Origin of the sequence: Bacillus sp. P14.5, assembly GCF_003316765.1 — a bacterium.
Taxonomy (GTDB): domain Bacteria; phylum Bacillota; class Bacilli; order Bacillales; family Bacillaceae_B; genus Rossellomorea.
Map to the genome: position 1 here is coordinate 57,672 of NZ_NIJF01000073.1, position 57,671 is coordinate 115,342.

General features: G+C 37.9%; 59 protein-coding genes, 1 tRNA gene and 6 pseudogenes (2 of these 66 cut by a window edge). 45 read left to right on the plus strand and 21 right to left on the minus strand.

All coding sequences use genetic code 11. The annotated features are described in order from the left end of the window. The 3 genes from B9Z54_RS12910 to B9Z54_RS12920 all read left to right on the plus strand — a co-directional run. Positions 1-39: the end of an efflux RND transporter permease subunit gene (locus B9Z54_RS12910; RefSeq protein WP_113928791.1), read on the plus strand. The gene continues 3,021 nt to the left of window position 1, outside the view; only the last 39 of its 3,060 coding nucleotides appear in the window; the start codon falls outside the window, past its left edge; the stop codon is at positions 37-39. A gap of 59 nt (positions 40-98) precedes the next feature. Beyond that, a complete protein-coding gene (locus B9Z54_RS12915) occupies positions 99-395 on the plus strand; it encodes a hypothetical protein (protein WP_113928792.1) in 297 nt (98 codons plus the stop codon). A 295-nt stretch (positions 396-690) separates the two neighbouring features. After that, complete coding sequence (locus B9Z54_RS12920) at positions 691-900, plus strand: hypothetical protein (RefSeq protein ID WP_113928793.1); 210 nt, start codon at positions 691-693, stop codon at positions 898-900. A gap of 422 nt (positions 901-1,322) precedes the next feature. Here the strand turns inward: B9Z54_RS12920 and B9Z54_RS12925 are convergent, their stop codons facing one another. Both B9Z54_RS12925 and B9Z54_RS12930 read right to left on the minus strand, forming a co-directional pair. After that, positions 1,323-2,213: a nuclease-related domain-containing protein gene (locus tag B9Z54_RS12925; RefSeq protein WP_240189910.1), complete on the minus strand. Its 891-nt coding sequence runs from the start codon at positions 2,211-2,213 to the stop codon at positions 1,323-1,325. A 57-nt stretch (positions 2,214-2,270) separates the two neighbouring features. Further along, positions 2,271-3,077 carry a VOC family protein gene (locus B9Z54_RS12930; protein ID WP_113928794.1) on the minus strand — a complete coding sequence of 269 codons (807 nt, stop codon included), beginning with the start codon at positions 3,075-3,077 and terminating at the stop codon, positions 2,271-2,273. A gap of 498 nt (positions 3,078-3,575) precedes the next feature. Between B9Z54_RS12930 and B9Z54_RS12935 the strand changes: the two genes are divergently transcribed. Genes B9Z54_RS12935 through B9Z54_RS12945 form a run of 3 tightly spaced genes read left to right on the plus strand, consistent with a single transcriptional unit; the run spans position 3,576 to position 6,309 of the window. Next, positions 3,576-3,920 carry a hypothetical protein gene (locus tag B9Z54_RS12935; RefSeq protein WP_113928795.1) on the plus strand — a complete coding sequence of 115 codons (345 nt, stop codon included), beginning with the start codon at positions 3,576-3,578 and terminating at the stop codon, positions 3,918-3,920. 29 nt (positions 3,921-3,949) lie between these two features. Continuing rightward, a complete protein-coding gene (locus B9Z54_RS12940) occupies positions 3,950-4,552 on the plus strand; it encodes a hypothetical protein (RefSeq protein WP_162785201.1) in 603 nt (200 codons plus the stop codon). 41 nt (positions 4,553-4,593) lie between these two features. Continuing rightward, positions 4,594-6,309 carry a HEAT repeat domain-containing protein gene (locus tag B9Z54_RS12945; protein WP_162785202.1) on the plus strand — a complete coding sequence of 572 codons (1,716 nt, stop codon included), beginning with the start codon at positions 4,594-4,596 and terminating at the stop codon, positions 6,307-6,309. A gap of 343 nt (positions 6,310-6,652) precedes the next feature. Here B9Z54_RS12945 and B9Z54_RS12950 read toward each other — a convergent pair whose 3' ends face one another. From B9Z54_RS12950 to B9Z54_RS24855, 6 genes and pseudogenes are all read right to left on the minus strand, one after another. Beyond that, on the minus strand, positions 6,653-7,459 hold the full coding sequence (locus B9Z54_RS12950; protein ID WP_113928798.1) for a VOC family protein: 807 nt from the start codon (positions 7,457-7,459) through the stop codon (positions 6,653-6,655). A 222-nt stretch (positions 7,460-7,681) separates the two neighbouring features. Beyond that, a complete protein-coding gene (locus B9Z54_RS12955) occupies positions 7,682-7,921 on the minus strand; it encodes a DUF5348 domain-containing protein (RefSeq protein WP_113928799.1) in 240 nt (79 codons plus the stop codon). Continuing rightward, positions 7,918-8,718 (minus strand): ExeA family protein, encoded by an 801-nt coding sequence (locus B9Z54_RS12960; protein WP_113928800.1) that lies wholly within the window; start codon positions 8,716-8,718, stop codon positions 7,918-7,920. Before B9Z54_RS12960 ends, B9Z54_RS12955 begins: the two co-directional genes overlap by 4 nt. Further along, positions 8,711-10,069 (minus strand): annotated as a pseudogene (locus tag B9Z54_RS26695) (DDE-type integrase/transposase/recombinase). Before B9Z54_RS26695 ends, B9Z54_RS12960 begins: the two are co-directional and overlap by 8 nt. 38 nt (positions 10,070-10,107) lie before the next feature. After that, complete coding sequence (locus tag B9Z54_RS12970) at positions 10,108-10,635, minus strand: DUF6431 domain-containing protein (RefSeq protein WP_345840730.1); 528 nt, start codon at positions 10,633-10,635, stop codon at positions 10,108-10,110. Next, positions 10,616-10,825, minus strand: coding sequence for a hypothetical protein (locus tag B9Z54_RS24855; RefSeq protein ID WP_119549755.1), 210 nt, complete (start codon positions 10,823-10,825; stop codon positions 10,616-10,618). Before B9Z54_RS24855 ends, B9Z54_RS12970 begins: the two co-directional genes overlap by 20 nt. A 32-nt stretch (positions 10,826-10,857) precedes the next feature. Here B9Z54_RS24855 and B9Z54_RS12975 point away from each other — a divergent pair, with 32 nt between their 5' ends. Beyond that, positions 10,858-11,130 carry a hypothetical protein gene (locus tag B9Z54_RS12975; RefSeq protein ID WP_113928802.1) on the plus strand — a complete coding sequence of 91 codons (273 nt, stop codon included), beginning with the start codon at positions 10,858-10,860 and terminating at the stop codon, positions 11,128-11,130. An 88-nt stretch (positions 11,131-11,218) separates the two neighbouring features. Then, a pseudogene (locus B9Z54_RS25725) lies at positions 11,219-11,507 on the plus strand (ABC transporter permease); the annotation flags it as partial. A 118-nt stretch (positions 11,508-11,625) separates the two neighbouring features. On the opposite strand, the gene B9Z54_RS12985 reads toward B9Z54_RS25725, so the two are convergent. The 7 genes from B9Z54_RS12985 to B9Z54_RS13015 all read right to left on the minus strand — a co-directional run bounded on the left by B9Z54_RS12985 (position 11,626) and on the right by B9Z54_RS13015 (position 18,090). Further along, complete coding sequence (locus B9Z54_RS12985) at positions 11,626-12,345, minus strand: hypothetical protein (protein ID WP_113928803.1); 720 nt, start codon at positions 12,343-12,345, stop codon at positions 11,626-11,628. Continuing rightward, positions 12,342-12,731, minus strand: a complete 390-nt coding sequence (locus B9Z54_RS12990; protein ID WP_113928804.1) for a hypothetical protein — start codon at positions 12,729-12,731, stop codon at positions 12,342-12,344. The genes B9Z54_RS12985 and B9Z54_RS12990 overlap by 4 nt, the downstream gene beginning before the upstream one ends. Beyond that, positions 12,728-13,624, minus strand: a complete 897-nt coding sequence (locus tag B9Z54_RS12995; RefSeq protein ID WP_113928805.1) for a ParA family protein — start codon at positions 13,622-13,624, stop codon at positions 12,728-12,730. Before B9Z54_RS12995 ends, B9Z54_RS12990 begins: the two co-directional genes overlap by 4 nt. Positions 13,625-13,986: 362 nt before the next feature. Further along, positions 13,987-14,090 (minus strand) — tRNA-OTHER (locus B9Z54_RS24860). A 61-nt stretch (positions 14,091-14,151) separates the two neighbouring features. Further along, complete coding sequence (locus B9Z54_RS13000; RefSeq protein ID WP_162785203.1) at positions 14,152-14,670, minus strand: hypothetical protein; 519 nt, start codon at positions 14,668-14,670, stop codon at positions 14,152-14,154. 1,125 nt (positions 14,671-15,795) lie between these two features. Beyond that, on the minus strand, positions 15,796-17,511 hold the full coding sequence (locus B9Z54_RS13010) for a DNA cytosine methyltransferase (RefSeq protein ID WP_113928808.1): 1,716 nt from the start codon (positions 17,509-17,511) through the stop codon (positions 15,796-15,798). Between the two features lie 165 nt (positions 17,512-17,676). Further along, complete coding sequence (locus B9Z54_RS13015) at positions 17,677-18,090, minus strand: very short patch repair endonuclease (RefSeq protein ID WP_113928809.1); 414 nt, start codon at positions 18,088-18,090, stop codon at positions 17,677-17,679. A gap of 196 nt (positions 18,091-18,286) precedes the next feature. Between B9Z54_RS13015 and B9Z54_RS13020 the strand changes: the two genes are divergently transcribed. The 5 genes from B9Z54_RS13020 to B9Z54_RS13035 all read left to right on the plus strand — a co-directional run bounded on the left by B9Z54_RS13020 (position 18,287) and on the right by B9Z54_RS13035 (position 25,292). Continuing rightward, positions 18,287-19,765: an ATP-binding protein gene (locus tag B9Z54_RS13020; protein ID WP_113928810.1), complete on the plus strand. Its 1,479-nt coding sequence runs from the start codon at positions 18,287-18,289 to the stop codon at positions 19,763-19,765. Continuing rightward, positions 19,752-22,427 (plus strand): Z1 domain-containing protein, encoded by a 2,676-nt coding sequence (locus tag B9Z54_RS13025; RefSeq protein ID WP_345840727.1) that lies wholly within the window; start codon positions 19,752-19,754, stop codon positions 22,425-22,427. The genes B9Z54_RS13020 and B9Z54_RS13025 overlap by 14 nt, the downstream gene beginning before the upstream one ends. Positions 22,428-22,697: 270 nt before the next feature. Then, positions 22,698-23,297, plus strand: coding sequence for a PD-(D/E)XK motif protein (locus B9Z54_RS13030; protein ID WP_275887808.1), 600 nt, complete (start codon positions 22,698-22,700; stop codon positions 23,295-23,297). Further along, entirely contained in the window at positions 23,282-23,446 is a 165-nt protein-coding gene (locus B9Z54_RS26215; RefSeq protein ID WP_275887809.1) for a PD-(D/E)XK motif protein, read from the plus strand. The genes B9Z54_RS13030 and B9Z54_RS26215 overlap by 16 nt, the downstream gene beginning before the upstream one ends. A gap of 4 nt (positions 23,447-23,450) precedes the next feature. After that, the gene (locus B9Z54_RS13035; RefSeq protein ID WP_113928812.1) at positions 23,451-25,292 is read left to right on the plus strand and encodes an AIPR family protein; all 1,842 of its coding nucleotides are present in this window, start codon (positions 23,451-23,453) and stop codon (positions 25,290-25,292) included. Positions 25,293-25,438: 146 nt separating this feature from the next. On the opposite strand, the gene B9Z54_RS13040 is transcribed toward B9Z54_RS13035, so the two are convergent. Continuing rightward, complete coding sequence (locus tag B9Z54_RS13040) at positions 25,439-26,824, minus strand: ion channel (protein WP_113928813.1); 1,386 nt, start codon at positions 26,822-26,824, stop codon at positions 25,439-25,441. A 157-nt stretch (positions 26,825-26,981) separates the two neighbouring features. Here B9Z54_RS13040 and B9Z54_RS13045 point away from each other — a divergent pair, with 157 nt between their 5' ends. After that, entirely contained in the window at positions 26,982-27,287 is a 306-nt protein-coding gene (locus B9Z54_RS13045; RefSeq protein ID WP_113928929.1) for a nucleotide pyrophosphohydrolase, read from the plus strand. A 69-nt stretch (positions 27,288-27,356) separates the two neighbouring features. Here the strand turns inward: B9Z54_RS13045 and B9Z54_RS13050 are convergent. Continuing rightward, a pseudogene (locus tag B9Z54_RS13050) lies at positions 27,357-27,521 on the minus strand (MerR family transcriptional regulator); the annotation flags it as partial. A gap of 114 nt (positions 27,522-27,635) precedes the next feature. Between B9Z54_RS13050 and B9Z54_RS13055 the strand changes: the two are divergent. The 3 genes and pseudogenes from B9Z54_RS13055 to B9Z54_RS13065 all read left to right on the plus strand — a co-directional run. Continuing rightward, positions 27,636-27,824: pseudogene (locus B9Z54_RS13055) on the plus strand (TIGR02679 family protein); the annotation flags it as partial. Positions 27,825-27,936: 112 nt separating this feature from the next. Further along, entirely contained in the window at positions 27,937-28,470 is a 534-nt protein-coding gene (locus B9Z54_RS13060) for a hypothetical protein (RefSeq protein WP_113928815.1), read from the plus strand. A gap of 59 nt (positions 28,471-28,529) precedes the next feature. Further along, positions 28,530-28,709: a hypothetical protein gene (locus B9Z54_RS13065; protein WP_240189913.1), complete on the plus strand. Its 180-nt coding sequence runs from the start codon at positions 28,530-28,532 to the stop codon at positions 28,707-28,709. A gap of 460 nt (positions 28,710-29,169) precedes the next feature. Here B9Z54_RS13065 and B9Z54_RS13070 read toward each other — a convergent pair whose 3' ends face one another. Beyond that, positions 29,170-29,367, minus strand: a complete 198-nt coding sequence (locus B9Z54_RS13070; RefSeq protein ID WP_113928817.1) for a hypothetical protein — start codon at positions 29,365-29,367, stop codon at positions 29,170-29,172. A gap of 563 nt (positions 29,368-29,930) precedes the next feature. Between B9Z54_RS13070 and B9Z54_RS13075 the strand changes: the two genes are divergently transcribed. The 5 genes and pseudogenes from B9Z54_RS13075 to mtnA all read left to right on the plus strand — a co-directional run bounded on the left by B9Z54_RS13075 (position 29,931) and on the right by mtnA (position 35,986). Beyond that, complete coding sequence (locus tag B9Z54_RS13075; RefSeq protein WP_113928818.1) at positions 29,931-31,049, plus strand: sugar ABC transporter substrate-binding protein; 1,119 nt, start codon at positions 29,931-29,933, stop codon at positions 31,047-31,049. 126 nt (positions 31,050-31,175) lie between these two features. Beyond that, positions 31,176-32,659, plus strand: a pseudogene (locus B9Z54_RS13080) (sugar ABC transporter ATP-binding protein). Between the two features lies 1 nt (position 32,660). Continuing rightward, positions 32,661-33,674 (plus strand): ABC transporter permease, encoded by a 1,014-nt coding sequence (locus B9Z54_RS13085; RefSeq protein ID WP_113928819.1) that lies wholly within the window; start codon positions 32,661-32,663, stop codon positions 33,672-33,674. A 12-nt stretch (positions 33,675-33,686) separates the two neighbouring features. Further along, the gene (mtnK, locus tag B9Z54_RS13090) at positions 33,687-34,910 is read left to right on the plus strand and encodes an S-methyl-5-thioribose kinase (protein ID WP_113928820.1); all 1,224 of its coding nucleotides are present in this window, start codon (positions 33,687-33,689) and stop codon (positions 34,908-34,910) included. Between the two features lie 11 nt (positions 34,911-34,921). Next, on the plus strand, positions 34,922-35,986 hold the full coding sequence (gene mtnA, locus B9Z54_RS13095) for an S-methyl-5-thioribose-1-phosphate isomerase (protein ID WP_113928821.1): 1,065 nt from the start codon (positions 34,922-34,924) through the stop codon (positions 35,984-35,986). Between the two features lie 46 nt (positions 35,987-36,032). Here the strand turns inward: mtnA and B9Z54_RS13100 are convergent, their stop codons facing one another. Continuing rightward, positions 36,033-36,794 (minus strand): DeoR/GlpR family DNA-binding transcription regulator, encoded by a 762-nt coding sequence (locus tag B9Z54_RS13100; RefSeq protein ID WP_113928822.1) that lies wholly within the window; start codon positions 36,792-36,794, stop codon positions 36,033-36,035. A 307-nt stretch (positions 36,795-37,101) separates the two neighbouring features. Here B9Z54_RS13100 and B9Z54_RS13105 point away from each other — a divergent pair, with 307 nt between their 5' ends. The 12 genes and pseudogenes from B9Z54_RS13105 (at position 37,102) to B9Z54_RS13160 (ending at position 45,183) form a co-directional block, all read left to right on the plus strand. Continuing rightward, positions 37,102-37,896 carry a class II aldolase/adducin family protein gene (locus B9Z54_RS13105; RefSeq protein ID WP_113928823.1) on the plus strand — a complete coding sequence of 265 codons (795 nt, stop codon included), beginning with the start codon at positions 37,102-37,104 and terminating at the stop codon, positions 37,894-37,896. A 12-nt stretch (positions 37,897-37,908) separates the two neighbouring features. After that, positions 37,909-39,450 (plus strand): aldehyde dehydrogenase family protein, encoded by a 1,542-nt coding sequence (locus tag B9Z54_RS13110; RefSeq protein WP_113928824.1) that lies wholly within the window; start codon positions 37,909-37,911, stop codon positions 39,448-39,450. 9 nt (positions 39,451-39,459) lie between these two features. Continuing rightward, on the plus strand, positions 39,460-39,783 hold the full coding sequence (locus B9Z54_RS13115) for a BMC domain-containing protein (protein WP_113928825.1): 324 nt from the start codon (positions 39,460-39,462) through the stop codon (positions 39,781-39,783). A gap of 22 nt (positions 39,784-39,805) precedes the next feature. Beyond that, entirely contained in the window at positions 39,806-40,093 is a 288-nt protein-coding gene (locus B9Z54_RS13120) for a BMC domain-containing protein (RefSeq protein WP_113928826.1), read from the plus strand. A gap of 23 nt (positions 40,094-40,116) precedes the next feature. Further along, positions 40,117-40,575: a BMC domain-containing protein gene (locus B9Z54_RS13125; RefSeq protein WP_275887811.1), complete on the plus strand. Its 459-nt coding sequence runs from the start codon at positions 40,117-40,119 to the stop codon at positions 40,573-40,575. A 2-nt stretch (positions 40,576-40,577) separates the two neighbouring features. Next, positions 40,578-40,850, plus strand: coding sequence for a BMC domain-containing protein (locus B9Z54_RS13130; RefSeq protein ID WP_113928828.1), 273 nt, complete (start codon positions 40,578-40,580; stop codon positions 40,848-40,850). A gap of 38 nt (positions 40,851-40,888) precedes the next feature. Further along, positions 40,889-41,164: a BMC domain-containing protein gene (locus B9Z54_RS13135; RefSeq protein ID WP_113928829.1), complete on the plus strand. Its 276-nt coding sequence runs from the start codon at positions 40,889-40,891 to the stop codon at positions 41,162-41,164. 2 nt (positions 41,165-41,166) lie between these two features. Continuing rightward, on the plus strand, positions 41,167-41,859 hold the full coding sequence (locus tag B9Z54_RS13140; protein ID WP_113928830.1) for a phosphate propanoyltransferase: 693 nt from the start codon (positions 41,167-41,169) through the stop codon (positions 41,857-41,859). Beyond that, a complete protein-coding gene (locus B9Z54_RS13145) occupies positions 41,846-42,097 on the plus strand; it encodes a EutN/CcmL family microcompartment protein (RefSeq protein WP_113928831.1) in 252 nt (83 codons plus the stop codon). The genes B9Z54_RS13140 and B9Z54_RS13145 overlap by 14 nt, the downstream gene beginning before the upstream one ends. A gap of 217 nt (positions 42,098-42,314) precedes the next feature. Further along, a pseudogene (locus B9Z54_RS13150) lies at positions 42,315-43,609 on the plus strand (CoA-disulfide reductase). Positions 43,610-43,624: 15 nt separating this feature from the next. Then, positions 43,625-44,458 (plus strand): CoA transferase subunit A, encoded by an 834-nt coding sequence (locus B9Z54_RS13155; protein ID WP_113928832.1) that lies wholly within the window; start codon positions 43,625-43,627, stop codon positions 44,456-44,458. Continuing rightward, positions 44,455-45,183 carry a CoA-transferase subunit beta gene (locus B9Z54_RS13160; protein WP_113928833.1) on the plus strand — a complete coding sequence of 243 codons (729 nt, stop codon included), beginning with the start codon at positions 44,455-44,457 and terminating at the stop codon, positions 45,181-45,183. Before B9Z54_RS13155 ends, B9Z54_RS13160 begins: the two co-directional genes overlap by 4 nt. A gap of 180 nt (positions 45,184-45,363) precedes the next feature. Here B9Z54_RS13160 and B9Z54_RS13165 read toward each other — a convergent pair whose 3' ends face one another. Then, positions 45,364-46,110 (minus strand): MerR family transcriptional regulator, encoded by a 747-nt coding sequence (locus B9Z54_RS13165; protein WP_113928834.1) that lies wholly within the window; start codon positions 46,108-46,110, stop codon positions 45,364-45,366. Between the two features lie 88 nt (positions 46,111-46,198). On the opposite strand from B9Z54_RS13165, the gene B9Z54_RS13170 reads away from it, so the two are divergent. From B9Z54_RS13170 to B9Z54_RS13200, 7 genes are all read left to right on the plus strand, one after another. After that, a complete protein-coding gene (locus B9Z54_RS13170; protein WP_113928835.1) occupies positions 46,199-46,903 on the plus strand; it encodes a CPBP family intramembrane glutamic endopeptidase in 705 nt (234 codons plus the stop codon). 458 nt (positions 46,904-47,361) lie between these two features. After that, the gene (locus tag B9Z54_RS13175; RefSeq protein WP_113928836.1) at positions 47,362-48,300 is read left to right on the plus strand and encodes a DUF1672 family protein; all 939 of its coding nucleotides are present in this window, start codon (positions 47,362-47,364) and stop codon (positions 48,298-48,300) included. Then, the gene (locus tag B9Z54_RS13180; protein ID WP_113928837.1) at positions 48,281-48,493 is read left to right on the plus strand and encodes a hypothetical protein; all 213 of its coding nucleotides are present in this window, start codon (positions 48,281-48,283) and stop codon (positions 48,491-48,493) included. Before B9Z54_RS13175 ends, B9Z54_RS13180 begins: the two co-directional genes overlap by 20 nt. A 46-nt stretch (positions 48,494-48,539) precedes the next feature. Beyond that, a complete protein-coding gene (locus tag B9Z54_RS13185) occupies positions 48,540-49,448 on the plus strand; it encodes a DUF1672 family protein (RefSeq protein ID WP_162785204.1) in 909 nt (302 codons plus the stop codon). A 319-nt stretch (positions 49,449-49,767) separates the two neighbouring features. After that, positions 49,768-50,706, plus strand: coding sequence for a DUF1672 family protein (locus B9Z54_RS13190; RefSeq protein ID WP_113928839.1), 939 nt, complete (start codon positions 49,768-49,770; stop codon positions 50,704-50,706). Positions 50,707-50,719: 13 nt separating this feature from the next. Then, positions 50,720-52,831, plus strand: coding sequence for an SA1320 family protein (locus B9Z54_RS13195; RefSeq protein WP_113928840.1), 2,112 nt, complete (start codon positions 50,720-50,722; stop codon positions 52,829-52,831). A gap of 532 nt (positions 52,832-53,363) precedes the next feature. Further along, positions 53,364-54,167, plus strand: coding sequence for a cupin domain-containing protein (locus B9Z54_RS13200; RefSeq protein ID WP_113928841.1), 804 nt, complete (start codon positions 53,364-53,366; stop codon positions 54,165-54,167). A 259-nt stretch (positions 54,168-54,426) separates the two neighbouring features. On the opposite strand, the gene B9Z54_RS13205 is transcribed toward B9Z54_RS13200, so the two are convergent. Then, positions 54,427-55,026 (minus strand): hypothetical protein, encoded by a 600-nt coding sequence (locus tag B9Z54_RS13205; RefSeq protein WP_113928842.1) that lies wholly within the window; start codon positions 55,024-55,026, stop codon positions 54,427-54,429. A gap of 343 nt (positions 55,027-55,369) precedes the next feature. Between B9Z54_RS13205 and B9Z54_RS13210 the strand changes: the two genes are divergently transcribed. The 4 genes in view from B9Z54_RS13210 to B9Z54_RS13225 are tightly spaced (at most 22 nt apart) and all read left to right on the plus strand, a layout consistent with a single transcriptional unit that may run on beyond the window. Further along, positions 55,370-55,753 (plus strand): YwqH-like family protein, encoded by a 384-nt coding sequence (locus B9Z54_RS13210; protein WP_113928843.1) that lies wholly within the window; start codon positions 55,370-55,372, stop codon positions 55,751-55,753. 12 nt (positions 55,754-55,765) lie between these two features. Further along, on the plus strand, positions 55,766-56,035 hold the full coding sequence (locus tag B9Z54_RS13215) for a DUF5344 family protein (RefSeq protein WP_113928844.1): 270 nt from the start codon (positions 55,766-55,768) through the stop codon (positions 56,033-56,035). Between the two features lie 10 nt (positions 56,036-56,045). Further along, the gene (locus B9Z54_RS13220) at positions 56,046-57,608 is read left to right on the plus strand and encodes a T7SS effector LXG polymorphic toxin (RefSeq protein WP_113928845.1); all 1,563 of its coding nucleotides are present in this window, start codon (positions 56,046-56,048) and stop codon (positions 57,606-57,608) included. 22 nt (positions 57,609-57,630) lie between these two features. Then, a protein-coding gene (locus B9Z54_RS13225; RefSeq protein WP_113928846.1) for a hypothetical protein crosses the window boundary here: on the plus strand, positions 57,631-57,671 show its beginning. The gene runs 754 nt beyond the window's last position; only the first 41 of its 795 coding nucleotides appear in the window; the start codon lies at positions 57,631-57,633; its stop codon lies beyond the right edge, outside the window.

Genomic DNA, 57,671 nt, shown 5'->3' on the forward strand with positions numbered 1-57,671 from the left:
GTACTTTACAGTTTAGTAGGAAAATGGAGAAAGCTATAAAAATAAATAGAAAGCAGATTAGATTCTAGTCTGCTTTCCTTTTCGATGGAGAGGATATCATGAAGAAATGGATAATAATAGCTGTAATAGTATTAGTCATTTTGCTGGGAATCATGTATGCGACGAAACCTTCTCAAGAAAGATACAATGCCTGGTTAATTGAGACCATAAGTAATCGTATGGAAGGGGAGTCTTCTATGATGTCACTTGGCATTTCCCTGTTTGGTGAACAGCTGATTGAAAACAATACAGAAACAAATGATTATATAATTTTTAATACCTATGAAACCAAATTTCAAGGAAAAGAACTGAAATTTATTGGGATGTTCAATATATTTATTCCTTTGCCTGCTTGAATAAAACTGCTTAGGTAATCTCTGTGTCTGTCTCCCAGTAATCTAAAAGGGGTACAAGCAAGAAAAAGTTATAAATCAAACGTTTGTTTAAAATACACGAACTTTAAGTACTATTAGGAGTTGCTTTGCAATTTATAAAAAAAGGAATCCGGGTCGTCAGCCATTTTTGAAACTCAGTTAGCGAACCAGTTTCTGCAATGTAGATTTTTTACAAATTTTGGACAATATTAGAACTTTAGTATATTATATTACCAGGAACACTTGTTCTGTTTTGTGGGGAGATGGGAGGAATTTAATGAAGGAATATGTATTAAATTTAAATGTTCAACCAAATGGTGACTATGAGGTGCATTCAAAAGGATGCAGGAAGGAACCTACTCTTAATGTTGAAAAATTAGGTTACCATATGAGCTGCAATAGCGCTGTAAATGAAGCAAAAAGAAAGCATCCTCGTAAAAAGATTAATGGTTGCATTCATTGTTCCCGCCTATGTCATACTTCTTAAATGATTGGTGAGGTGATAGGTCATGGTTAAGCATACAGGGGGAAAGCTGAGTAAAGCAGCTAAGGACTTACAGAATCCAAGTACTTCTAAGAAGAATAAGAGTGAAGCTGCGAAGATCTTAAAAAAGCATCAAGATAAAAAGCACTAAACAACTAACTACCTGATGAAGCTGAATAAGTGTTTCTTAAGGAACAGGTTCGTTGTCCCGTTTTCTATGACGGAGCAACGAATCTGTCCTTTTTTCGGTAGGAGATAATGTACTGGATTAATAGAAACCTTTACTTAATAAAGTGCCAGTTCTCTCTATAATAAAATTTGTTTGTGAATTGCTCGTCAAATAAGCAAATGTTAGTATTTCATATCAGTGTTTTTGTAGCAGCACCAAGATCACTATTCTCCTCTCAAATAATGAGTTGGTTCTATTATTGAACTGACTTCTGATGTGTATAGCAAAAGACTTTACCTTTGAAAGTGCTGTTTGATAAACAATACGCTTTAACTTTATCCGAAACAGGTTTATTACAGACAGTACACGTAGATCCTGAGATAGTTTTTCCTTCTTGTGTATTCGTCTTTAATGCACGTTTATGCTCCTCTCTAACTTTCGGATCAGTAATATTAGCTTTTAAAAAGGTATTGAAAATCGCTAAGATATCACTTTTAGTTAGGAGAGGCTCTTTATGATGGATTTTCAATACCGAGACTTTCCGATGGATAAACTCTGATAACTCGATGTCATAAACGATCATTTCGTTGGATGCTATTTTACGGTAATCTAAGTCTACTTTGAACGTGCAGCGTTTTGTAAAAGATACCATGGAGATAAATAAATTATGGTACTTCTCATCAATAAGTGAAGTTAGTGCTTTGATATGCCCATAATTTTGCACAAAAGGGTTCATTATTTTGAACTTTCCATTAACCAACCACGTTTTACGATCTTTCCCGCCATAAATGGTCCCTTGGTAGTTTTTAGTTTCAATGGCAAAGATACCGTACGGAGTTACAACCACATGGTCAATTTGTGAATAACCTGACTTTGCTTTGGGATTTTTAACGAGGAGATCGCTTAAGCAGCGATATTCCTTTGGCAGCTGATCAAGTTGAATATCAATCTTGTATTCCCCTATTTCACCTTTTCTAACAGCAACCTGTTCATTCACTTTTTTTGGTGTTGACTTGGTCACATTAGCTTGTTTTGGCTTATCCTCGTTCTTTTTCTTCTTTAAAAAGTTTAGAAATAATAGCATGATTAGCTCCTTGCTAGTTTGGTATACCATTATTGTAACTTTTTGTGGTAAAACTAACCACATCTTGAATGAGGCAGAGGGAAAAGGACCCCCCGTCCCTCTAAGGTTCAAACTCTCTAATCATTGTTTGGTAATTTCATATCTTGCTCCCTGTAAAAGAATGGATTGGTTTTGACTGCCGTTTTCAAACTGAATGCCAAAGGGTCTTTCGCCAAATGAATGGAGGAAATTTTTAACCACGCCATCCTCAACAGGAGTACAAAACAACAGGTTTCCATGCGGCAAGTAAAGGCGCTGGCATTTTGCACCCCATTCCTCATTTATATATGCCTCTCCCATTTGCAGATCGAAAAGAGAAGACCAGCTGGAAATTGTATCATCCAAGTTTTCAACGGCGAACAACACATCCTTAATTTGAAGAGAGCCGGCTGGATGGCTGGAGTGTACCTTCAGCTTCTCTCTTCTAACCGCATCATCTTCTCCCCACTGGATGAAGAAGGGAAGGGGAAGTGATGGGTGCTCCTCCGCGATAAACAGCATGGACCATTGCAAAAGTTCTCCATTGTCCGTTAACCGCGAACCTTTAACAGGGCCATGAAGTTTAAGACCTTTTTCTTTAAGGTCGGCAGCAAGTTGCTCCATGTTATTCGTCCTGAGAGCGATCCTCCCCGGGTGGTCTCCCAAAGGCAGTTCAGTGACAAGCTGTTGAATCAGCGGGTTATCGTCAACCTGGATGGATACAGATGCATCTTGAATTCCGAGCCACTCGATATAACTCAAACCAAAATAAGCAAGCGTGTTATAAGTCCCCCAGTTTTCATGCTTCCCGCCCTCAATAACCTGAATGCCATGCTGCAGCATCGTTTTTCTCGCAGATGTAGGATTAGATGAAAAGTGAACGAGATGATCAAAGGCTAGTGAAGTCATTTTGTTTACCTCGTTTCTGTTTAGTGATGTGATTTTATTTTAACAGGTTTCTCAAAAGGACCTGAGTGTCTGCCTAGGACTCTATGACAATACCAAGGAGAGTAGAGGGATAATTAATGTGTCCAAGGGCAAGGCGGAGGTATAAGCACTTTATATACATAAGTTCCTAAACTCCCCCTTCCAAAACCTTATACTTGAGATCTTTGAAAGGTTAAACTAAGCAAACAACAGTCGACAAATATTTGAGTGTACTGTGACTATACTTAACAGATATGGATCATTTTATAGAGGATACCTGTTATATTTGATTAATCTCCTATAATTTAACAGGGTAATATTAGAGTATGAGTTATTTTGTGCTATATTGATAATAGGGAAAACTCTTGGTACTTGGGAGATCGAGATAAATGAATGACTATAACTTAGTTTATTTAATGAGCAAGGCTAAAAAGAGTTTGTAGATTAGAGAGTAATATATATACATTAAGGGGGCCAATTGTGACTTTCATTAAAGATAAAATAAATGTGTTTATCAGTTCTAAATGTGGAGTAGAATCTTATGACATTATTAGGGCAGCTCTTAAAAATTCATTAGAAAACACTGGATTTATAACAACTTACGTTTTTGAAGCTGGAGCTGCGGCTTCAGTAACTGCAAGGGATGAATATTTGAATAAGTTAGAGGACTGTCATGTGGTGCTATTTCTAATTGACAATAAAGAATCAAAAATTCCTGAAGGAGTTATGAAGGAATGGATGCATGCAAGGAAGATTGGCCGAAAAGCCATTTATCTTTTTTTAAATGATCCTTTAAAAAAGAAAGTGAGATACAAAAGGAATTAAATGGTCCAAATGGTGCACGATACAAAGTTGTGAATAATATACATGAGCTTATAGATACAGGTTTTAAAAGCGTTATGAATGACATAGTAAATATTTATAATGAATATTGTAAAAACAGACTAATAAAGTTGGAGGAACAAGGGACTCTAGATGACTACGGTCATGAGTATATTAATGATATTGAACCAGTGGAAAAAAGTTTGATCAAGAAAAAAGAGCTCACTGGTTTTTCTAAAACTACTCACCTATTTAAAAATATTATATTTAAAAATGATGAACAAGTTGAACCCGATAATGAAATGGATGAATTCTCTTATTATTTAATGAAATACTTAATAGGAGAAGGAGAAATTTCAAAGGTTAACTTTTCGTCGATTATGTCTGTAATTAATGATAAGTTCGAAGGGAGCTTAAAAGAGGTCATCCAAAAAAGGTGGCAAGCTATTGAGTTTTATTATAAAGGAGATATGGAAAAAGCAATTTCTCAATTAAATGAAGCTGTATCCCAAATTGAGGAACTGAAAATAGAAAAGTGGATTAGAGACGATATTCTTATAGATATCAGAAACTTTGAAAATAAAAAAATGAACAATTCTAATCAGGTGTTTATCTCTGATGCCCAAAAAAAATAGAAGATAATAGTCACTTGTTATATTTTCCGGCTATAGATAGAGTGCAAAAAAATATTAATAATGAAATCCTTAAAGACATAAATAAGTTCACTATTCAAAGTCCTTACAGTACTTCGATTGGTTCTAAAATAGATTACCTACTTGAGGAAGTAGCAAAAAGTTTGTATATTGCTATTATTTATGGTTCGTTAACCCATATATCACTCACAAATAGCTTACTGAAAGATATCTTTCAGCAATATTCACGAATCTATGATGAATATCAATTAAAATTTGAGTATTTGAAATTTAGCATTCTTGATCAAGATTATAAAAACATTAAACATATTTGCAATAATAACAGTGAAATTTTATCTTCGTGTAGCTTTGAAAAAATATATGAATTGTATAGGTTATCTAATTCGTTACCATACGAGGGAGATAGGACTAAAACCAAATTAGTTTTGTTTAATCACCTTGGTTACTACTTTGGGGATAAAGACTATAATAACATCCAAGACGAGATATTTAATATCTTAAATAAGTGGCTTTATTCTGAACCAATAGTAGGAAACTGGTCATTTATTGTTAAAGCAATAAAAGGAAATATCAGAAGAATAGATATTAACAGGGTTTTTCCTTTTTTAATTCAAATCATAAAAAATAAGTTTGTTAGATTTTACGATAATGTCTTTGATTTGCTTGAGAGTATTAATTGGAAGGTATATTCTCATCATTTAGGAGAATTAAAGAATCTAATAGTTGATTTATTAGATGAAAATCAACTAAAGGATTCCAGATTCTTTCAGAGTTTAATAATAAGTCTAAGAAGACAATTTGAAGAGTTTAGTGAATTAGATAGGATAATAAAAGAGGAATCGGGGAAATTTTACAACCTGTACAAGTTAGAAGTGTTTAATTTATCCTCAGAAGAAAATGGTCACTATATAAAAGAGTATGTAGACCAAATGGTTAATAGAAATAATAACTTAGGTAAAAATGGAGTATATGGAACCTATGCAACCTCCCCATATAGAATAATAAAAAATATTATATCGAATTCAAATATTGTTCTCACACAAATACTTTTTTTAGACGTAATAGATAGTATTAAAGAAACTTTACTTAATCCAAAGCAATATGCAAATGAAAAGCTAGATGGGTTAGAGCTTTTATTTGTATTAAAATTGATGAATAACCGTGAGGAAGAAATAATATATGATTGGGAAGGTCTAAATACTGAACTCCTAGGTAACGTTGAAAATGTGTTGAACATATATCAAGGTATTTTCGAAAAAGATTCGGAACTAACTGTTAGACTATATTTGTATATATGGTTTATTGCAAACTCAGTATCTGAAGATAAAGAGTTATTGCTTTTACTTTCAGTTTTTAATAAAGAAGACGTATACCAAAACATAAAGTTATTAGAATCAATAAAATTGTTTGTGAGTTATCATGATGAGAGTAATAAAGCGATTCCAAATGATCAAATTATTTTACATGTTATCTTATCAAAATCTAGAGATAGAAATTTTTATTTAAGGTATCATGCAATTGAATCTTTATTCCTAATGATAGGAAAAGGTTACGATGAAGTTATTATTAGTGAATTATCTGAACTAATTGAAGATCCAGATTACAGAATTAAAGCTATGATTATCAATAATGCTAACAAACTGAATTCTAATTATAGAGATTCTATGGAAATAATCTTTGAAAAGGCCAAAATAGATAACAATTTTATTATTCGAAGAAATGAGCTCACCTTAAATTGATAGACAAGAACCAGGATCTCCTGGTTCTTGTCTATTTTGTTAACGCAGCTAAACCTGGTTGGTACAATCCAGACTCAAAAAACTTATTTATCTCCTCTACGACCGCTTAAAGCTATAGCCACCAACATTGAAAAGAAAAATTATTATTAGTTAAAGGGTAAGATAAAAATAGGAGGATCACATCTAAACCGAAAGGAGTAAGTGATAACTTCAAAATGCCTGCTGAATATATGAAATTAACTAATGAGTCTTCAAGAAGGCAGCTCCTAAAAGCCGATCTGAGTAGAGAGAAACGTCTTCAGTGGGACAAGGAACCTCCTCCTCTAAAGTTCAATCTCTCCAGTCACTCATTGGTAATCTCATATATTCCACCTTGTAAAAGAATGGATTGGTTCTGCCGGCCGTTTTCAAGCTGAAGGCCAAAGGGTCTCTCGCCAAATTCATCGAGGAAATCTTTAAGGCCGCCCTCCTCAAGAGGATTACAAAACAACAGGTTTCCGTCCGGCATGTAAAGGCGCTGGCATTTTGCACCCCATTCCTCATTTATATACGCCTCTCCGATTTGCAGCTCGAAAAGTGAAGACCAACGGGAAATTGTATCATCCAAATCTTTAACTGCTAACAACGCATCCTTTATTTGAAGAGAGCCGGCTGGATGGCTGGAGTATGCCTTCAGTTTCTCTCTTCTAACCGCATCATCTTCTCCCCATTGGATGAAGAAGGGAAGGAGAAGTGTTGGATGCTCCTCCGCGATAAACAGCATGGACCATTGCAGAAGTTCTCCACTGTCCGTTAACCGCGAACCTTTGACAGGGCCATGAAGTTTCAGCCCTTTTTCTTTAAGGTCGACAGCAAGTTGATCCATGTTATTTGTCCTGAGAGCGATCCTCCCCGGGTGGTCTCCCAAAGGCAGCTCAGTGACAAGCTGTTGAATCAGCGGGTTATCGTCAACCTGGATGGATACAGATGCATCTTGAATTCCGAGCCACTCGATATAACTAAAACCAAAATAAGCAAGCGTGTTATAAGTCCCCCAGTTTTCATGCTTCCCACCCTCAATAACCTGAATGCCATGCTGCAGCATGGTTTTTTTCGCGGATGTAGGATCAGATGAAAAGTGAACAAGATGATCAAAGGCAAGTGAAGTCATTTTGTATCCCTCGTTTCTGATTAGTGATGTGATTCTATTTTAGCAGGTTTTAAAAAGGGTCTGGGTGTCTGTGCTTCTATCGTATTACCGCACCGTCTGTTTTTGTCTGTTAATGACGCTCTATAATGTCCTGAAACTGACGGCTCATTTTGTCCTTAATTTGACGGATTTATTGCCACTTAAAAATACAGAAGGGAGGCTTGTAAAGCCTCCCCAGAACATCTATAAATCTACCTCGTAGGTTTCATTTTGCTTCAAATAAAAACGGACTTCATGACTGCCGGTGATGATGTACCAATCTCTGCCGAGCTCAAGCCGGCATGACAACACCTTGCCATAACCGAGGTTCAGCTCGAACCATTCACCACACCTCAGTTTGTAACCTTTTTGATCTCCCCAATTAACAATCCAACAATCAAGTGTCTCATCAAAGTACATACTCTTCCAACGACTTTTCTTCATGCAAGTTCTCCTTCAATCACCTTCTTGACCATACGGTCATCAATGATTCTTGAGCCATTTTGAGCTGCGAACAGAAGACAATGTGTCGCCAGTTTATTGATCAGTCGTGATGCACCACTTGAAAAGCTGAAAATCTCATCAAGGGCTAGATCACTAAAGATATCTCGTTCAACACCGGCATAGCTCAAATGCTTATTCATATATTGCTCTGTTTCTGCTCTGTCAAGATGATCAAGCTTAAACTGGATATCGATGCGCTGACGGATTGCTGCGAATGACTGAAGCCGAAGGCGATCCCACAGCTCAGTCTGTCCTACCATAATCAATGCCATGGGACTTTGCGCATCCATACGGAAGTTTAAAAGGAAACGTACTTCCTCTAACATTTCACGATCAAGCAGATGGGCTTCATCGACCACAACCACAGGCGTTATCTTGTGAATGCCTTTCATCAATTCGATTTCACGATGTAATTGGCGCTTGGCATCACCTCTGTAGAACTTTGCTTCGAGACCCAACTGTTCTAACATTCCTTTATAGAAGTGACGTGGTGTCAACTTAGAATCTGATAAATAGATCAGCTTGAAATGCGATGGATCTAGTTGATCTGTAAATCTGCGAATAGCTGTCGTTTTTCCAAGCCCGCACTCACCAGTCATGATAGCGAAAAGCTGACGTTCTGCGGCATAGTTCAGTCGTCCAATAATCTCTTCGAGCTGAGTAGATTCATATAGTTCAGTCGTTGGAATGCTGCGAGAAAATGGCGTATGGCGCATCTCAAAGAAGGACTCAAACATGACTCGTTCCCCCTTTGCTGATATGACGGAAACTCACGGCTGGGACAGAAGGTATAATGGCGGCAGCCTTTCTTGCCTGGTTAGGTTTTTTAGCTCCCTGAAGAAGTCTTGAAGAACCGGCAGGTTCCTTTATCATCTTCTCCGGAAGAGATGGTCTTTTTCCTGTTCTCTCTGAAATCACCATTCTTTTTGCTTTCCAACTATCAAAACCCGGATAAACTACGGTTAATTCAGTAGTGTCTTGAGGGTCATAGGTAATTTCAACTTTACATCCAACGAAATTGATACCTACTTCATATTTTTCATCCTGAAAACTAATGCAGCCAGCTTTATCGACTTTCCTTGTTTCTGAATGCAGGAATGCGTGAGCGAGCTCTTCTGCAGAAACGTGACGAATGGGCGTACCTTCACTGCGATAAGCTTCTAATGGTGTGATGTTTTTCTCTAAAGCTGAGTGCGGCTTATGAAGATAACGCTCATCAAGCCATACACCTAACCATTGATTTAACGCTTCAATTGTTTGAGGGTTTTCTAGTTTCACCTCGTTTAAAAACTCTTCGAATGTGCGATTAAAACGTTCTACTTTACCAGTCGATTCAGGCGAGTAAGGACAGGCATATAGAAGCCGGGTACCTAACTTGGAACAGGTTCTGGCCATCCATTTCGTCCGGTACTGCTTACCGTTATCAAAGTAAACACTTTCAGGAACCCCATGCTTTCTGACAGCTTCACGAAAAGCATCTTCAACACAACGAGCATCAAGCATAGGATAGAATGCCACATGAAGTGGAAATCGAGTCGCGTCGTCTAAAAAAGCTACCATATATACCTATTTTTTCGTACCGTTCGGTCCAATCGGTAAATAAGGTCCGTATTTAATATCAGAATGCCATAAGGCATTCCGACAACGCTTCTGAAAACGTCGGACAGCTCCAGATGTTTCATGATACATCTTCATTTGCCGTGAACTATAACCACGTTTTGCGAGACGCTCCTGCAGTGTTGATCGTTTCAGTACACCTTTTTCTACAAGGCCATCCCACTCGAGGATTTGAATAATGGAGGCAATACTCCTACTTGGCACTTCACGTCTCAGTAAAATAGCCTGTTCAAGCACTTGATCCTGTAATTCTTCTGGAACTGAACGATAAGGTTTTTGTTTTAAACCCTCAAAGCCTTTTTCCTTAAACTGCGAGATATAGCGTCGAATGGTGCGTTCTGAAAGTCCGTGCCTCAGACAGATTTGCTTGATGAGTCTTCCTCGCTCCTGCTTATCCAATTCTTCATCTAATAACGGCGCAATCATTTGAAAGCGATTCGTTGCCTTTTCATCTGCTTTAGTTCTATCCATTGTTAACACTCCTTTTTTCTTGATAATTGAAGTGTAAATCATGGATAAGCGGACAAAAACGCAGAACGGGTATGTATCCAAAAATGATGATTTGCAACTGGATGGACAATTTTCCCCAGCCATCCACTTGCTGTGCCAAACCATTGTCCAATTCGTTTATGTACAGGCAACAGACGACTGGACAGGTCGACCGTTGGGGTCTCATTCTGCTCAAATTGAATCAGTAAGGATTGAAGAATAAACAACCAGTAATCAATCAAAATAGAAAACCATTTCCTCCACCCGTAAATCGTAGATTCATCCGCTGCCACCGTCAGGTGGGCTGTTTGAAAAATGGTTTCCTCAATGACATCTGCAGCGTATCGTTTATATGGGATCATTAAGTCAGGAAGCTCGTGATGAATCTTGTTGCACTGCTGGCAACGCAGCCTCCTGATAATAAACGTTCTGGCCATGCCTCTTTCATCTTTTAACTTTCTCTCCCTTGAACCAATGACCTTGAAGTCCTGATGATTACAACAGGGACAAGGAACCTTTTCTGCACATTTAATAAAAAACGCCTTTATCGGCGGATTCCACTATGATATAATCATTTACAACAATCATATTGTTTGAGGGACGTCTTCCGTCGCGCCACTGGTAATGGCCGGCATCATGGAAGGCGTCTTTTCCTTTCTTTAGGGTTATTAAGGACATTATATCCGTCAACCCCTGGACAAACAATACCGTCAATAAATGGACGTTTTTAAACAGCATTAACATTTGTCGACAAATGTTGGGGCGTCACTGTGACATTAAATAAAGAATTTATTGATTATATTCACTCCTTACAAAATGGAGAAGAATTTAAAGAAGCAAAGTTGGTTTTCAAAAGTAAAGAAGACATCGCAGAAGCTGTTTCACATAAGCGTGTAATTCTGCAGTGTTTGGATATCGTTCTAGGGACGATGGAGTATAGGTTGAATGAAAAGAACAAGATCATTTCTTACTTAATAATTATTTTCACCTTTATTATAACTAAAAAATACAACAATTTTATTGTAAAAAAGTTGGAAATGTAATATAGTTTGAAATTTTAGGCTAAGCAAATACGGGTTCAGGGCCTGCCCCAGCACACTAACGTATTAACCGGGGATCAGGCCCCCTTTATCTGGACAAATAGATTCGGGGGCTTCCTTGCTGATGGAGGCTGTAGCCGCTGTCTTCGTCGGATTTTCCGTTCTTGGAATGGGAAAACCCAATGCATTGGGAAACTTTCTTCGGAGCAACTTTAATAGGAGTGCTCCTCAATGGGCTGACCATGCTGAATTTACCGTACTACTACGCATTTTAAATTGTAAAAGGCACCGTCCTTGTCCTTGCATTGACGGTTACGTATTTCCGACTCAGTGCAAAAAAATCAGGGCATACGAAAGTACAAATGAAGAGTGGCAGTTGATGATTGGTAGGAGGAAAAAAGCCTGATCCCTAACACACTAACGTATTAAGTGTTGGGGACCAGGATTTTTTATTCCTATTAGCATTCGACAAACGTTGGGGGTCGCTGTGACAGTAAATTACCTAAAACTGGGTGAGGATTCATTATGTATATTATCAAAATAATGATGGTAAGAGTCTGAACCTAAAATACTTTTCATTTGTATTTTATTTGCTAAACTCATAGTCAGATCATTTAATTGATTGTGTTTTGAAAACGAAACTAAAAAATATTCATTAATAACATTTAAAAATTTTGAGAACTTTTGAACCTCTGAATCAAAAGGCGGTTCATTCAATTCAACAATATAACTAAGATGAGATTGCTGAGTTGTGGGGTTGCTATGAATTATTTGTGAGTTTGCACCAAAATAGGAAAATAATGAGTCGCAGGAAGTCTTGAAACTATTTTGATTATTTCTATAGGCAGCAACTTCTTTTAGTTTCTCCTGAATACGAAAAAATGGCATATTATTAGCATTTTCTATATCCTGACCAATACTAACTAGGGTCATTCTTAGTATGTTTTCTGAAATACTTCTTTTTATAGCTGATATGAAAAATGAATTGTAGTTTGGTAAATGGAATAGCATTAATAAAAGTTGATGCTTTAAGTATGAAAGGTGATCGGTAAAATTTGAATCTTTGAAAAAATCCAGAAAAACATCTGTGATTTCAATTAATTTAAATAATTTTTCAATTAACCTTCGGTTTTGGGAAAAATTGAAATTACTCTTAGGATAAAATTCTTCAACAAAATTTTTATATTCTTGACAAGATTTATCTATAGTATCGTTCATGAATTTTTCCTCTCGAATTGATCTAAAAGTGAGTCAAAATAATTTCCATCTTTTTTGGCTTTTTTAGTTCCTTGGTTACTCGAGTAGTTATCATCGAAAGCTATTTTATTAATAGAAATATTAACTTGTTTTAACTGATCTAAAGTGAATGATTCAACTAGCCGGCATACTCTCCCGACAATTTGGGTTCGACTAAGAAAAACATAAGGTTTAAAAGAAATATTATTATTCTCTAAAAAAGATTGGATCTCATTATTGTTTTTATATATTTCTTTTGAAAGAAGAAGAGTCATTAGTATTCCATACATGTGAGCCCTATATGTTTGTTCTTCACGAATATTTTTAGTATTTACTAAGAGTATTCTCAATATCTCCAAATCACTCATTCATTTACTCTCCTTTCAAATTCATCTACTAAAATTGTTAATTCTTGAATTTTAGAACTTTGAGAGTCTGTGATAAAGTATTCTGCCTGTTTGGGAAGATGGCTATTGTAAACAAAAGAACTATCAAAGAAGTTTATACCTAAATTTTGAACTTTCTTAGATTCAATAATTTTAGTTTTTAAATTTTGAATACCAGTGCTAAGTTGTTGTAAATCTGAAAATACAACTCCTAGGGATTTTAATTCTCTTCCTGAGAAATAAACATGATGATGGTCTTTAATTTGTTTAACTACTTGGTCTAGCATATCAATTCCTAATACAGAGTAAGAATCTGGTCTAGTAGGTGTTATATAAAAATCACTTGTAATAAGTGCAGCTATTGTGTAGTTGGAATATGTAGGTGGACAATCTATAAAGATAAAATCGAATTCATTCTTTAGATTATGTCTACTAACATAATTAAAGAGATGGTTTTCTATACTTGAGTTCCTCTCTGAAAAAACTGATTTTAATGTTCCAGGAATAATTGAAATATTCTCATCAAGTTTTAGAATACAATCTTCTTTAGTTAATTCAGAAACTTTTCCGGGTGTAAATAGCTTATGTATTGATGCGTTGGTATAATATTTCTTTCTAACTTCTATATTAGTACCTATAGTATTTTCAGCAAATTCATCTAATTCAAGTAAATCTTCCTGACTATAATTATACTTACGGAAAAATGATTGGGTTAAATTTGACTGTGGATCTAAATCGATAAACAACATTTTTTTATTTCTTTTAGTTGCAAGGTAATAGCCTATTTCCTTTGTGAGAGTAGTTTTTCCGACTCCACCTTTCATGTTAATAAATGAAATTACTTTTGCTTGGTCCCTAATCTCAGTTTCTGTCATTGCAGTTCCTCCTGTTTTATGAAATTGAAAATTACAATATTAAAAGCTTAAAGTTAAAGGTTATTATTTATTCGTATATTCGCTAACTTAATAGTAAGGGGAAGAAATTATAATTTGTTTTAATCATAACATTTCTAGTATTGAAAATGTTACCATTATATTTTGATCCAAATCAGATAGGAGTAGTGTCAATTGTGTAAAGATATTGCTTAACATTAAACACTAATCATTTACTAGCAAAATATTAAAAGATTTTAAAGTTCTAAAAGTTTTTTGACTCTAATTTGAACTAATCTTCAATAAACAACCTGAAAATCAAACAAGACCCCTGCCTATTAATAGGCAGGGGTCTTGTTTGATTATGGAAGTGACGGGACTCGAACCCGCATACATCCCTATTTAAACTGCATCCTTCGATTGATGGATGCAGTTTAAATAGGGTGTTCAGCCATTGAACTACACTTCCGTATATATCTATCTCTATTATAGCGATATTTTCATTATTTTCAAGTAACATCCAAATGTAATTAAATATAGACTAATCTGTGGCTAAGTAAAAAATTCTCTATTTCTTGTGTAGTAGAAGGGACTGGCAGGTCAAGTTTTTTAACATATCTCTCAATCTGTTTAGCTCTCTGAACAGAGTCAGTCTTTAATGTGCGTCCCTTTTCTTTCCACTTTTCAATGAAAATTCTTTCTGCCTTTTGTGATGTAGAAAACTCAACATCACAAGTAGAAATTATCTTAATAATAATATCACAAAAACCTACTATCCCTCTTAAATCAATCTTTACACTTTGGCCTATGTCATTACTAGTTAAGGGATGGTGAACGGGAACTTCATTGACCCCTAGGTTTGTTACATCAGCCACTATTGAAAACTCATTATAAGCATCAATTAGTCTTTGATTAATCTTTCCACCATTATGCATAATAGAATTTCTACATTCCTTAAAATATCTATAACACTTCATTAAGCTTTCAATATTATTAATTCGGTATTTCCGTGAATTTTGCAACTGAGAATAAAATGCATTTTTTAACATGGTAGAATGAGGGGTGCATATCCTATTGATAGCTGGCATAATGCCTGTAGGATTGCCCGTACGAGGATTTGTATTAGTTGGAAACTGAAGGTCTTTTTCTAGGTTGTTTGTTTCATTGAGTTCGGCAGTTATTTCTGTACACCAGGATTCATGAATTGCAAAAATATTTGTGAGAATTACTTTTGAAAATTGTTCACATTGATGAGACCATTCATAATCTATATATATTTTTTTAGGTTTGTTTGAACACCACTACCTTCTACAAACCTGCTATAAATTTCACGATCGGTAGCATCCGGTTTAAGTGTAAGATATTCCCCTACCTGCCCTCTTAAGTTCCACATCGCGGCAGTGGTAGGCCAAACGAAATTAAATAAATCGGTAATCTCTTTATATGCGTTTTTAGAAGAATTAAAGAATAAAAATGACATATTAGTTAGGTTCCTTTCTGTTGTAGTGTTATTTTATTTTCTATGCCATCTTATCTTATCATTAACTATGAAGTTGATACTATAAAAAATATTGCTCATGGCATATATTTGGGAGGCTCATAGTTAAATAGTAGAATCTCTCCTTGCTATAGTTAAAATCAAAGCAAATCTTCAGTATATTAGATATCGGATGTTGCACTATTATTGGACTCAACCATTACATTGGTGCATAGGCCTCAAGATTTCTCCGTGGTTGAGAAAATACCATGCAAATGAGAGGCTACTAGGAACAGGCTACACATTTATCCAATAACTTCTATCTGGAAGGTTTTGCTTTTTCTCTTTGTAATTGAGCAAAACCATCCAACACCTGAGCCTTTTAGTTACTGCATTGCTCTTGGACAGGGAAAAGAAAATAAAAATCACTTTTTCTGTCTACACCGATAAGCTACTGAGATAAGGGCAACCTCGTCTCTGATTATATCTCTTGGAGGAGTTAACCTGTCCTAGTGGCGCTTTCAATGTATGAGGGAATGGTATTAACATCCACTTCGTAGTAGGAGTCTTTCCCCTAGAAATCAATGTTAAGGGTTCTGTAGCTATTAATGAAACCTTAGCGCCACATGGCGAAGTTCATAAATAATGCACATCCCTAATTATTCTATCTGATATAATGATGAAAAAAGACAGCTTCCTATTCGGAGCTGTCTTTTCGTTGTAGCTTATCTAAATTTTTTAACAAAGTAGATGCTATACCTTTAGCTAATAGTGGAGGAACTGCATTTCCTACTTGCTGATATTGTTCATCTTTCCGTCCATAAAACCTAAAAGAATCTTGGAAAGATTGTAGCCTTGCAGCTTCTCTAACGCTCAACGCTCTTGCCTTTCTTGGATGCTGCCACATTGACTTCCGAACGTTTACAACAGTGGGAGAGGGTTCGTCGTAATTTAACCTCAGGTATACAGTGTTTTGAGTTCTAGAAGCATCGCTATAGCTAGATTTCAGCTCATCGGAAAGACTGTGGAAATTCTTTCCGTTGGTCATTCTTATCTCTTCAAACCTTCTTTGGATAAGAGGTGAACTATTAGTGTTTATGTGGTTGTGTAATGTATCAGTATGATTCAACTTTTCTCTATAGTATCCTACCAAAGGCGATTTAAATTGTTTTGCTGAATAGATTTCCGCATTATACTCAAACAAGTCCTTTTGAGGTTCTATATCTTCTAAATCTAAAATCGCATCTTTAACAGTGTATTTGTCTGAGGGTAATTCATCGGGTAAATCTAATTCTAAATTTCTATTCTTAACTCCCATCATAATAAATCTTTTTCTTTTTTGTGGAACGCCATATTTAGAAGAATCTAAAACTTTATATTTTACCGAATAGCCATAATGAATAAAGACTTTTTCAAGATAATCTACCAAGTTGTAGGAATACACTTTTGCTTTAGCTACAATAAATTCGCTTTCTTGCAAAATATCTAATTTTAAACAATCAATTTCTTCATCTTTTAATTCCTGACAACGAGTAAGAAATCGATTATACTCATTAAATTTAACAAAAGATGTTATTAAGTCATCAGATGTAATTGACTCTTTCAATAGTTGAGACAAAAATTGCTTAATATCTATTAACAAATCGACTAAAATTGGATTTTGAGTAGGATAATTTGAAATTAGACTCAGTGTTTCTTCGATTTCACCTATTTCTTTTTTGTTCTTAAGCTCTATTCGGTTACTCTTTGAAAATCTGCGTTGAAGGGTTCTTAACCTTATTAATAAATCAGTTTGGCTAATAATAGGTAGTGGCACATCAGAAAGTGCATGAATTTCTGTAAAAAATTCCTGTGTAAGATTATTTGTTTTGAGCAATTCGATGTTATCAAGTTGATAAATAGGATTCTCTTCGCTGGTTAATGATTTTAAATGCGAAATGGAACTATAGTCACCTTTTGCTGCATGTTTATTTTTAGTCACAAAAAACTTGTGAGTTGAAGATTGCATAGTTTTAACGTTTTCCATTACAAAAGCTATTGGCTTTATCTCATCAATTGCTCTGACGAACTCCTTTACCAACTGGTTGTTACCTGATATTAAATAATTTTTTTGACGGTTAGCGTTAGAAAATCCCTGGCATGGAGGTCCACCAACTACAACTGTAGAACCAGAGTCTAATTGAAGATATTCTTTCACCTGCTTAAAGATAATCTTAGTTATATCACTTTTACCGTCTTTATCACGGAGAATTATTTCTTGGTTATTTCCATGATTTTTAATATATGTCTTTTGGGCTGCGTCATTTATTTCAATGGCTCCAGCCACCTTGAATTTTCCGGTTTGTTCAAAACCATTACTTAGTCCGCCAGCTCCTGCAAATAAATCCAATAAGTTATATATCTTCTTTTTCATTCATAATCACTTCCCACAAATCTTTCTTATATAAGCAGCATAGTCTAAAAGTGGTGATAGAGCAACTATTTATTATAAAACCAGGAGGGGCGTGGTGTCTAGTTGACATTCCAGATTAATTTCTTTTTTGCTTTGTGGGTTGATTTACCTGAAGAATTAAGAGTTTTATTCTTTAGCATGTTTTATAAAGGAGACCACTTTATCTATGGTAAGGTCATAATCCTTTTTAAATTCATGTTCCCAAATTCGTATAAGCTCCCAATTATTTTCAAGGTAATATTTGTTTATTTCCTTGTCCCTTTCCTGGTTCCTCTTTAATTTTTTCAACCAATAATCCTGATTTGATTTCGGCATATTTCCATGCGAAGGACAGACATGCCAAAAGCACGAGTCGATAAATATGACTACTTTATATTTCTTAATTGCAATGTCTGGCTTTCCAGGCAGAGATTTAACATTCTTCCTGAACCGAATTCCTTTTTGCCATAACTCTCGCGAAACTCTATTTTCTAATTTAGATTGTGACCTTATTGCTTTCATATTTTTCGTCCTTTGTTCTCTAGTAAGGTTGTCAGTCATATATATCAAATCCCTCTTTCATATACATAAATTTTTCCCTTCAAAAGGATCGAAGAAACAATAAATAAATAGGAAATTAAAAAAATGTTCTTCAAATACTTGCATTTGATAACAGGAATCTAAGGAGCAGCTGTATTTAAGTATTAAACCTGCTAGAATAATGTATATGGAATCCAATTGGAAATAGGTGAACTATATGAATGAAGTAACAACACAACCATCGGCTGCTCCTGTGATTCAGGCATTAAGAAGTATTGGATACAACTCTCAGACAGCTATAGCTGATTTAATAGACAATAGTATTGATGCAAAAGCACTTAATATTAGCCTTGAATTTTCATATAACGAAGGTAACGGCTCTATTAAAATTATAGATAATGGTAATGGTATGGATGATAAGGAACTACAAACAGCAATGACCATTGGATCTAAAGACCCAAGAGATAGACGCGAGCGTGATGAATTAGGTAGATTTGGAATGGGGTTAAAAACTGCTGCTTTTTCTTTAGGGAAGAGATTAACTGTTGTTAGCAAAAAGGACTCTAAGGTTTCTGTTAGGTGTTGGGACTTGGACCATGTTAGTGAAAAGAATGAATGGCTGCTGTATACCTCGATTCCTGAAGATATTTCCTTGAGTTTTGATGAAATACAGGGCGATAACGGAACTGTTGTGCTTATAGATAAACTAGATAGATTCTGTGGTTATGGGACTAAAAATATAGTCAAATCAAGTAGTTTCTATAGTAAGGTGAATCGTATTCAGAAGTATCTAGAGTTGGTTTTTCACGTTTTGTTAGAAAGAGAAATTCTCATAGAGATTAACGGTAATCAACTGCTAAGATGGAACCCATTCTTAGAAGGGAATCCTAGATGTTATGAAGGTGAGGTTCAATATCTTCAGTTAAATGGAAAAAAGGTAGTGGTTACTCCTTATGTACTTCCACACCCATCAACTTTTAATAAGAAGGAGCATAGAGAAGCAGGTGGCATTAAAGGATGGAGAGATCACCAAGGTTTTTACATTTATAGAGAGGATAGATTGGTTTCATTTGGCGATTGGTTTGGATTGTTTCCTAAAGATGCAATCTCAGAACTAGTCAGAATAAAAGTGGATTTTACAAATGAAGCTGATGAAGAGTGGAAGTTAGACGTCAAGAAATCCACTGTCACCATCCCAGAAGATATTAAGGAAGCTTTAGCAGCAATTGCGAAATACTATAGACAACTTTCTCAAGAAATAATGCTGTATAGAACTAGAGCATCACGAACCGGTGAAAAAGTTAAAGGTTCTTTGAATACTTGGGAATTACAATCTGATGAAAATATTAGCAATTACGTGCTTAACAGGAACCACCCTGTATTGATGCATATTTTAAAGGAGTTAGATGATGGAGTAAAACGGAAATTAAATCTCTATCTAAAGTTAATTGAGTTAGGATCACCAAACAATCTATTGAAGACAGAATCAATGGTTAAACAGGAGAGGCAAACGGTCGATGAAAGCCAGAGAAAAACAATCATTGAGTATGCAGAAATACTTATGAATTCCGGAATGGAAGCAAGCCTGGATCAAATCTCCGAGTCCATATCATTAATGAGCGGATTTGAGAGCATAGAGATTCATACAATAAAAGATATATTGCAGAAAGAAGTTGATGCTAGTGTCAAATTTTGATAGAGCAAGCTATATGATTATGGTTGATGATTTACACAAACTATACAAAAACTTTGATATGGAAGACCCATTAAATCAAGCAATCAAGGATACAGAAAAAAACCTCATTAAAAAATGGGGTCAAATAGATGATGAATTAAGGGAAGGCTTGGCCTTGGAAGCTTACGCAAAGTACGGTTCTTTTAATGTAGAAAAACCTGGTGTGTTAAAAGGCCCTGAAGCATTTAATTGGGGAGGGGATTCTAGGGGGTATTCATATTTCTGGCCAAGATATGAAAAGTATCTTCTAAATGAGAAGAACTGGGAAGAAGATACTGTCAGTTCTATAGATATTTCTACCAATGAGATACTAGATTGTATAGGTAACCCGAAGGCAAAAGAGAACTTTGATAATAGGGGATTAGTATTGGGTTATGTTCAATCAGGTAAGACAGCTAATTTTACAGGGCTTATCAATAAAGCTTTTGATGTTGGTTATAAACTGATAATTGTATTAGCAGGAATGCACAATGACTTAAGGACTCAAACTCAGCTCCGACTAGAAAAAGAGGTTGTAGGGACCATAGATCCTATCACAAATGAAAGGCAAGGGGTAGCTAAGATAAAAACTGGTGGTACACAAATAGAAACATGGACCACCCCACAAGAAGATATCTCAACAGCAAATGCCATAGGGATTAGAAACTTAGAAAAGCCTATATTGGCAGTTGTAAAAAAACATAAGGATGTACTTCTAAATCTTATCGACTTGATTAGAAATAGTATCAATATGTCCGGTGTTAATCCGCCAACTTTAATCATTGATGATGAGGCTGACCAAGCTAGTGTTGATACAGGTAATAAAACCAAACCAAGCACTATAAACAAGCAGATTAGAGAGCTATTAAGCTTGTTCGATAAAAAGGCCTATGTGGGGTATACTGCTACACCGTTCGCGAATTTATTAATTAACGCTGAGGCGAACCACAAAGATGTTGGAATGGACTTATACCCAAAAGACTTTGCAATATCTCTGCCTAAGCCTAAGGACTATTGCGGCCCAGACGAGTTCTTTAACACATCAGGATATATGGAAGATAATAAGCCAATGTATATTAGATATCTTAGTGAAACAGATGTTAGTTTACTAGATGATATAACAAGTAAAGATGATACAGATATATTTAAACAAGTTCCCCCAACTATGGAGGAGGCTGTTCTTTCATTTTTATTAACAATAGCTATTAGAAATCTTAGAGGGCATAAGAACGAACATAATTCTATGCTTATACACACTAGTAGGTTTACGGATATACAGAATACCATGTGCAGCGTTATTGAAAAGTTTTATAAAAAATTATCTAATGAAGTACTTTACGATTCGGATAGTAAGTATATAGATAAATTAAGAGATTTGTATGAAGAAGATATTATTCCAGTTCAATCATTTATTGATTTGTCTGAAGAAAACCCAAAAGTTTACCCTTGGGTTGAAGTCTTTATAGAAGTTCGAAAGATTATTGGTAAAGTGGAAGTCATGGAAATAAACGGTGAGAGTGATGATGCGCTAGAATATGAAAAGCATAAAGAAAATGGATTAAATGTAATTGTAATTGGCGGGAACAAGCTATCAAGAGGATTAACCTTAGATGGATTATCCATTTCCTATTACTACCGAAACAGTGCCATGTATGATTCGCTAATGCAGATGGGAAGATGGTTTGGGTATCGAAAAGGTTATATGGATCTATGCCGTATTTATACAAGTAAAGATCTCGCAGATAACTTTGAACACCTATCGAATGTAATGAGTGAACTAAGAGAAGAATTCAAAAAATATGATAAGTTAGATGTTACTCCAGAAGAGTATGCTGCTAAAATGAAAGATCACGAGAGCATGAGTGTTACTAGTCCAAATAAAATGAGGGCTGCGGAAAAAACTCCAAATTACTCAAACAGCCTTCAACAAACTCGTATCTTTGATAAGGATAAGGCTTTCTATGATAGGAACATGGAGGCAACTCTTAAATTACTCCATAATATTGATGAACAATTTAAGGTGAAAGAAGGTTCTACTCGTTATCATATAGCTAAACAAATACCAAGTACAACTATTATTGAATTTTTGTCTAATTATCAAACTAGTATAACTGCTTCAAAGGTAAATAGTAAGAAAATAGCTAATTATATAGATGATTTAAATGATAAAGGAAAGTTGAACACATTCAATGTAGTTGTTGTAGATGTCACACCTAGCACCTTGAAAACAGCACAAGTAAAAGAAAAGAATATAAAAAAATGGAAAGTAAACTTAGGTCCTATATCAATTGAGAGTGCTGTATTAAGAAGTATCGCCAGAGATAAAGGAAAAGTTAATAGACTAGTAGATCTAGGAGCAATTGTTGCTTCTAATCAAGAGTTTGTTGATATTGAAGGCAGCTCTAATAACAAATCTGAAAATAGAGAACTACGGAACAAAGAGAACCCAGTTCTTATGATATATCCATTGCATCCAGCTGTGGAACCATTTAAGAAGTTAAATATTAACTTTAGTGAGAATCTAGTACCAATAGGGATAGCTCTCTCATTCCCAGATATTGAATTGGAACCTTCAAGATCCGGTGAAAGAGCCCAAACTAGTAATGGGTACGTTCATAATCGAACAGTTGGAAGGAATAAATAATATGATAAATATATCCAATAGTTTTAACACACTAGTGGAACGAGCATCAAAAGATGAAAATAAAGATGTATACCAGCTAGAACCAATCCATTTTCAGAAGCCTTACCTTTTAATAGGGTTAGATTTATTAAATAATCAAAAGCGATTATATATAGATATTACTAATGAAAATTGGAATTCTGAACAACTAAAAGCATTTCCAATGTGGAGAGGAATCCATATTAATCAAGAGTACTTTGCCAGAATTGGACCATTAAAAGAAAAAATTTTTTGGTTATATCACAGGAAGTTGATGAGAGTGACGATATATTTGAAAATGTGCTGCAGAATATCGTGGATCATATTCTAGTAGACGAAGAGTTACCTTTGTATACCTCGATATATGAAGTGCTAGATAGATGGCATAATTTCTTTAAAAAGAAATGGGACGCAAAACTTTCTGAAGAAGAGGAAGCGGGTTTGTTTGGAGAATTATATTATATCAACAAATGGCTGGAAATTTTCCCATCAGATCCTCCTTTAATCATTAATGATTGGAAGGGACCCTTAAGATTCAGGATAGACTTTGTAAGAAAAAAAAGTGGTATAGAGATTAAAACTCTCTCCCCAAAGATAAGGGATGAAGTCAAGATTTCCAGTGAGAAACAGTTAGAGTTAAATCCAGTCATTAACGAGTTATTTCTATACGTACTTAAAATTGAGAAGAACGACACAGTTGGCTGCACTTTAGAAAATATTACAAAAAGTATTGAAGAGAAGCTTATTAAAAAAGCTCCATCACTTGCGGTTAAATTTAGAGAAATACTTCTATTTAATAATATTAAGGTGGATGAGTATAACAGCAATTATTTTTTGTGCATGAAGAATTAGCCTACGAAGTAAAAGAGAAGTTTCCTAGAATAGAATCGAAACAGCTTCCTAAAGGTGTAAGCAGGATTTCTTATTCCCTAGACCTATCTCACTGTGAGGAATTCATAGTAGATGTGGAAGACGTGTTTAAGTTGAATAAAAGGAAGTAGAGAAATGATTGAAGATAAACGAAAACTAGAGTTTTTACAAGAATTCTTAGACACTGTCGAGCAGAAGGCAAATGTAATGGGATCAAGACAAACACCTTTTTTGCAAGAGGTTCTTCCGTATATCAATATGGAGGACGAGCCTACACTCATTTACTATGCTAAGCGGGATTTAAAGCTCCAAATAAACGGGTATTTATACTTTGAAGATACGAATGTCCTTAATCTCTATGTTGTTGATTATGAGCCATTATTTGAGAATGATTCTATACCGGTAGTAAATATGACCACAATTAAAGAAGTCGCAAACAAAGCGAAAAGATTCTTTACCAACGTTGACTCTATCTTAGAGATAGCAGATAAATCGATGGAATTTCTTGATCTAATTAAGTTAATTAGAAGTAATCGTAATGAGATAGAGGAAGTAAATATATTTGTAGTTTCTAGTAAATTTTATCTTACAAATAAACCAATAGATTTATCTATTCCTGGAATAGAAACAGTTAATGTACATGTCTGGGATATGGATAGAGTATATAAACTCTCTGAAGCAGAGCAAGGAATAAGAGACTTTGATATTCAATTTGAAGAAGAGTATAACTCAACCATTCAATTAATGCACGTTCCCAACCCTGAAGGAAATGGTTTAATAGTTTGCTACATTGGTGCTATTCCTGCCAGCCTGCTAGCAAAACTTTATGATGACTGGGGGCCGAAACTGGTAGAGAGAAATGTGCGTTCGTTTTTACAAGCTCGCGGTGGTACTAACAAAGGTATACGAGATACTTTAAAAGATCCCGAGCAACGAGAGCTGTTTGTCGCCTATAACAATGGTATTTCAAGTGTTGCAAAATCAGGTGACATTATTCAAATAGGGGATTCAAATCTTTACGAGATTAAATCCTTAACTGGTTGGCAAATTGTCAACGGAGGTCAAACAACAGCTTCTATTCATCAGGCGTTCAAGAATGACATTGATCTCGAAGGAGTATATGTACAAACCAAATTAACCATTTTAAATACAGGTGAGGCAAATGCAGATCAGAATGTTGATCGTCATGATGTAGAAGATCAACTTATTGCAAAAATCTCTGAATATGCAAATACACAAAATAAAATAAATAAGTCTGATCTCATGGCTAATACAAGGTTTATGTCAGATATTGAAAAGCTATCTCGTAATACATGGATACCAACTTTTGATAACCGTAAAGAAGAATCGAAATGGTATTTTGAGCGTGCCAGAGGCCAATACATGGTTGATATTAGCAGACGTTCAAAAGGGAAAGAACAAACAGCATTTAAAAAGATGTACCCAAAAGAGAAAGTTCTAAAAAAGGTAGAATTAGCAAAGTACTTTATGTCTTGGGAGGGGCATCCTCACGTTTCAAGTAAAGGCGGAGAGGAAGCTTTCAAGAAGTTTATGGACTTAAACAGCCAGTATTGGAAGCAAAGCCTGACTACTAATGAAGATGGAGAAGCCACTAAGCAGGTACAAAATATCAGCAGCGACTTTTACAAGGAACTTATTGCTAGAAGGCTCATCAATGCCTATGTTTCCGATGTAGTTGATGAAATGAAACTAAAAGGTTACAGAGCAAATGTTATTTACTACACTGTTGCTATGCTCGGTCATCTATACAAGGAGCGTATTTCCCTAATTGATGTTTGGGATAAGCAAGGGCTTTCTGAAGAATGGAGAGATGTAGTTAGGATAATTGCTGCTAATGCTCTAAATTATCTAAGGGAGTCAGCAGGCGATCAGAATGTTACTCAGTGGGCAAAAAAGCAAGATTGCTGGTCTGGGTTTATTAAGGAATCGGCTGATGTTTTGAGGGCATTGGTGTGAGTTTAGAGAGTGAAAACACTTCCTAGGTATTTACTTCAGTTTATGTACTTATACTGAATTTGATGAAGTTGAAACATACTAGTATGCTAAGCTTTTAGAATAAAGAACAAAGCAACCAACTATCAATGCAGGTTGCTTTGTTTTTCTTATTTGTCCTGTTTTTTAGAAAATAGTACCCCTAATAGGACTACTATTAAGGTTAATAAAGTTGAGTTGTTACTAGACTTTTTCTCACTTGCAATGCCATTTTCAACCGGCAATCCTGATTCTTCAAACGACTCTTGTTTAACTTCTGGTTTATCAGCTGTCTTTGCTGCTGAGGTCTGGGAGCGGTGTGCCGTGAATTTTTCGTAAACTATGTTAATGATTATCCCGAAAAATACTAACTGCAATAAGAAGCTGGTCAGCATTTCAATGAGTACGATGAAGCGAATGTTTCCCTTTGGTAAAACATCACCATAGGAACCGCCGAAAAACGTTGTACCGCTAAAGTAAATATAGTCGGCATATTGGTTGAAGGAGTCTTTATTGTCATTTACGTAAATATGATCTCCGCCAAGTACTCTTGTGTCTGAAAGTATTTGGTTCTTAGTGAATCCTTGTTCTAATACAGATATAAAGCGTGGATGATCAAATGTACTATATACTATAGCGAAAAAGGAAATGATAATGAAGACCGCACCTACTATTAATCCAAGGAGCTTTGGTATGGTCAGGACTTCTTTATGTTTGATGATGAAAATGGATAAATAATAGAAGATGAATCCTATGCCTAAAAAAAGTAGTGCTAAAAAGATTTTAGCTGCGAGCTCGTATTGTAACGAGAAAACCATTGCCGGAAAAGGAATGAGGAGGAGTGATGTCAGGCCATATAGTAAGCCGCTCCAACTCGGTATGGAAGATAATTTTTTCACAGAAAAGATAAAGATAAAAAAATTAAGAATGAAGAAAACAGATAGAAAAATATAGATAGTACCAGGCAGGGTGGTCTCGGAACTACCGGAACCTGCTGAAATAAAACTGATATTCCAGACGCCAAAACTGTTATCCTTGGCGTTTTTTTCTTCTAATAAGAAATCCATTTTATAGTCAGAATCGATATTTTTATTTAAAGACCCATATCCATTCGCAAGGATTAATTGGTTAAAACTGTAGGTGTCCTCTTCAGAAAAGTATACAAGGTACTGGTTATTGTCCATTTCTTTTAAGTGTACGCTTTTATTCAAAAGAAGCTTTTCAATTTCTTTGATAGCATCAACTTCGGCAAATTCGTTGCCTGTAAGAGTGTAGAGTTCCAGTTCGCCCACGGTTTTATAGTCCATTCCAAAAGTGCGGATATCATTTACTTCCGCGAATTTCTGGTACTTTTCATAAATATCAGTGGAAACTCCATACAATTTAACTTCTTCTTGGTTATTGATCTCTAGTGTATCCACACCTATTACTTTGGTGACTTTATTCTCCTCTGCTGAAACAGTTTGAGAAAAAAGCATGGTAAGAATCAAAATAAATAAAACCCTTATAAACCTCAAAAAATCCCTCCTGGTAATAGAACCGGCTGCAACTAATTAGTTAATTCTGGAATCCTCATATATTATATACTAAGAGGTTGATAGATAGAAATTGCGAGGGATATTTCAAGACCGGATAGGAACTCTGCAATTAAATAAAGAAGAGAGCAGGGGAGATATCATGCAAAACCTAACAAAAGAAATCCTAAAATTCCGAGACGACCGCGGCTGGAAGCACGACCACCGGGAAAAGGACCTGGCGATATCCATCGTCCTTGAAGCAAGTGAGCTTCTGGAGAACTTCCAATGGAAAACGAGTGAAGAGGCTGCTGCGGATACCAGACAGAATATCAAGGAAGAAATGGCGGACGTGCTAATTTATTTAGTGCAGCTGGCAGATTCACTTGATGTGGATTTAGAAGACGAGGTTTATAAGAAACTTGAGAAGAACAATGTTAAGTATCCGGTAAAGCAAGAAAGTTAATAGAGTCATGGCCTGTTCCCCGCACACGGAAGAATGTAGGTGTTTAGGGGCAGGCCCTATTTATGTGGATCAATCCTCAGTTTTCTGCGGATTCTCAGACACATAAGGAATTCCACGTTCCACAAACTCCAGAACATCCTCCGAAATCGGATAGAGCCCTGTCTCCTCGGCAGGCATTTTCCTGACTTCCCAAAACTTATCCATCAGCTCTGTATCGCCTTCGAAACTATCATTAAGTTATTTCTATTAGTTAGGGACAGGTGGGACCTTGTCCCTAATTTTTTCGTGGGATAGTTCACCTGTCCCTTTGTCCCAGTACGCAGGTTTCCGTAAGCTGTTCAATTATGGAGAATGGATGAAAAATCGTATCTTGAAGGGAGGTCAGAAGAAATAATATCTGACAAAAGGTTAAGTCAATTGAAAAAGCTCCGCCATCCTGGTTTGAACAAAGTTGCTGAAGGCATCCAACGGGAGAAAAGAGCTGGTTATCAGGAAGCGTTGGTGGAGGTGATGGTAGAAGATTTGAAGCGGGAGTAGCATTCCCATAGTGATTTTTATTTAGATTTTTCAGAATTTTTCATACCAATCAGCTTAGATTATCCTTTTTATGTTAAAATAGAATAACAATCAAAAGAAAGTGATTTGAGCTATGCTATTAGATGCAGCTACAAACAAGCCAGTTGTTTACTATTTTCGAGAAGTGGTAAAAGAAGAAATAAAGGGTAATAGGTACCTTGCCGATTCTGGCTGGGAATTTAATTGGCTTCACCCGATATCGCATGAGTTTAAGGTATTCGGGTTAGTTACAAACAATAATCCCGATTTTGTAGAAGGTCTTATTGCCTTGAAAGAAAACCCTGATGAAGACTTCCTTTGTGTAGATGTAGATATAATTGAATCTGCTCCCCAAAACAAGAAGTTTATAAAGGGTGTCCTAAACCTAGAGCGCTCACATATTAATGTGGGAAGAGTTCTCATAGCTTTTGCATGTTGGTACAGCTTAGATAAAGGGTTTGACGGGTATGTAGGTCTTACATCCAAAAACAGTAAATACCCCTTTTACTTTAATATGGGAGCTAAACAGACATTTGGGCAGCATTTTATGTTTGATAACGCTGCAGCTTCAAAACTTGTCGAACAATATTTTCCGGGAGGTGTATTATGGTGGCAGGGACCAAATTGAAATCAAGGTATATTATTAAAAGAACTCCAGGTGGGCATACTAGAACCAGGAGTGATATTATGCGCAGAAGAGATATCGAAAGATTTGATAATGCTTTTCCAGATGGTGTGTTTGCATTCCCGGCTTCCATAGATTCTCCTAAAGTGAAAATAAGAGCGTTGGACAACTATTGTAAAGAGCATGGAGTAGAACCAAAAGATTTAACGGAAGAAGAAATGAAGCCGTTTCTTGTATACTAAGAAGTCCCTACAATGATTAGGGGCTTTTTATTTTGATAGCATAGCTGTTTTGACATGCCTTACTGTGTTGATGCATTAGAAGCGCTGGGGCGTATCTCTTGCTTCCTTTTGCGTTTCAAAATAACAGGCTTATACCAGTTAAAGTGAGTAAGTAGGTACAAATGACATTGGGAGATGCGAACCATTAGTCTACGGCTAAGGTATCCAGGTAGAGAGAGAGGGAACGGGAACCGTCCCCGGTTAGCCTTTCAAAACATAATCAAGGGGGGCAGGTACGTTGATTGGAATGGGCCAAGGAACCTGTCCCATGGTTTCAAGGCAGAAAATCGATAGAAACTAAGCCTGTCTAGCGAGCCCTACAGGATGAAGATGTGGATAGTTTAAGATTCCCTTTTAAACATGTCAATATTTCAACTATGATAAAAAGCTTGGTATGTTTCCCAAGCTTTTTACCTTTCATCTAGTTATCTTTACCTTTATTAAATTCCTCATACTCTCCCCAAACTAAATAAATTATCCCTGCAATCAGCGCGAGTAAGCTGGCGTTACTAAGGGTGTCCCCAACATCAGCTTGCCACATGGCTTCACTTATATATTTAATTGAGATTAAAACTGTTGATATGGCGAAAAATGATATTCCCGCACTTCGTCTTTCCATATGTAATCACTCTCCGTAAATAATCTTTAATTGTAACCTTAAAAACTATTTCACCACTTACTGCTAAAAATCCTTGAATTTCCTTTAAATAGACCAAAATTTTGGTGAAAAGATTGCGGTAAAATATGGAATTCATAATTTTCTTCATAGAGCCAAGCTTTTTTGAAAGCTCAGATCTCATTTTTATTCCCATAACTTGTCCATCAACTCTGTATCTCCTTTGAAACTATCATTCATTGTTTTGATTGGTTAAGAGGCTATCTGACGATTTTACTGAAAAACCTCTTGCCACCAAATTTGTAATTGAGATTACTAGAAAAAATGTTTAATTATAGAAGAATGAACAAACAAAAAACAAAACGAATTTATGTACAAATACACATTAATAACTACGAAAACCAAATAAATTATTAATAATTCAAAAAAACATTGTAAGAAGATAGATTCATGTGGTAAAATCTTACCAATATGAAAGCGCTTTACAGATGATTCCTCTATCTGGGTATTAAATTGGCTAGGTACATAGATAAGTTGGAATCTAACAATATTTAGGGGGAGAGAAAATGAAAAAGAGTAGTTTTCTAAAACGTGCTGCAGTATCAGCCGTGGCAATGACTTTATTATTGACAGGCTGTTCGTCTGGAGGTTCTACAGAGCCGGCGAAAGGAAATGAAAAAGTTTCTTTTGAAAATGTACCTGAAAAGTTTGCAGATGGAAACGACATGAAAATTAAGGTGATAAGAAAAATAGGCGGTGACGACCATACTGCTCAGTTCCTTGCTGGTGCAAAATCTGAAGGGGAAGCAATGGGGTTCAAAGTTGATGTGTTTTCTGCCAATGGAGATACTGCAAAGTTCCATGATTCTATTGCTCAAGGCCTTCAAGAAGACTATGACGGTTTCATTATTTCCCATGGTGATGACGCTGCAACTGTTGAAGATGTTAAGAAGTTGACTGAAGCTGGCAAGAGTGTTGTTACTTTTGACTCTAATGGTGACTTAATGAATGTTGAAGGTGTGACGCTGACTTCACAGGATGATGAGGCACTTGCAAAATTAGCTTTAGATGAATTGGTCAAAGATACCAACGGGGAAGGAAATATTGTTTATCTTTGGGTAGATGGGTTCCCGCCAATGGTAAGGAGAAATAATTTATATAATGAAGTGCTTGATAACAACCCTGGCTTGAAAGAAGTTGAGAGGTTTGGCGTAGCTGCTGCGGATACAACTGTTCAAACTCAAAATGCTGTTTCTGCAATGTTAAATAAGCATAAAAAGGGTGAAATTGATGCGATTTTTGCAACTTGGGATGCCTTTGCGATTGGCGCAGCTCGTGCCATTAAAGAAGCTGGAAGAGAAGAAATTAAAATATACGGAATTGATGTATCAAATGCAGACCTTCAATTAATGCAGGAAGAAAATAGCCCGTGGAAGTATACAGCGGCTGTTGATCCTAAATTAATTGGTGAAATCAACATGAGAATTCTAGCTAAGAAGCTCGCGGGTGAAGAAACTCCGCAAACTTATGACCTTGAGGCGTCGGTGATTGACCAGGAAACTCTTCAATCTTCTAGTGAGCCTGTAAATATGCAAAGTCTTGCGGATATCATTGATGGATGGGGTGAATCAGAAGAGTTCAATGAAGACTGGATGAAAGTATTAAAAGATCATTACGGTAATTAATTTTTACGATTGTTGATATATAGGAAAGCACTCTTTTAAAGATCTTCTTTAAGAGAGTGTTTGCTGTATCTGGTTCAATGCAATTGTCGGAGGGTGGGGGAAACTGTGACTAAAACAATACTGGAAATGAAAAATATCACTATAGAATTTCCAGGAGTAAAGGCCTTGGATGATGTGAGCTTTTCAACGGAAACAGGTACCACGCATGCACTGATTGGTGCTAACGGGGCGGGGAAGTCGACTTTAATGAAAGTGCTTTCCGGAGCCTATAATCATTACAGTGGTGAAATATACCTTGATGGCCGCAGAATTGATATACGCTCACCAAAGGATGCCCAAAACTATGGGATTCAAATTGTGTATCAGGAAGTGGATACCGCTTTAATCCCATACCTGACAGTGGGAGAAAATATCATGCTTAATGAAACAGTAAATGATATGGGGAAAAAGCAAATCATAAGCTGGAAGGACATTCACCGTAAAGCCGGGGAAGTGCTGGAGAGCATGAATGTTAAGGTATCGACTAAGAAACTTGCAAGTGAATTAACGTTGGCTGAAAAACAAATGGTTCTGATTGCAAGATCGATTTTGAAAGACTGCAAATTCCTTATTCTTGATGAGCCTACTGCTCCTTTAAGTCATTCTGAAACAAATGAATTGTTCCGCATCGTCAGGGAGCTTAAAGAACGAAATGTAGGAGTTATATTCATTTCACATCGTTTGCCTGAGCTTTTTGATATCTGTGACGACATAACCGTCATGCGAAATGGCAAATTTGTTATTAAAGAAAAATAGCGGAAACAACGCCTAATAATGTGATTGAGCAGATGCTGGGCGAGAAGCTTCAGGATCAATTCCCAAAACACTTTGTAACGATAGGTGACACACTTCTGGAGGTAAAAGGGCTGAAGGATGAAGGGATTATCAAGGGGATTTCTTTGCATGCGAAAGCAGGAGAAGTCATTGGTATTGCTGGATTGGTGGGAGCAGGGAAGACGGAACTTTGTAAAACCCTGTTTGGGGCTAACAGGAAAACTGCCGGGGAAATCCTTCTCAAAGGAAAATCACTGCGAATCAAAAATCCTCATCAGGCTGTAACTCAGGGGATTGCACTTGTGCCAGAAGAGCGTAGAAAAGAGGGAATCCTGGTGTCGGAGCCGGTTTCCACAAACTTAAGCTCTGCCAATCTGAATAAATTTTCGAATTTTCTTAGTTTACTTGATTTTAGAACCGAAAAAAGCACTGCAAGAGAAATGATAGGAAGCCTTGGAATTAAAACGCCATCTGAAAATACTAAAGTTCAAAATCTCTCTGGGGGAAACCAGCAAAAAGTGGCAATAGGTAAATGGCTGCTGACAGATGCAGAGGTATATATATTCGATGAGCCGACAAAGGGTGTTGATGTCGGTGCGAAAAAAGATATCTTTGAATTAATTTCTGGCCTCGCCCAGAGAGGGAAAGCTGTGATTTATGCTTCTTGTGAGTTCTCAGAAATTATAGGCATTACAGACCGTGTTTATGTTGTCTATGATGGGGAAATCGCCAGGGAGTTTGAAACGAAGGCTACTAACGAAGAAGAGCTATTATTTTATTCAACAGGAGGCAAGTGAGATGAGCGTTCCAAACCCAAACCCAAATCCTGCCCAAGCTAACCCGCCAGTAAGAAGGGCATTCGACCTATTTGATTTTTTATATAAATATGGAACGATTCTTACTATTTTTGTATTGATTGCTATATTTGCGATTACCAACCCGAGTTTTATTCAGGGAAATAATATCATTAATATCCTGCGGTCAATTTCCATCGTCACAATCATTGCCATTGGGATTACAATTTCCCTTACTGTCAATGGATTCGATCTTTCTGTAGGTTCTGTTGCATCATTATCAAACGCTGTTGTGATTTCAATGTTTGTGTGGTTCTCTCAGAATACATTAATTGCGATTCTATCGGCAATTGCCGCGTCTCTTTTGGTAGGGATGCTTAACTCATTTATGATTGTAAAAATGAAGATTCCGGATATGCTGATGACATTAGCGACAATGTTCATTATCCAGGGGATTGCCTTAACCTATACTAGAGGAGCAACTGTTTCTCAGAACATGGTTATGCCTGACGGGAGTTTTTCAGAAGGAACAATAAGTCCGTTCTTTTCAAAAATCGGACAGGTTCCATGGATAATTTTGATTATGGTTATTGTTGTGTTGTTGGTGCATATTCTTTTGACTTATACAAAACATGGCCGATATATGTATGTAATCGGCGGAAATAAAGAAGCTGCCAGGCTTTCTGGTATTCCGGTGAATAAATACAAAGTTGCGGCCTATTTGCTTTCAGCATTATTTGCTTCAATAGGCGGGATTGTACTTGCATCCCGTGTTATGACTGCGGAAATTAATGCGGGAGCACCATATCTAATGGACTCTGTAGCAGCGGCATTTATCGGGTTCTCCGTCTTGGGAGCTGGTAAACCGAATGCATTAGGAACTTTTGTAGGGGCAGTGCTGATTGGAATCTTGGCGAACGGTCTGGTTATGATGTCCGTTCCGTATTATGCCATGGATATTGTAAAAGGAACCGTATTAGCTTTTGCGTTAGCGCTTACTTACTATAAACAAAGGTAAGGTGGGAAAATGATGGCTACTTTCACAACTGAGTATTTTACAATGACAGAAAATGATGCAGTAGAATATGCAAGGACCAGACTGAATTACTTTACTCACAATGCTGAGCTTTCTTGCAAGGAAATTGGCGACGGTAATCTTAATTATGTTTTTAGAGTAATAGATAATAAGAATGATAAGTCCCTCATCATTAAACAGGCGGGACCTATAGCAAGAATTTCCGATGAGTTTAAGCTTTCTCCGGATCGCAACAGGATTGAAAGCGAGATTTTGGAGCTTCAATATAAGCTGGCTCCAGGTTTTGTTCCTAAAATGTACTGCTATGATCCCATTATGAACTGTTGTGCAATGGAAGACCTTTCTGACCATGAAATCATGCGTACGGCATTGATGGACAACAAGAAGTTTCCATTGTTTGCAGACCATATCACTACTTACATGGTGAATACACTCTTGTTAACATCAGATGTTGTTATGGGGCATAAGGAAAAGAAAGATCTTGTAAAAAACTTCATGAACCCTGAACTATGCGAAATCACTGAGGATTTAGTTTATACCGAACCATTTTTTGATTGTCCTCGCAATGATGTTTTTCCATCATCGCGGGAGTATGTTCAAGAGAATATCTGGAACGACCAAAATTTACAGCTGGAAACAGCAAAACTAAAATTTGAATTCATGACAAATGCCCAGTCACTGCTTCATGGTGATCTTCATACTGGATCTATTTTTATAAAAGAAGATTCCACAAAGGTTATTGATCCAGAATTTGCTTTTTACGGTCCAGCTGGTTACGATGTCGGAAATGTAATTGCCAATCTTACTTTTGCACTGCTAAACACAAAGTACACAACCTCAGCCCCTGAAGAAAGAAACGATCAAATGGAGTACTTGCAAAACACTATAATAGATATTATAGATTTGTTTAAAGAAAAGTTTCTAACTGCTTGGGATGAAAAAGCATCTGACCGCACTGCTAAATATTTGGGATTCAAGGAACATTATTTGAATTCCATCCTTCGGGATACTGCAGCTGTTACTGGTCTTGAACTTTGCCGCCGGATTATCGGTCTTGCCCATGTTAAGGACATTACATTGATTGAGGGACAGGAAAAGCGCGCTGCAGCAGAAAAAGAATGCCTTACAGCCGGAAAAAGATTTATATTGGAGAGAGAAACACTTAAAACGGGTGAAGACTTTATAAAAGTTCTTAAGGAAAGTATTGAGAAAATCTAGGAGGTTAGCAAATGGAAAAGCCAGTGGATGTAATAAGATCGGTTAGGCTTGATGATGAACGGAATAGGCTGATCTTGTTGGATCAGACCCTATTACCGAATGAAAAGTTATTTCTTGAATTAGAGAATCTGGAAGATATTTGGGAAGCGATCTATTATTTAAAGGTGCGGGGTGCGCCTGCAATTGGGATTGCGGCGGCTTACGGAGTATATCTGGGAACAAAAATGTCACAAGCAGCTACAGTTGAAGAACTATACGAGGATTTCAAAAAAGCAAAGGACTACCTGGCTTCTTCTCGGCCGACTGCAGTAAACCTCTTTTGGGCACTTGAAAGGATGGAATCCCGCTTCAAAAAAGAAGAAGGCAAAACTGTTTCAGAAGTGAAGTCTGCACTGAGAGAAGAGTCCGAAATGATTCGGGAAGAAGATGAAAAGGTATGCGAGTCAATAGGTAAGTATGCGTTGTCGGTGCTTGAACCGGGAATGGGAATTTTAACTCACTGTAATGCAGGTACAATAGCTACTGCTAAGTATGGCACTGCTCTTGCTCCGATTTACCTTGGTGAGGAAAAGGGATATGATTTTAAGGTTTTTGCTGATGAAACAAGACCGCTGCTTCAAGGAGCTCGTTTGACTGCTTGGGAATTGAAAGAGGCAGGGGTAGATGTCACTTTGATCTGTGATAATATGGCTTCCATCGTTATGAAGGAAGGGAAAATACAGGCTGTACTAGTTGGCTGTGATAGAGTTGCAGCTAATGGGGACTCTGCCAATAAAATTGGAACATCAGGCGTAGCTATTCTTGCTAAACACTATAATATACCTTTCTATGTTTGTGCACCGTTGTCTACTGTTGATCTGGAGTGCAAAACGGGTGATGATATCCATATTGAACTAAGGTCTTCTGAGGAAGTTACGTCTCAATGGTATGAAAAGCCGATGGGCCCAAAGGAAGTACAGACATACAACCCTGCATTTGACGTGACAGATCATGAACTGATTACCGGAATCGTTACTGAAAATGGAATTGCATATGCTCCTTATACGGAAAGCCTTCCGAAAATGTTCAAAAAATAAGTTGTAAGCGAATGAGGAAAGCCGGCAATTAATATGCCGGCTTTTGTTATTCGCATTCCACTAGCTCTACTCCTTTTTCATGAAGAAAGCTATGCCATTCAGGTGATAATTTTTCATCAACAATTATGGTATTTACATCTTCGAAGCTGCAGATGCGTGTGAATGAGGTCTTATCGAATTTTGTATAATCTGCAATCAAGAAAGTCTTATTCGCATGTTTAGCAGCGATTTTCCTTATGACAGCTTGCTGTTCATTTGAATCTGTAATGCTGTGCTGCCTGCTGACGGAACGGCATGAAATAAAGGCGCTGTCAAAAAAGTAATGCTCCATGTTGATCTCTGCTGTTCTCCCAAGATTTGACTGAGTTGAGCTGGATAAAGTGCCTCCGATAATGACTAGTTTAATGTTTGGATTGTTCATTAAGGTTGTCACGACTTTAATGGAATTTGTCACTACGGTCAATTTTAGATCTGTCAGTATACTGGCGATCACGAGAGAAGTGGTAGATGCATCCAGAAATATAGAGTCACCGCTTTTTATATAAGATTGGGCCTTAGCAGCAATTTTCTTTTTGCCTTCAACATGAATGAATTCTCGCAAATTAACATCGACGTCATTTTGAACTCCGTCTGATATATATGCTCCTCCATAAGTGCGGGTCAGAAAACCTTCATCCTCGAGTTGTTTTAAATCCCGGCGGATGGTTTCTTCAGTGACGTTGAACATTTTGTTCAATTCGGCGACAGTAACACTTTTCTTTTCAATGATCAATTCTTTGATTTTTGATTTTCGTTTTATATGTAACATGAGTGGACTCCTTGCTTCCTTATATTTATTTTGAATTATACCACTTTTGGTTGGTTTTATATAATCAAGTTATACTCTTAAGGCCGGTCTTGGTATTTTATAAGAAGATTGATAGTTAGTTGAAAGAGATTGTTAGTGTTGTTTTGTGTTTGTTTGTATTGTTTTCGTTGCAAAAATTGGTAGAAAACTCAAAAAAACATTGACAAAAATAATATAAAGTAAGAAACTTGAATTACTTAATATGGTTTTATTTATTTTCGTGTTGATTTAAACCCTATTTCAGAAGAAATGTCAGGAGTTGAAATAAATGGCTTCCACTAAATACTTGTCTGATTTTGAGGCAAAAAAGCAAATATGTGAAATTGGCAGAAGAGTTTATAATAAGAATTTTGTTGCTGCCAACGATGGAAATATCTCAGTGAAGGTGGGACCTCAGACAATCTGGACAACACCTACTGGTGTAAGCAAAGGTTTCATGACACCTGATATGATGGTGAAAATGGACCTTTCAGGAAAAATATTGTCAGGAAAACTTAAACCCTCGTCAGAAGTGAAAATGCACTTGCGTGTATATCAAGAAAATCCAGATGTAAATTCTGTTGTGCATGCTCACCCGCCTGTTGCAACATCGTTTGCTATTGCCGGCATTAGTCTCGATAAGCCGGTTTCTCCTGAAGCAGTTGTCATTTTAGGGACTGTACCGGTGGCTCCATATGCCACGCCTGGGACACAGGAAGTTCCGGATTCTATTGCTCCGTTCTGCAAAGATTACAATGCTGTCCTTCTAGCTAATCATGGAGCTTTAACGTGGGGGAGTGATCTCATCCAAGCCTATTACAGGATGGAATCACTGGAACATTATGCGCTTATGCTCATGTACTCCAACAATATTATCAATAAAGCCAATGAGTTAAGCTGTACTCAAATATCTGATCTAATCGACATTAGAAGTAAGATGGGGATAAAAACGGGAGGTATCCCGACATGTGATCCCGGAACAAATCACACTGAAAAGAAAGAAACAGTTCAGGACAGCAGTCTGCTGATTGAAAGCATTGTCAAAAAAGTGACAGAAGATGTATTGAAAAAATATATCAAGTAAGGAGGAAGCAGTTTGAGTACCCGAATTTCTGAACAGGATATAGAAAAAATCGTTCAATCTGTATTATCCAACGTTAAAACTGTTATAAAAGAAATGCCTGAACATTCTTCCGAAAAGCTTGAAGCGGGCCCCATTAAGATGAAACAAGCTGTACACCCATATCAGAGGACGGACAGCTCTCTATTAGAAGGAGATTGCGGTGTATATCATCGAATGGAAGATGCAATTGAAGCAGGCCACAAGGCACAATTGGATTTTATGAGGGGCTTTCAGTTAAAAGAGAGAGAAACCATCTTGTCGGAGATGCGTAAGGCGGTATTGGAAGAAAAGAAACAACTCGCAACAATGGTCTATGAAGAAACTAAACTGGGGAATGTCGCAGATAAAATAGCCAAGCATGAGTTGACAGCTTTACATACACCCGGGACCGAAATCCTAAAAACAGAAGCTTTTTCTGGTGACGATGGTTTAACAATTGTAGAAGAAGCCCCTTTCGGATTGATTGGTGCAGTCACGCCAGTTACAAACCCGACCGAAACAATTCTTAATAACTCGATCGGAATGCTTGCAGCAGGGAATGCTGTTGTATTTAATGTGCATCCTTCCTCTAAAAAATCTTGCGCCTTTTTGGTCCGCTTATTGAACAAGGTGATTATGGATGCTGGGGGCCCTGGAAATTTGATTACAATGGTGGAGAATCCATCCTTGGATACGATGCAGCAGTTGATAGACAGTCCGAAGGTGAAAATGCTGGTAGGAACAGGAGGGCCCGGCCTAGTAAAAACCCTTCTGAAGTCAGGGAAGAAAGCAATAGGAGCAGGGGCGGGAAACCCGCCGGTTGTTGTAGACAATACAGCTGATTTGGAAAATGCAGCAAAAGCAATTATTGAGGGAGCCTCTTTTGACAATAACATTCTATGCATTGCGGAAAAAGAGGTTTTTGTACTGGAATCTGCTGCTGATGATTTGATTTTTCATATGTTAAACAACGGTGCATATATGCTTGATCAGCACCAATTGAAAAAGGTAATGAGCTTTGCGCTTGAGGAAAATGAGAAGCAGGAAGCGAAAGGATGCTCGCTTGATAACAAGCGTGAATACCATGTCGCAAAAAAATGGGTAGGACAGGCAGCGGGCGAATTTCTGAGGGAATTAGGGGTGGCTTCTGAAACAGGAGTTAAGCTGCTGATTTGCGATGTGGATTTCGACCACCCATTTGTCCAACTGGAACAGATGATGCCAATCCTTCCTATTGTTAGAGTAAAGACGCTTGATGAAGCAATTGATTTGGCTGTGAAGGCAGAGCACGGAAATCGCCATACGGCAATTATGCATTCGAAGAACGTTGATCATTTGACTCGTTTTGCAAGAGCTGTTGAAACGACCATTTTTGTGAAAAATGCTTCTTCCCTTGCTGGAGTGGGTTATGGAGGAGAAGGATTTACTACCATGACAATTGCCGGGCCGACTGGAGAAGGAATTACTTCTGCTAAGACTTTTACAAGACAACGGCGCTGTGTACTGGCAGAAGGCGGATTTAGAATAATAGGGTAGGTGATGAGGATGGGTACTGCAATAGGATTATTAGAAGTACAAGGTTTCAGCACCGCACTTGCTGCAATGGACAAAGCTTGTAAAGCGGCACATGTGAAGATTGAAGGAATTGATTGCAACAATCCGGCTGCCGGAGAAAATGCCCGGATTCCAGTCGTAATTCAAGTTAAGATTACTGGAAATATGTCAGAGGTCCAAGTTGCCCTTGACGCTGCTAAAGATGAAGCGGCAAGGTATATAGACCATTCAGATATATCGGTGCATCTCATCACATCATCAATGAAAGGCATTGAGAAGCTTCTTCCATTGGGAAAGGTTAAGGTTAAGACTTAAGTTGGAGCAGAGGTGAGACGGGGTGAAATACTCAATAGGATTGATCGAGACAGCTGGATTTGTAACCGCTTTAGCATGTGCTGACAGGATGATCAAATCGGCATATATTGAGATTCACAGCATTAACAAAGTTGGTTCTGGCATGATTACCGTCATAATTAAAGGTGATCTGGCATCTGTCCAACATGCCATTGAAATTGGCCGGGAAGTTGCAGGGGAATATGGAGAACTGATAGCTTCGCGAGTCATACCCAGACCTTATGAAGGGCTGGAGAAGCTTACAGCTACCGCTGAAGGTGGTGAACAATAATTAAATACGAAGCGATAGGCGTAATTGAAACTCAATACTTTGCCATTGCAACCGAGATTTTGGACGCTGTTTGCAAAGGAGCGAACGTAGAGTTCCTGTCATCAGAAAAATATCTCGGTGGCAGGCTTGTTAGTTTAATCATTGGCGGCAGCGTTACTGATATAAGGTCAGCCATAGAAATAGCCGAACACATTGGTCGAAACAAGCAAGGAAATCCACTGAAAATGGCTTTGGCGATCACTAATCCACATGAAGAAATTATGAAGTATATCCTTCCTGAAAGACAGGATGCTTCTAATACAATGGAAATAATTATTGCAGACAAAGAATCTCTAGAATTTCAAGAAGATGATAGGGTTGAAACAGAGTCTGCTCAAATAATTGAAGGCATCATAGAATTATCAGAATCAGACAGCGGCAATACAGATAAAACTCAAAATATAGGTGTTGTTTTAGAAAGTAATATTAATGAGGAGGAATAACAATGAATGAATCAATCGGCATAATTGAAACTAGAGGTCTAACGGCAGCTATCGAGGCAGCAGACGCTATGTTAAAGGCAGCAAACGTAGAAATCGCAGGCAGCGAGAAAATCGGTTCCGGTTTGGTATCGGTTATTGTTAAAGGAGATGTTGGCGCTGTCAAAGCAGCAACAGAAGTTGGTGCCGAAGCAGCTCAGCGGGTAGGAGAGTTAGTCGCAGTACACGTGATTCCTAGACCTCATGGCGATATAACTAAGCTTCTTCCAAACTCATAAACTTCACAAAAAAATATTTATATCAGGAGGAAAAGAACATGAACGGATCATTGGGAATGATTGAAACAAGAGGACTGACAGCTGCTATTGAAGCAGCCGATGCAATGCTTAAAGCCGCAAATGTAGAAATTGTGGGCAGTGAAAAAATTGGATCTGGCCTGGTGTCGGTCATCGTTTCAGGTGAAGTTGGAGCTGTAAAGGCAGCAACGGAAGTAGGGGCGGAAGCAGCCCAGCGCGTAGGAGAACTAGTGGCAGTACACGTTATCCCAAGGCCGCATGGTGATGTAGCCAAACTAATGACTGGATTGAAATAAAGATGAATCCTGTAGATCAATCAAATCTCTTGATTGAGATTACGAGATCGGTAGTTGAAGAGTTACAGAAAAACAATCTGCTAGAGGCGGGATCCGTAAAGGAGTTTGTTCCCGTCAGTGTCTCTGCCCGGCATGTACACCTACAGCCAGAACATATTGGCATCTTGTTCGGTGAAGGATACAGCCTTACAAAGCTGAAGGAAATATCTCAGCCAAGACAGTACGCCTGCAATGAACAAGTGACAATCGAAGGTCCAAGAGGCAGAATCGAAAGGGTTCGTATTCTAGGCCCTGTTCGCAATCAGACCCAAGTAGAAATATCAAGAACAGATGCAAGGAAGATGGGTCTCAATCCGCCAGTCCGCAGTTCAGGAAACTTAAAGGGTTCTTCCCCCATAACGATTATTGGACCTGAAGGGAGAATTTCTTTAGAAGAGGGCTGCATTATTGCGGATCGGCATATTCATATGACTCCGGAAGATGCCGCCTGCTTCGGGGTGAAAGATCAGCAAAAGGTTTCAGTGGGTGTCGAAGGGGAAAAAGGTGGAATCATGATGCAGGTGACCATTCGGGTCAGAGAGAATTATGCCCTGGATATGCATATAGATACAGACGATGCCAATGCATTCGGACTAGCAGGGAATGAAACTCTAAAAATAATTCCCTCAAAGGGGGATCGGCATGATTATAGGTAGAGTTGTCAGCAGTATTGTTTCAACAAGGAAATACCCAGAACTTCAAGGGTTCAAACTGCTTTTAATTCAGCCGTATTATGGTGGAAAAGAGGAATGTTTTGTAGCGGCTGATGAAATTGGGGCAGGAGAAGGAGAGCTTGTCCTTGTTTCAACGGGGTATGTAGTAGAGCACGGGCTAAGTAAGAAAGCGCCGGTTGATTCTATTGTAGTAGGGATTGTGGATCACGAACCTTTGTAATCCCCTATTTTGCTAATAGAAAAGAATTGGAAGAAATTTCGTACCATTCCTAGTAACGCCAGCAATCTCACACAGTCATGAGCGAGGAGGCTTGCCAGGTCGTCCGAGAAAAGAGAGGAAACCCCTCTCTTTTCTATAAAACTAATATTCCCCAAAAAATTAACTTCAGGAGAAATGGTATATGAAGCTAATCGTTATTGGAGGAGTTGCCGCAGGAATGTCGGCAGCTTCTAAACTAAAAAGAATGGACAAGGATGCACAAATCACCGTTTACGAAAGAGGCGGCTTTCTATCTTATGGAGCTTGCGGACTCCCGTATTATGTCTCTGGTGAAAACGATGATTATACGAAAATGATTGCCCGGACAAAGGAGCAATTTGAAGAGCAGGGCATGGACATTTTCTTAAAGCATGAAGTGGTCAAGGTGGTTCCAGAAAAAAACAGGTGATGATTAGGGATTTGGAAAACAAGAGTATGTTCCTGGATAGCTATGATAAATTAATGGTTGCCACCGGTACTTTTCCCATTGTCCCTCCATTCAGCGGCAGAGAGCTTAACAATATCCATGTTCTGAAGACACTTGAAGATGGAATACGATTAAAGGATATTGCAGCCAAACCTGATATAAAAAATGTAGTCATTGTCGGAGGAGGCTACATTGGCATTGAAATGGCAGAAGCAATGGGGCACCTGGGGAAGAATATCCGGGTCATCGAATTATCCGACAGAATTATGCGTACATTTGACAAGGAAATCACCGATATTGCTGAAGCGGAACTTCTTCAAAAGGGAGTAAAACTGAACCTTAATGAAAAGGTCCAGGGTTTCATTGGCGAAAGTAAAGTGGAAGCTGTGCAGACGGATCAAGATGTTTACCCGGCGGACTTAGTTCTTTTATCCCTTGGAGTTAAGCCTTCTACGGGATTTTTAGAGGGGTCGGGAATTGCGCTTGCTGAGAATGGTGCAGTTATCACTGATAGAGAAATGCGAACCAGTGTGGAAGATATTTATTCAGCAGGGGATTGTTCGTTGGTATATAACAATGTAATGGAAGAAAATAGTTATATTCCACTCGGCACCAATGCCAATAAATGTGGGAGGATAGCTGGAGCAAATATCGCTGGAAATCACGTTAAATATGTTGGTACCCTTGGAAGCGCAGCTATAAAGATATTTGACCTGGAAATGGGCCGCACTGGAATGACGGAAGATGACGCAAGAAAGTTAAACATTGATTATACTACTGTTTTTGTGAAAAGTTCGGATCATCCGGGCTACTACCCTAATCAAACCCCCATATGGATAAAGTTGATTTGCGAGAAAAGAACACGAAGAATTTTAGGCGCTCAGGCAGTCGGCCATAAAGGAGCAGTTTTAAGAATAGATATTTTTGCTGTGGCAATCCATGCAAAAATGACGGCAGACGAACTAGGTATGGCGGACCTTTGCTATGCTCCCCCTTTTGCTGGTGTATGGGATGCGGTACATATTGCCTGCAATGCAGTAAAGTGATGGTGGTGATAGACAATGAAAAAATTGGTGAGTCTAACGGAAGCAGCTGCTCATGTTAAAAATGGAGATATGATTGCAATAGGCGGGAATGTTCTCCATCGAACTCCCATGGCTATAGTCCGGGAAATCGCCAGGCAGGGAAAAAAGGAACTGAAGATTGTCAAAACAGCAGGAGCACATGATATTGACTTACTCTGTGCATTGGAATGTGTCTCAACTGTCGATGCTGGTTTCGTTAGCTATGAGACGAAGTTCGGTCTTTCTTCACACTACCGAAAAGCCGTGCAGGATGGAAGAGTAAAAGGAAATGAACATGCTTGCTATACAGTAATCTGCGCTTTACGCGGCGCTCAAATGAATGTCCCTTTTATGCCTGTTAAGGGGTTGGTTGCTGGTGAGTTGCTTGAAAAAAATGATTACTTTATGGTTGTGGAAGATCCTTTCAGTGGAGAACCTGTTACATTAGTAAAATCGATTGTTCCCGATATAGCTGTCATCCATGTCCAAGAATGTGATAGTGAGGGGAATGCCCGAATCTTTGGACCAAAATTTGAAGATGTATTAATAAGCAGAGCTGCCAAAAAGGTTATAATTACAGCAGAACAGATTGTTCCTTCCAGTAAAATGAAAATGAATGCTGAACATGTGGATATTCCTTCATTCCTAGTCAGCGCAGTTGTGCATGCACCAAAGGGAGCTGCACCGACATCATGCTATAAAAAATACGAGATTGAGGAAAAGACCCTAACATCATTTATCTCAATGAAGACAACAGAAGAAATCCAAGGGTATTTAAATAGTTACACAAAGAGGGATTATGCAGGAGAAGGGATGGCAACAAGACAATGAAGAAAACCATTCGGCCTATTGATATAATGACATGTGCCATATCAAATATGCTAAGTGATGGCGAGACTGTTTTTCATGGAGTATCCTCGCATCTTCCAATGGTCGCTATGAGCCTTGCTAAAAAAATGCATGCTCCTGAACTAGTACATTTGAACATCCCCGGCGGTGTGAATCCCGGTGTCATACATAAAGGATATTATTCTTCAGCAGGAGCTGATTTGCTCGATAGCGCAGAAGCTTATTTTCCGCTGGAAGAAGTCTTTGACCTTTCAATGAGGGGCAGGTTGGATGTGGCATTTTTAGGAGGAATACAATTTGATATTAATGGGAATATCAATGCTTCCGTAATTGGTGACTATCATCGGCCAAAGCTGCGCCTGCCAGGCGGGGCAGGTAGTGCAGTCCTGATTCCAACAGCAAAAAAGGCCATCATCTGGAGAACCAAGCATGATATCCGAACCTTCGTAGAAAAAGTTGATTTCGTCACTACCAGGGGAAATCTATGGAAAATCGTTACTCCCTTGTGCGTATTTGAGTTTAAAAAAGGGAAACTATACCTAGACACAATCCACCCCACGTCTTCACTTCAGGAAGTGAAAGAAAACACCGGTTTTGAATTGTTATATGATGAAATTAAATATACTCCAGAGCCGACAAAAGAAGAATTGCAGATGCTGAAGAAAATCGACCCATATGATTACCGTGCAATTGAGCTTGGATCATAATAGACCTTAATAAATTTAAACTAGAAACAGCCTGATTATCAGTTGGGGGAAGATCCTCCTGACAATCAGGCTGTTTTTCTGCTTCCGAGACGAATGAACCTGATATTCTAGGTTTGGTAGGATTTTTTAGATGGCGGGATTGAAAATAATGTGACCAGAAAGTATTAGTGTAAAAGTGAATTAGAACTCACTCTTCTTCTGGTTTTCAGACACATAAGCAATCCCCCGCTCCACAAAGTCCAGAACCTCCTCAGATACCGGATAGAGCCCCGTTTCCTCGGCAGGCAGCTTCCTGACTTCCCAAAACTTGTCCATCAGCTCTGTATCTCCTTCGAAACTATCATGAGTTATTTCTATTAGTTGGGATGCTATCTGAGCGCCTTGATCAGATTCCGGCTTGATATTATGTTTTATACACCATTCAATTTGCCGCAGCAATATTAAGTATTGCTGCGTTGAGTCATCGTTATCACTGAGGTTGGGAATGGCTTCTTGTAAGAAAGCTTTTTCATCTTCTTGGAAGTAGTCAGTCCACTTTTTGGAGCTCTCTTCAGAATTTTTTACGAGTTCAGAAACCCGTTCCCAAGACAGCGTTTCTTCGAGGTCAATCAAATTGATTAGTGAGGCTGTGTTGGAGATGCTTGTTTGGAGTGTGGCTTGTTGCTCTTGCAGGTAGTTGTAGTGAGAGATCAGGATTTGTTTATAGGAAAGCTTGTCTAATATCCCGCGAATGTCTTCGAGCGGCAGCGAGAGGGATTTTAAAATGATTATTTTTTCTAAGGTAAATAAGTCATCCTCAGAATAATATCTTTTTCCGTTCTCATCTTTAAAACTCGGTGTAAGGAGATTGATCCCATCATAATAACGAAGTGTGCGGATGGAGATATTCCGCTGTTTGGATACCTCTCCAGTAGTCCAGCGCTTCATTTCTTTTCCTCCTTAAAAATCGCTTGCAGGTGACGTAACGTCATCTAATATAGTTGGATTATAGCATATAGAGGAAGAGGGATGACCGATGGAAACTAATCAAATGAGCTGGAAAAAGAGAGACCCGTGGGGTGTGAAAGAATTTGTGCTTTTGTTGCTGCTGGAGTTTGTATTTGTAATTGGGGTTGTGAAATTCACAGTCCAGCCGATTTACGCAAGCTGGCTGAATAATGAGTTGTATGCTGGCACGCTGATGGGGTTAACGATTGCCATCATATTAGTCTCTGGTGTGTATTTTATCGCTCTGCGGCCGAAAAAGCTTTCCTGGAGTGAAGTGGGGATAAGACCATTCGCGAGGAAAGACTGGAAATTGATTATTTTATTTTCTATTGTTTTGCTGGTGGGTGCTGTCATCATCGTCGTCCTCTCCAGCTTTGTCGGGAATACGTGGGAGAACAGCAAAACGGAGGCGATGCAGCAAAACGTGACTTTTTTTACGTTTCTGCTTGCTTTTGTCTCGGCTGCCATTATCTCGCCGATATACGAAGAAATTTTTTATCGCGGCTTTATTTACCGCTGGTTACGGACGCGTGTAAGTTTTAAGGGAGCTGTTTTGCTGAGCTCACTGATCTTTACGATTGTCCATATACCAACCTACAACGTCATGCCGGTGAATTTCTTTAGTGGAATCATTTTTGCTGTGGCCTATGAACGAACGGGCTCGATCTGGCCGCCGGTTTTGATTCATGGACTGACCAATGGGACGATGGTTTTGTTGACGAGTATGGGGTAACGGGAAGTACTAAAAAGAGACAGGGGGATGCCTTGTCTCTTTTTATGTTCCTGAATTGAAGTTAAGACTTTCCAATCATATAGATTTAGTTTGAGTCAGGTTCAGTGGTTATTTTAAGAAAGACAAACTTGAGAACCACCTATGCTCTAAAATAGAACCAACTCAGACAAGTATTTGTACCACTAATTCCTCAATAGTAAGAAATATTTCTAATTTAATAGACTATGCTTTAAATATTTGGGTAAATATACCAATGTATAAGTCTGGAAACTCGTGAATATTCCAGCAGCATGAATAGGTTAAAAGAATTGTAGAAACGAAACACCACCTCTTTTTTCCTATTTTCAGCTGATTACTCTAAGAGATTCCCGATTGAACTGTTAATACTTTACAGATTTATATAAAATATAAAGGCAATTCTTTAAATGAACCTATCCCATTAGGAGGATCAGCCATTCATGAACAGAAAAAATAAGTGGATTATATATGGAATCGGACTTTCATTATTACTTGGCGGATGTATGAATACGGATAATGCGAATGGTAATGGTGTAGATGAAAAAGAGAGCAATGAAACACAAGTTGAGAATCAATATGTAAGAGTGCAGGAATACACAGGGGAGGGATACACCCTTAAAAACGGGGAAGAAACAGACAAGATTGCAGAAGAGAATCATGAAACGGTAGAGAAAGCGGTTAAAGATTTTTTCTTGAAAGAATATAAGACAGATGTAAAGGTTCATAATTTCGTGGGCAATGAAGACGGAGCAACAGTGTTTGTGGAATCAACCAATCCGCTTCACTTTTACACTTATGCAATTGTTCCCATTGATAAATCCAGTAAAAAAATTCAGTCCGACAATGTGTTTTCACAAGAGGGACAGGTGGAGAGTGCTATAACGGAAGGCCTGTACAGAAGTATATTTAAAGACGAGTTTGATCGCTTGGATGAATATTTAGAGAAAATTGTAAATGAAGAACCTGTAACTGGAAGAACAATTGAATCTCTTCAAAATGTAGGTGGATCTGGTTATATGACTCCCTATTATTTCTTGTCATCTACTGTTGTGAATGATGAATCAATTAAACCGGTTTATGATTTATACATGGAAAATCCCCAGGTTAGCTCAGATAAATTAAGGGCTGCTTATAATGAGCAAGCATTTGATCCGACTAAGTTTGAAGTAGTAATAAATTTGTTTATGAAAGATAAAAATACTGATCCAGACGAAAAAGTTTTTAATAAAGTAGTAAGCGATATTGAAAGTATGGGTGATGTACCAAGAGGGACTTATAGCATCTTTGTCAACGACAATACAGTCCTGAAACAGTCATTTGAAGGGGTAAAAGAAAATTCGCTCGAAAAAACGACCCCAAATGAAATTATTAAAGAGTAAGGCATTGGCCACTTCGGCGGCCATCACTCATCCAGAAGTGAGATCCGTTACGCTTAACCCTGCACTTCTCCCAAAAGGAATGGCGGACCCTAACAAAAGCTGCGACAACATCACCAACTGCTTCACCAACTATGATGACCTCACAGGCACCCTCACTGCCCTGAGTTTCGATTCAGGCATCCCTGAAAAATAAGGTAATTCTTTAAATGAACCCATCCAATAAAGAGGACCAAACATTCATGAACAGAAAAAATAAGTGGATCATATATGGAATCGGACTTTCCTTGTTACTTGGAGGATGTATGGATAACGGGACAAAAGAGGCAGCAGGACCCTACAAAGACACGTTTGTGAGAGTGCAAGATTATAAGGGTGAAGAATATGTACTCAGAAACGGAGAAGACGCAGATAAAATTGCAGAAGAAAATAGTGATGAAGTTCAAAAAGCTGTTAAAGCTTTCTTTTTAGAAAAATATAAAACAGACGTCAAAGTACATAACATTGTAGGGAACAAGGATGGTGCGACTGTGTTTGTAGAATCGACAGGACCGGTACACTTCTATACGACCGCGATAGTGCCTATTGATTTGAGTGATAAAAAAGTTTTAGAAGACCGGATAACGTCTTTGGAGGGAGAAATTGAGAGTGCGATTCAAGGAGGTTTGTACCATCTTATATTTGAAGATGAATTTCATAATCTTGATCAGTATTTAGGTGAAATCGTTTCTGAATACGCAGTTGTAGGAAAAACGAAAGAATCTTTACAAAATGTCGGGGGAGCAGGATATATGACTCCATACTATTATTTATCCACTCCTCCTGAAGATAAAGCAATTCAACCCGTGTATGAGGCATATCTAAATAATCCGGAAACATCTGTCAATGAACTAAAATCGCTCTTCTCAAAAGCTGATTTCGTAGCAGAAGATTATAATTTCACGATTCAATTATACATGGAGAGCGAAAATGAAGAACCGGATGAAGAACTATTTACTAAAATTCAACAAGATATTAAGTCAATGAATTCAATACCTAAAGGAAATTACAGTGTAATCATTAATGATAATTTGATTAATGAAAAAGTAGACGATGGAATTAAAGATAATTCTTTGCAATTAACGTTTCCGGACTCCATTGTTAAAAAGTAAGGCTGAAAAAATGGAGAGACTAGGAAATTCTCAGATTAACTAATGACTCAATATCTAGGAAAATATTCAATTTATTAGGCTATATTTTATAAAGTTGGGGTAATTATACAAGTGTGTAATTCTAAAGACTCACAATAATTCCATCAATATGAATAGGTTAAAAGAAACGGAGAACCTTAAATACCACCACTACTTTTTTCCTGTTTTTCCTGATTAATCTAAGTAATTCCTGATCGAACTGTTAATACTTTACAGACTTTTATAAAATATAAAGGTAATGATTTAAATGAACCCATCCAATTAGGAGGATCAGACATTCATGAACAGAAAAAGTAAGTGGATTATATATGGAATCGGACTTTCAATATTACTTGGAGGATGTATGAACATGGATAATGCGAATGGTAATGGTGTGGATGAGACTAAGAGTACGCAGGCTGAAGTGAAGGATCAGTACGCAAGAGTGCAGGACTATAAAGGGGAAGGTTACACGTTAAAAAATGGTAAGGAAAACGATAAAATTGCAGAAGAACATCGTGAAGAAGTTGAGAAGGCAGTAAAAGACTTCTTCTTGGAAAAATATAGTACAGAAGTCAAAGTTCATAATATTGTTGGTAATGTGGATGGGGCTACAGTGTTTGTAGAGTCAACTGGCCCGCTTTCTTTCTATACTTATGCTATTGTCCCAATTAATTCGAGTGATCAGACAATCCAATCAGATGAGGTTTGGTCCCAAGAAGGTCAAGTAGAAAGTGCAATAACAGATGGCTTATATAAAAAATTGTTCGATAATGAATTTACCCAATTAGACAGTTACATGGAGAAAGTTGTAACTGAAGGAGAAGTTGTTGGAAGGACAAAAGAATCGCTTGAAAATATAGCAGGGGAAGGTTATATGACTCCGTACTATTTCATTTCAACGTCACCAATTAAAGATGAGGCTATTAAACCTGTATATGAACTATATATAAAAAATCCTGATGCGAATATAGAGCAATTACAAGCAACGTTTAAAAAAGAAGCATTCGATCCGAAAAATTTAAGAATATCAATTATGCTTTTCATGAAAGAAGAAGGTATCGAACCAAGTAAAAAAGTATTCAATCAGATTATTAATAGTATAGAGGATGCAAATGATTTTCCAAGGGGGGCATATAGTATCTTCGTAAATGATAATAGAATACACAAGGACTCATTTGAAGGTGTTAAAGATAATTCCCTTGAACGTGCTTACCCCGATGAAATCATAAAAGAATAAGGTGGTTTAATAAATGACCAGTCAACAAATTACTAGGGATAAAACAAAGTCTATCGTCTATAGTGATGATAAAAACTTAGTACAATTAGCAGGTCAAGAAGCTTACAAAAAACCTATGAGAGATACTGAATTGTATGTAAATGATGTTGAGTTTATAGTGATAGATACCCACTATGGTGACCCAACTGGTCTTGATTCCCTAACAGTAGTAAATTCAGATACAAACGAAGTAACAATCGTCTACGTAGGTACAGATGCAGCAGCTGAAAACGGAAAACAAGATCTCCTAACCGACGCTCAACTACTCAGTGACCTTACACTTCCCCAACTGGAAGCAGCACAAGACTACTATTATAAGATGAACAAAAAATATCAATCTATTGGAGGTGTTAAGTCGGTTACGGGAAATTCTTTAGGTGGACCATTGGCCAATTCTGTCGCCATTGCACATCCTGAAGTGAAATCCGTTACGCTTAACCCTGCACTCCTTCCTAATGGGATGGCGGACCCTAACAAAAACTACGACAACATCACCAACTACTTCACCAACTATGATGTCCTCACAGGCACCCTCATTGCCCTGGGTCTCGATTCACGCATCCCAGGCAAAAGATATGATATATCAACAGGCATACCCCAGACAGGAGAAGGGTTTAACATCCTTAAAAACAATCATACGGGATATATTGAGGATGGTAAGTATGAGATCGGTCAACCTGGGTCCCCGGGTCATGGTTTCATCTACGACGAAGCCGATGCCCGCATCATGACAAGCATTTGGACTGGCGAACCCCTTTATGGAGGCCATTCAGATAGAATCGAAATCAATCGTGACAACCTCAATCTCTTGGCTGGAGCCCTTGAAGGAGATGTGTCGACAAGGTTGACACAAGCTCAGGAATACTTGAGCCATTCAGAAGAGATTGCCCAGCATGAAGGCGACCGGTATGCTGAACGGCTAAGCCGCCTGCAAATGATTTTTGAAGATTCTTTTGAAAATCTGATTGGCAATCCTTTATTTGTTGGCATTACGACAACCTCTCACCGGTTGACTTCAGAAATTGATCACCTTATTTCTCTCGTTAATATGGCTGAAATTGCGAGCCGGTCTCTCAATGGTGTGTTGAATTCACCCCCTGTCGAACTGGTGGAACACTTATTCAACAGAAGCATCAGTGTGGAGAGTATTTTCGGGCAGGCACGGAGTCAGCTGCTCGAGTTCAAAGGGGAGATTACCACTCTGACCGGCTTCCTTCAGAACATCCTCCACGAAGAAATCCCGGAACTTTTTAGTGGAGGGAAGGAGACGTTTGAGGATCTGTTAGTAAATGATATGCTCGCACACTATAAGATTATCGACTTAAATACTGCGAAGCTGAATAGTCACATTGCAGAGTTTCAAAGTCAGGTTGCAAAATTGGGAGAGAACTTTGGTGAGCGGGATGCCTCCTTGAGTGCCAGCATTTCATCTGGGGCCTCCGTTCAACATACTGTGGCGATGCCGAAGAAAAACGAATATGTTCTGGAAGAGTCTGACCATATGCTTATCGGAATGAAGGTGAAAGAAGTCATTCTGGAAGGATCCTTTGAAAGTTTTAAAGTAGGTTCACACAGTCTGCTTCTTCCACTGTTAGGGACCTTGACAGGACTTGCATTCGCCATCGAAAATACGCTGGAAATCATCTCAGCGCAGATCAAAGGCGCCATGAATATCGCGTTAAGCGGCACGGTGCCTGGAAAAATCATCAGCATCTTCTCCGACTTCGATGACAGAATCCGTTCATACGTATCATCCGCACTGGAACCGATCGACGAGCTCGCCGCCACCATTGAAGGGCTCAGGGATGGATTAACCAGATTGACCATCGGATTCCCAGCCTTACTGGAGAGCTTCAAGCCCTATATCAACGCTGCCATCTTTGATTTAACGAGCTACTCCAACATCCACTTATACAATGTTTCGGCCATCGCCATCCATCAAGAAATGGAGCTGCTCTTTGACGATATCGTCTATCAGCTCAGTCATCACAAAGGAAACTCCATTCAGGCGTTATGCGAAATCTCAAAACGGCTGAAGAACAACATGATCCAACTGCGTCAACAAGTGGATCGCGTCACATTATAGGGACAGGTCCTTCACTTGTTCCTCTTTTTTTGCCGATATAAGGGTTAGTAAATAAACCCGGCCTAGGAGGATAAGACACTCACCAACGAAAAAACCTGGTAATTACTTCATCATTATGTTTAATTATTCAGGCATACCGTGGTAATCCTGGGTTCTGTTTTCGAGTGCGAAATTAACAATTACACATCAAAAGGAGTGTTAAATCGCAATGATTTTGACACTCTTTTTTCTTGATTTAGCGGTGTTCTTGCTAGTAAAACTGTGATTTGATTGGAACGGAAGGTGCGTGATCTCCTGCGGGACTAGCGTGACAGGTGAGACCCCGCAGGCGAAGCTGAGGAGGCTCACCGCACGCCCCGCGGAGTCACGCACCTGGAGTGGAAATCAATAGACATTGTTTTTGGGGTGAATCACTCAACCATTTCTGTGACTAATTAGATGTTTGTACTTCAAACAGAACACGTTATCCAAAGTACACTTTTTTAACATGGGCATAGGATAACTAATAAAATGTGAAGGGATTGATGTAAAAATGTACAATTACCCTTATATGTATCCATATCAATATCCAAATTATGTTCATACACCAAGGTATAACTATAGCATGCAACCTGGATACTGGAATTTCCCTTATGAAGGAAGAGCTTATTCTTATCGCTCTATCCATGATAGAAATATGCCGCTTAAAGATTATGGACCCCAGCCATTCGTCATCAACATCAATGAAGCAACAAAGCAAAACAATACTTACCGTACTGCTTTATGGACAGGAACACATCTACAGACGACTTTAATGAGTATTGATGTTGGCGGTGATATCGGTTTGGAAATGCATCCTGACGTTGATCAATTCCTTCGTATTGAACAAGGACAAGGGATTGTTCAAATGGGAAAGAGTAAAAATAACTTAAACTTTGAAAGAAATGTGTATGATGATTCTGCAATATTTATACCTGCTGGAACATGGCATAATCTAACGAATACAGGGAACAGCCCTCTCAAACTCTACTCGATTTATGCTCCGCCGAACCATCCATTTGGTACTGTCCATGTTACCAAAGCAGATGCCATGGCTGCAGAAGAAGCTCATGGAAATGGCCAGACAGATGTTTTTGGTAAGACACCAGATGAGTGGATAAAACACACCGAATTCTTAGTTAATGAAGGGCTGGAGGACGTTAAAAGAGGGATCAATGCCACACATATTCTACAAGAATTTATTCTAATGGGAGTTCTTGTTGGGAAAGGATATTCTCCTGAAAGAGCTTATGAAACCGTAGAAGAATGGGAACGCACAGGAGAATCTAAACTTCTTCAAAAAAGTAAAAATATGTAAATTTTCCTTTGGTAAATAGTAAGAAGAACCAATACCATATCTAATTCATTTGCTGCGCAGTACCACGCAACTATTTCTAGAAATTAAATATCTATAATTATCACGATTGTGAAAGACCTAAGCCTAATTCCTCTTTAAGATAAGGAGGATTAGGCTTTTTTCTTTAAAATTTGTGGTAAACACGTTGGTATCGTGAACTGCTGGTGAACATGAAGACGGAGATGGTGCATTCTGTAATCAAAGTTAAGGCTTCTCCGCCTTATATAGATTTTGTTTGATCAATCTTCAGCGGCTCATAGGTTATCTCGTACTCGTCCGCTAATTCTTTCATCATCACGTGATATTCGTTCAGCATAGCTTGGTATTCCATCATCTTCTCATTGGCTTCTTCCATCACCTGTAAGTCTTGCTTTTCCAACGCTTCCTTTTGCAGTTCTACAGATTCTAAAAATTTCTCGGTGGTCAGCTTGATCTGCTCTGTTGGCTGTTCGAGTTCCTGGATGGGTGCTGCCAGGCTCCTTGCCTCGGTGACGGCTTCTTTATAAGCAGGGAGAACGTTTTGGTTGATCACTTCCAGCATGGTTTGATCATCGGTGTAATTCTCTCCGGAAACTGATAAGAGGGAATTAAAGGCCACAGTTTCCAGTTCGGAAATAGCATGAATATCTTCCTCGATAAAAGTAATAATCGCATCTTGTTTCTCTACATCCGATGACACAGGAACTTCACTTTCTTCTGAGGATAAAGCAACATCATCATTGTTTTCAGGGAAGGAGTTCTCGGGCGTGGTAGTATTGACACTGATACTGCAGCCTGACAAGATGAACAAACTACTCAAGACGATAACCAGGAATTTCATAGCAGCATATGTCCCTTCTGGATAAATTTGGTCTGCAGTTACTCTTTACCCCGCTAACCATACTGCCTAATCAGAATTAACCTAAAATCTACATATTAGGGACGAGGAAATTTGTATAAGCTATTTTAATTATCTTGATGGAATGCAATTTTAGAAAAATTATGAAATTAGCTACAAATAGTGGTTTCGACCTACTAAAAAATGGAGAATAGTATATTTAAAGAAAAATGTATAAATTAGGTAGTTCCTTTTATTCATTTTAGGAAAAATACACCCAAATTTAACAATATTAGGATAAAAATGAGATATATTTTATTACATAGAACAATAGAGGTGGTTACTTATGGAGGATAATTCATATTTAATTAATCAGTTGTACAGGGATATTCGTTATCTTAATGGAGAGATAAGGGCTAACAGCGAAAATTTATACAGACTGAGGAAGACCTATCAATCTATCTCTGCCCTTCAAGAGGAATTTATTCATAATAGAAGGTTCATAAGGCAGCCTGAAATTACTCACCTGGCTTGGAACGGGAGGCATGCTTCACATTTTGAGGAACTGCGTGGTGAGACGGAAGAGGAGTATATGAGAATTGGCACTAATGAAGTCGGTGTATTACTTGATCGGATCGAAACTAAAATTTCTCATTATGAAAATGAAAACTCCTCTTTATCAAATTCCATTTCCTCTAAACGGGACCGAATCTATCAATTAAGCAATTAAGGAGGAGAGACTGTGGCAGAAATTAAAATTAATCAACAGGAAATTGAAGCAGCACTGAATGATTTGAAAAATAAGATCGAAGGATTTCAGACCAGCAGCCCAAACATGGCCTTTCGTCAAAGCAGACTGGACATGATTGACGAATTGGCAAATATCGAAGAGCAATACTATATGGCCATTCAAAAATATAAAGATATATTAATGAAGACCGAAGAAGATATGAGAATCTTAATCCAGCAGTTCGTGGAAAAAGACCAAGAGTTATCTCAAACCATGAAATGAGGTGGAAGCCATGAAAGTCATTGATGTATCCGAAGTATTTTCTGAATTGAATATCTCCCTTGATAAAAAAGAGAAAGAAAAAGAGCAGGTAACGGATTTGCGTCATTCTCTGAACAGAATCATTAACTTAGACGCTGCTTTAAAGGGGAAGGGCGGTGAAGCCATTAGAGAGAACATCACTCTTTTACATATCCCTGCTGTTCTCCTGCTGAATCAATTCCTGGATGATTACACCAAAACCCTGAATGATTTGCAAAATATGATAAGTGATTTTGAAAAAGAACAGGCTATTGTTAGACAGGACTTTATTGAACAGGAGACCCAACAAGGAATAAATCGGGTTGAGAACATGACAGAGGACTCCATAAATGAAATCAATCAGGAATATATGGAAGTGATTGATCTAGTCGGCGGTTCACCTATTTCTCCGTTCACCATCCAATATTCCTTTGACAAAGCCAAAAGGCACCTCCGCAAGACAGTAGACGGCTTAGAGGACATGGATTCTCAATCTTTAAAAACCCTAAAGGAAACTTCAGGAGAACTTGAACGCATCGTCGACTTTATTAATAAAATAGAAGATTGGACAGCTAAAGGCCTTACCCTCAGCGGCTCCACTATGAAAGAAATAGAAAAATACCTAGCCGAAAAGGACACCATTGGAAAGCTGCTGGACTCGGCAGAACAACTGGCCTTAAAAGAAGGCGATGCTACGCTTATGGGCCAGGTAGCCGATTGGCTGGATAAGTTAGGGAAGTTGAATGGTGGGAAGGATGCGATCAAAGGTACAGTAGCCATGTCAATCCTACTTTCTAGGAGACTTGTTTTTGAAAAGGACGGGAAGGGCCAATTCCGAATTAAGGCACATCCATATTGGTTGAAAAATAATGGTGCATATAGATCTAAGCTCGCCAGTGCAATTCACAAAATATTAGATAAGGGTAGTAAAAGTAATATAGGTACCATAAAAAATTACTTTAAAGAATATAATGGGAAACCAAGTAGGCTTTTAAGGAAGTTGGTAGGGCTCAAGAGTGGTACAAATCTAATTAGTTTTCACACAATTTTAGAAAGACAACATCCATACTTGGATTTTAGAAAGGGATTAGCACAGGCATATAGCAGATTTTCGTTAGATATGAAGTCTACTGTAAAACAATTTACAAACACCAAATCTTTAAAAGCTGTATTAAAAAAGGTTCCTTATGCTGGCATAATTTTTTCTGTTGCAACTAATGGAGGAGAGCTTGTAAGCGATAAAAATAAAAATAAAACTCTAAGTGAAAAAATAGGCCGTGCAACAGCAGGAATCGGGACTGATATAGCTATAGCAGGCATGACCACGGGTGGTGCTGCAATAGGGACGTTGATATGTCCAGGAGTTGGCACGGTTATTGGTGGAGCGATTGGTGCAACAATAGGTATAGTCGGATCTATCAAATATGAAGAGCACATTAAAAATATTGGAGAGTCAGCAGGAAAGTGGGTAGGAGACAAGGTTAGTGATGCAGGAGAAAAGATGGGGAATTTATTATCAAATACACAAGATTTAGTTAGCGGTTTATTCAGATAGAATGTTAGAAAGGAAGATTAACTTGAATGAATTAGGGGCTGCTAAAGAATTTTCATTATATAC

Coding starts and splice junctions, on each gene's coding strand:
- B9Z54_RS12985 (WP_113928803.1), bottom strand. CDS start 12,345: ATGAACGATACTATAGATAAATCTTGTCAAGAATATAAAAATTTTGTT.
- B9Z54_RS13160 (WP_113928833.1), top strand. CDS start 44,455: ATGAAGAAAACCATTCGGCCTATTGATATAATGACATGTGCCATATCA.
- B9Z54_RS13085 (WP_113928819.1), top strand. CDS start 32,661: ATGAGCGTTCCAAACCCAAACCCAAATCCTGCCCAAGCTAACCCGCCA.
- B9Z54_RS13165 (WP_113928834.1), bottom strand. CDS start 46,110: ATGAAGCGCTGGACTACTGGAGAGGTATCCAAACAGCGGAATATCTCC.
- B9Z54_RS13180 (WP_113928837.1), top strand. CDS start 48,281: ATGAAATTATTAAAGAGTAAGGCATTGGCCACTTCGGCGGCCATCACT.
- B9Z54_RS13035 (WP_113928812.1), top strand. CDS start 23,451: ATGATTGAAGATAAACGAAAACTAGAGTTTTTACAAGAATTCTTAGAC.
- B9Z54_RS12950 (WP_113928798.1), bottom strand. CDS start 7,459: ATGACTTCACTTGCCTTTGATCATCTTGTTCACTTTTCATCTGATCCT.
- B9Z54_RS13060 (WP_113928815.1), top strand. CDS start 27,937: ATGCTATTAGATGCAGCTACAAACAAGCCAGTTGTTTACTATTTTCGA.
- B9Z54_RS13200 (WP_113928841.1), top strand. CDS start 53,364: ATGTACAATTACCCTTATATGTATCCATATCAATATCCAAATTATGTT.
- B9Z54_RS13205 (WP_113928842.1), bottom strand. CDS start 55,026: ATGAAATTCCTGGTTATCGTCTTGAGTAGTTTGTTCATCTTGTCAGGC.
- B9Z54_RS13170 (WP_113928835.1), top strand. CDS start 46,199: ATGGAAACTAATCAAATGAGCTGGAAAAAGAGAGACCCGTGGGGTGTG.
- B9Z54_RS12960 (WP_113928800.1), bottom strand. CDS start 8,718: ATGTTTGAGTCCTTCTTTGAGATGCGCCATACGCCATTTTCTCGCAGC.
- mtnA (WP_113928821.1), top strand. CDS start 34,922: ATGGAAAAGCCAGTGGATGTAATAAGATCGGTTAGGCTTGATGATGAA.
- B9Z54_RS13070 (WP_113928817.1), bottom strand. CDS start 29,367: ATGGAAAGACGAAGTGCGGGAATATCATTTTTCGCCATATCAACAGTT.
- B9Z54_RS13190 (WP_113928839.1), top strand. CDS start 49,768: ATGAACAGAAAAAGTAAGTGGATTATATATGGAATCGGACTTTCAATA.
- B9Z54_RS13210 (WP_113928843.1), top strand. CDS start 55,370: ATGGAGGATAATTCATATTTAATTAATCAGTTGTACAGGGATATTCGT.
- B9Z54_RS13140 (WP_113928830.1), top strand. CDS start 41,167: ATGAATCCTGTAGATCAATCAAATCTCTTGATTGAGATTACGAGATCG.
- B9Z54_RS12990 (WP_113928804.1), bottom strand. CDS start 12,731: ATGAGTGATTTGGAGATATTGAGAATACTCTTAGTAAATACTAAAAAT.
- B9Z54_RS13100 (WP_113928822.1), bottom strand. CDS start 36,794: ATGTTACATATAAAACGAAAATCAAAAATCAAAGAATTGATCATTGAA.
- B9Z54_RS12915 (WP_113928792.1), top strand. CDS start 99: ATGAAGAAATGGATAATAATAGCTGTAATAGTATTAGTCATTTTGCTG.
- B9Z54_RS13015 (WP_113928809.1), bottom strand. CDS start 18,090: ATGACTGACAACCTTACTAGAGAACAAAGGACGAAAAATATGAAAGCA.
- B9Z54_RS13185 (WP_162785204.1), top strand. CDS start 48,540: ATGAACAGAAAAAATAAGTGGATCATATATGGAATCGGACTTTCCTTG.
- B9Z54_RS13115 (WP_113928825.1), top strand. CDS start 39,460: ATGGGTACTGCAATAGGATTATTAGAAGTACAAGGTTTCAGCACCGCA.
- B9Z54_RS12920 (WP_113928793.1), top strand. CDS start 691: ATGAAGGAATATGTATTAAATTTAAATGTTCAACCAAATGGTGACTAT.
- B9Z54_RS13105 (WP_113928823.1), top strand. CDS start 37,102: ATGGCTTCCACTAAATACTTGTCTGATTTTGAGGCAAAAAAGCAAATA.
- B9Z54_RS13075 (WP_113928818.1), top strand. CDS start 29,931: ATGAAAAAGAGTAGTTTTCTAAAACGTGCTGCAGTATCAGCCGTGGCA.
- mtnK (WP_113928820.1), top strand. CDS start 33,687: ATGGCTACTTTCACAACTGAGTATTTTACAATGACAGAAAATGATGCA.
- B9Z54_RS12925 (WP_240189910.1), bottom strand. CDS start 2,213: ATGTGGTTAGTTTTACCACAAAAAGTTACAATAATGGTATACCAAACT.
- B9Z54_RS12955 (WP_113928799.1), bottom strand. CDS start 7,921: ATGAAGAAAAGTCGTTGGAAGAGTATGTACTTTGATGAGACACTTGAT.
- B9Z54_RS13020 (WP_113928810.1), top strand. CDS start 18,287: ATGAATGAAGTAACAACACAACCATCGGCTGCTCCTGTGATTCAGGCA.
- B9Z54_RS13130 (WP_113928828.1), top strand. CDS start 40,578: ATGAATGAATCAATCGGCATAATTGAAACTAGAGGTCTAACGGCAGCT.
- B9Z54_RS13000 (WP_162785203.1), bottom strand. CDS start 14,670: ATGTTAAAAAATGCATTTTATTCTCAGTTGCAAAATTCACGGAAATAC.
- B9Z54_RS13195 (WP_113928840.1), top strand. CDS start 50,720: ATGACCAGTCAACAAATTACTAGGGATAAAACAAAGTCTATCGTCTAT.
- B9Z54_RS13155 (WP_113928832.1), top strand. CDS start 43,625: ATGAAAAAATTGGTGAGTCTAACGGAAGCAGCTGCTCATGTTAAAAAT.
- B9Z54_RS13065 (WP_240189913.1), top strand. CDS start 28,530: ATGCGCAGAAGAGATATCGAAAGATTTGATAATGCTTTTCCAGATGGT.
- B9Z54_RS12995 (WP_113928805.1), bottom strand. CDS start 13,624: ATGACAGAAACTGAGATTAGGGACCAAGCAAAAGTAATTTCATTTATT.
- B9Z54_RS13145 (WP_113928831.1), top strand. CDS start 41,846: ATGATTATAGGTAGAGTTGTCAGCAGTATTGTTTCAACAAGGAAATAC.
- B9Z54_RS13135 (WP_113928829.1), top strand. CDS start 40,889: ATGAACGGATCATTGGGAATGATTGAAACAAGAGGACTGACAGCTGCT.
- B9Z54_RS13010 (WP_113928808.1), bottom strand. CDS start 17,511: ATGAAAAAGAAGATATATAACTTATTGGATTTATTTGCAGGAGCTGGC.
- B9Z54_RS24855 (WP_119549755.1), bottom strand. CDS start 10,825: ATGCTGTTTAAAAACGTCCATTTATTGACGGTATTGTTTGTCCAGGGG.
- B9Z54_RS13175 (WP_113928836.1), top strand. CDS start 47,362: ATGAACAGAAAAAATAAGTGGATTATATATGGAATCGGACTTTCATTA.
- B9Z54_RS12930 (WP_113928794.1), bottom strand. CDS start 3,077: ATGACTTCACTAGCCTTTGATCATCTCGTTCACTTTTCATCTAATCCT.
- B9Z54_RS13220 (WP_113928845.1), top strand. CDS start 56,046: ATGAAAGTCATTGATGTATCCGAAGTATTTTCTGAATTGAATATCTCC.